Raw genomic sequence first — 55013 nt, 5'->3', positions numbered from 1 at the left:
CGTGATGACCGTGGCGGCGACCGTCCCTCGTACCCGCGCCGTGATGACGACCGTGGTGGCCGTCCCTCCGGTGGCGACCGTCCGTCCTACCCGCGCCGCGACGACCGTGGCGGCGACCGTCCGAGCTTCCCGCGTCGTGATGACCGTGGCGGCGACCGTCCCTCGTACCCGCGCCGTGATGACGACCGTGGTGGCCGTCCCTCCGGTGGCGACCGTCCGTCCTACCCGCGCCGCGACGACCGTGGCGGCGACCGTCCGAGCTTCCCGCGTCGTGATGACCGTGGTGGCGACCGTCCCTCGTACCCCCGTCGTGATGATGACCGTGGTGGTCGTCCCTCCGGTGGCGGTGGCGGCGGCTTCCGTCGTGATGACCGTGGTGGCGACCGTCCGTCGTACCCCCGTCGCGACGACGACCGTGGTGGGTTCCGCGGCGGCCGTGATGACCGTGGTGGCGACCGTCCGTCCTACCCGCGCCGTGATGACGACCGTGGTGGCCGTCCCTCCGGTGGCGGTGGCGGCGGCGGCTTCCGTCGTGATGACCGTGGTGGGGACCGTCCGTCGTACCCGCGCCGTGATGACGACCGTGGTGGCCGTCCCTCCGGTGGCGGTGGCGGTGGCTTCCGTCGCGACGACCGTGGCGGCGACCGTCCCTCGTACCCGCGCCGTGACGACGACCGTGGTGGTCGTCCCTCCGGCGGCGGTGGCGGCGGCTTCCGTCGCGACGACCGTGGCGGCGACCGTCCCTCGTACCCCCGTCGCGACGACCGCGGTGGTGACCGTGGTGGCTTCCGCGGTCGCGATGACCGTGGTGGCGACCGTGACTTCCGCGCCGACCGCGACCCGGTCAAGCGCCTCCCGATCGACGAGGACGTCACCGGCCTCGAGATCGACGCCGATGTGCGTCAGGAGCTGCTGAGCCTGCCCAAGGGTCTGGCCGAAGAGGTTTCCAAGAACCTCGTCATGGTCGCCCGGCTGATCGACGACGAGCCCGAGCAGGCGTACGCGTACTCGCGCATCGCTCTGCGGCTGGCCTCCCGCGTCGCCGCCGTCCGTGAGGCTGCCGGCTTCGCCGCGTACGCCACGCAGAAGTACAGCGAGGCGCTCGCCGAGTTCCGTGCCTCCAAGCGCATGACCGGCTCCGTCGAGCTGTGGCCCGTCATGGCCGACTGCGAGCGCGGCCTCGGCCGTCCGGAGCGGGCGCTGGCCATGGCCGGCGAGCCCGAGGTGCAGAAGCTGGACAAGGCCGGCCAGGTCGAGATGCGTCTGGTCGCGGCCGGTGCCCGGCGGGACCAGGGTCAGCTGGAAGCTGCCATCGTGACCCTGCAGAGCCCGGAGCTGGCCTCCAGCTCCGTCCAGCCGTGGACCGCGCGCCTGCGCTACGCCTACGCCGATGCCCTGCTGGCGGCCGGTCGTGAGGACGAGGCCCGTGAGTGGTTCGGCAAGACCCTCGAGGCGGACAAGGACGGGGCCACCGATGCCTCCGACCGTCTCGCCGAGCTCGACGGTGTCGAGTTCGTCGACGCCGGGGTCGACCTGGCCGACCTCGACGAGGACGAGGACGAGGACGACGACGAGGGTGAGGGTGAGGACGCGGCGGAGATCGCCGCGGCCGAGCGCGCCTCCGACGTCGCCGAGTACTACGACGAGGACGACGAGGAGTACGAGCCCCTGGAGCAGTCCGAGGCCGACTCCGACGCTGACGCCGATGTCGAGGACGACAAGGCCTGAGGCACGGTGACATGAAGAAGGGCGGTACCCCGGTCGGGGTACCGCCCTTCTTCATGTCCGGGGTCCGGGCTCCGCCGCCCGGAGGCGGTCAGCCCAGGCCGCGCAGGACCAGGCCGGTGGCCGGCTTCGGTCCGAAGGACGTGGACTTGCGGGGCATCGTGACGCCCTGGCGGGCCAGGTCCCGTACGACGTCCTCGCGTACGGGATGCAGCAGGACCGCGGTCCCGCCGTGCCGCTCCGCCATCGCGACCGTGGACGCGGCGTCGTGGATGTACGTGATCTGGTCCGGGGCGTCCGGGATGTGCCAGAGGGAGTCGAGGAGCGTCGCGTGCAGGACGGTGGCGTCCAGTCGGCGCCAGGCCTCGGGGCGGTCGTGGCGGACCGTGCGGTCGAGCAGGGCCAGGTCGGGGTCGGTGACCAGACGGAAGGAGCCGTCGCCGGCGATGAGGAAGGCGTTGCCGCGTTCCGCGGCGTCCGTGAGGGCGTCCAGGGCCAGCGGGAGCGGCCCGTCGACCGGGCGGACGCGGAAATGGCCGTCGAGGGCGGCGAGGGCGTCCTCGACGGGGAGCCGGCGCAGCATCCGGTGGATGGCGCGGACCTGGAGCGGGTAGCGGGCGGTGTCCACGAGGAGGACCAGGCCGAAGTCCCAGGCCGTGGGGGAACTGTGCTCCTCCTGGAGGCGCAGGTAGGTCGCCCAGCGGTGGTGGCCGTCGGCGATGAGGGCCTGGCGGTGGCTGAAATCGGCCGTGACAGTGTCGAGTTCGGTCGGGTCCGTGATGGCCCAGAGACGGTGCTGGAAGCCGTCCTCGGTGGTGGTCGACAGCAGGGGGGCGCGCTGGGCTGTCCGTTCGACGACCGCGGCCGCTCCCGCGCCGGGGTCGTCGCCCCGGTAGGTGAGGAGCAGGGGTTCGAGGTTGGCTGAGGTCGCCCGCATCAGGCCGGCCCGGTCGGTGACCACGTCCGGCATGACGTCCTCGTGCGGCAGGACGATGCCGGCGTCCGCGGTGGACAGGGCGAGCGCGCCGATGACACCGCGCTGCAGCAGGCCCGCCCTGCGCTGCTCGTACACGTAGAGCGCGGGCTCGGGGTCGGCGCTGAGGATGCCTTCGGCGAGCCAGTGGTGCAGGGTGCGTGCGGCCTGTTCGTTGCGTGCGGCCGGGGTGCCGGCCTGCGGGAGGATCAGGCGGACGATGTTGTGCGGGTCGGCGGATTCGAGGTGGTCGACTCCGTCGGGGCGCACGACCACGTCGTACGGCGGCGAGGTGACGGCGGCCAGGCTGCCGACACGCTCGGGGACGTAGCGCAGGCCATGGAACGGGATCAGGCGCAGCCCTTGCTCCGCGGTGCCAGATGTGGTCATTGGTGCATCGTAAGACGCGTCTCGCCATGCGGGATGATCGGGGCAGTACGGAATCGGACAAGATCGATCTCCCCCGGCTACCGCCGGGTGGGGCCTCCAGAAGGGGTGTACACGATGACCCGGCAGAGCAGGACCGGTCCCGCGGCGAGTGAGCAGAGTCTGCACCAGGCGTACGACACCGCCCTGCTGGACCTGGACGGGGTGGTGTACGCGGGCGGCGAGGCCATCGCGTACGCCGTGGAGTCCCTCGCCGCGGCCAGGGCCGACGGGATGCACCTCGCGTACGTCACCAACAACGCGCTGCGGACGCCGGACGCGGTCGCGGAGCACCTGGGCGAGCTGGGCATCCCGACGGAGGCGGCCGAGGTGATCACCTCGGCGCAGGCGGTGGCCCGGCTGATCGCGGAGCAGGTGGAACCGGGGTCGAAGGTCCTGGTGATCGGCGGGGACGGCCTGCGGGTCGCCCTGCGCGAGCGGGGCCTGGTGCCGGTGGACTCGGCCGAGGAGGAGGGCCTCGCGGCGGTCGTCCAGGGGTACGGGGGTCCCGACCTGCCGTGGGGGCGGTTCGCGGAGGCCTCGTACGCGATCAACCGCGGCGTGCCGTGGTTCGCGTCGAACACCGACCTGACGATTCCGGGGGCGCGGGGGATCGCGCCGGGCAACGGGGCCGCGGTGGAGGTCGTACGGATCGCCACGGGCGCCGAGCCGCAGGTGGCGGGCAAGCCGCTGCCCCCGATGCACCGGGAGACCGTGCTGCGGACCGGGGCGCAGCGACCGCTGGTGGTCGGGGACCGGCTGGACACCGACATCGAGGGCGCCTTCAACGGGGAGGTGGACTCGCTGCTGGTGCTGACCGGGGTGACGGACGCGGAGCAGCTGCTGCGCGCCGAGCCCCGGCACCGGCCGACCTACGTGGACCGGGATCTGCGAGGGCTGCTGACCGGGCAGCCGGAGGTGGAACCGGCCGCGGAGGGCTTCCGCTGCGGTGGCTGGACGGCGGTCGCGACGAACGGCGGTGTGCTGGAACTGCGCGTGGAGGAAGGGGAGGACGGGGCGGCCGCGGACCCGCTCGACGGGCTGCGGGCGCTGTGCGCGGCGGCCTGGACGGCGGCCGGGGCCGGCGCCTGCACGCTGGACGCGGCGAAGGCGCTGGCCAGGCTGGGTCTTTAGGGGCGCACGGGGAACCGTTCCGAGCGCAGGATAGGTTAGCCTAACCTGCGTGTTGGTCGAGAGTCCCCCTGAACCCGAACGGAGCGCGGCGCCCGCAGAGGGCGCCGCAGCCGCCGTAGCCCGCCCGCGCCACGCCGCGCGCGCCGCCGGTCTGCTCGCCGCCCTCGCGGTGTTGGCGCTGATCGCCGTCGTGAGCATCGCCGTGGGCGCCAAGCCGATGTCCCTCGACGAGGTCTGGCACGGCCTGTTCTCCTACGCAGGGACGCCCGCCGACGTGGTGGTGCGGGACCTGCGGATCCCGCGCACCCTCCTCGGGCTGATGGTCGGGCTCGGACTCGGCCTGTCCGGTGCGGTGATGCAGGCGCTGACCCGCAACCCGCTGGCCGAGCCCGGCATCCTCGGCGTCAACGCGGGCGCCGCGGCCGCCGTGGTCTCCGCGATCAGCTTCTTCGGCGCGAGTTCGCTGAGCGAGTTCGTGTGGTGGGCCTTCCTCGGCGCCGGCGTGGTCTCGGTCGTCGTGTACGTGCTGGGCGGCAGCCGCAGCGCGACGCCGGTGCGCCTCGCGCTCGCCGGTACGGCGGCCAGCGCGGCGCTCGTCGGCTACATCAACGCCGTGCAGCTGATGGACAGCAAGGCGCTGGACAAGCTGCGCTTCTGGACGGTGGGTTCGCTGGCCTCGGCCAACATGGACACCGTCCGGCAGGTGGCGCCCTTCCTGCTCGTCGGGGCGGTGCTCGCCCTGACACTGGGCCGGCCGCTCAACGCGATGGCCATGGGCGACGACACGGCCCGGGCGCTCGGCGCGCACCTGACGCGCACCCGGATCGGCGCCGTGATCGCCATCACCCTGCTGTGCGGAGCGGCGACCGCCGCGTGCGGGCCGATCGTGTTCATCGGTCTGATGGTCCCGCACCTGGTCCGGGCGTTCACCGGTCCGGACATGCGCTGGGTGCTCGCGTACTCGGCCGTCCTGTCGCCGGTACTGCTGCTCGGCGCCGACATCGTCGGCCGCGTCGTCACCCGGCCCGCCGAACTGCAGGTCGGCGTCGTGACCGCGCTCATCGGCGGCCCGGTCTTCATCTACCTGGTTCGGCGCAAGAGGATGGCCCAGCTGTGACCGCGACCACGACGGAGACCGCGACTGCGACCGTGACCGCGGCCGGCAGCCCCCGCAAGCGCCGGTCCGGCCCCCGTCCGCTGCACCTGCCCGGCGGGATCTCGCTGCGCGTCGAGCGGCGCGCCCTGGCCGTGGGTGTCCTGCTGAGCGCCGCGGCCCTCGCGCTGGCCGTCGTACTCATCGGCACCGGCGACTTCGAGATCGCGCCCTGGGACGTCGTGCAGACCCTGCTGGGCAACGGCACCCCCGCCAACGACTTCATCGTCAACGACCTGCGGCTGCCGCGGGTCCTGGTCGCGCTGCTGGTCGGCGCGTCGCTCGGGCTGTCCGGAGGCGTCTTCCAGTCCGTCTCCCGCAACCCGCTGGGCTCCCCGGACATGCTCGGCTTCGGCTACGGCTCGGCGGTCGGCGCGCTCGTCGTCATCATCCTGTTCAAGGGCAGCGCCGCCGAGGTGGCCGTCGGCGCGCTGGTCGGCGGCCTGCTGGCCGGAGTCGTCGTCTACCTGCTGGCGTACAAGCAGGGCATCCAGGGCTACCGGCTGGTGCTGGTCGGCATCGGCGCCTCCGCCGTCCTCATCGCCGTGATCCAGTATCTGATCACCAAGGCCCAGATGATCGAGGCCACTCGCGCCATGGTCTGGCTGACCGGCTCGCTGGCCGGCCGGGACTGGGCGCAGGTGTGGCCGCTGCTCGCGGCGTGCGCCGTGTTCTTCCCGCTGGTCCTGGGGCAGGGCAGGGCGCTGCGGATGATGGAGATGGGCGACGACGCCGCGTACGCCGTCGGCGTGCGGGTGGAGCGGACGCGGATGCTGCTGATGCTCGCGGCGATCCTGCTCACCACCGCGGCGAGCGCCGCGGCCGGGCCCATCAGCTTCGTCGCGCTGGCCGCGCCGCAGCTGGCCCGGCGGCTCACCCGCTCGCCCGGCGGGAACCTGGTGACCGGCGCGCTGATGGGCTCGGTGCTGCTGATGGGGTCCGACCTGGCCTCCCAGCGTGCCTTCGGCGCCGACCAGCTTCCGGTGGGTGTGGTGACCGGCCTCGTCGGCGGTGTCTACCTGCTCTGGCTGCTCGTCACGGAGCGCAAGGCGGGACGTATATGACTGCGAAGAATCGCGATATGAGGAGTACGCAAGTGCAGCGGCTGACCGCGGAGAACGTGACCCTCGGCTACGACCAGCGGGTCATCGCCGAGAACCTGTCGGTGGAGATCCCCGACAACTCCTTCACGGTGATCGTCGGCCCCAACGCCTGCGGCAAATCCACCCTGCTGCGGGCCCTCTCGCGGATGCTGAAGCCGTCCACCGGGCGGGTGCTGCTGGACGGGCAGGCCATCGGGTCGATGCCGGCGAAGAAGGTCGCCAAGACCCTGGGCCTGCTCCCGCAGTCCTCGATCGCGCCGGACGGCATCACGGTGGCCGACCTGGTCTCGCGCGGCCGGTACCCGCACCAGGGGCTGCTGCGGCAGTGGTCGGCGCAGGACGAGCGGGTCGTGAACGAGTCGATGGCCTCGACCGGGGTCGCCGAGCTCGCCGACCGGGCCGTGGACGAACTGTCGGGCGGTCAGCGGCAGCGGGTGTGGATCGCCATGGCGCTGGCGCAGCAGACGCCGCTGCTGCTGCTCGACGAGCCGACGACCTACCTGGACATCCAGCACCAGATCGACGTCCTGGACCTGTGCGCGGAGCTGCACGAGAACCAGGGGCGCACGCTCGTCGCGGTGCTGCACGACCTCAACCACGCGGCCCGCTACGCCACGCACCTGATCGCGATGCGGGGCGGGGAGGTCGTCGCGGAGGGGCCGCCGCAGGAGGTGGTCACCGCGGAGCTCGTGGAGAAGGTGTTCGGGCTGCGGTGCCAGGTGATCGACGACCCGGAGACGGGGACGCCGCTGGTGGTTCCGGCGGCGCGCAGGGCCCGTGTGGTGGCCCGGGCCGAGTAGCCCTCCCGGGCCGGGCCGCGGTCCTCGTCCCTGCGGGCCGGTTGCCGGGGGCGCCGCCCCCGGACCCCCGCGCCTCAAACGCCGGCGGGGCTGGATGAGCCGGCTCGCTAGAGCATGCTCTTGAGGCGGAGGAGGTCGCGGAAGCCGGCTTCCAGGCGGACCCGGCCGGAGGCCCAGGCCTTCGCGAACTTCAGCTCGCCCGCGACCAGTGCCACGAGGTCGTCGCCGGTCATCGCGAGCCGGATCTCCGCCTTGGTGGCGGGCGGGCCCGGGGCGACCGCGTCCACCCGGATCCGGCCCGTTTCCAGGCGGCCCGTGAACGTCCGGTCCAGGTCCGTGATGTGGCAGCTCAGGGAGCGGTCGAAGGCAGCCGCGCCGCGTACGCCGTCGTCGGCCCGAGCGAGGTTGTCGGAGAGTTTGTCGAGTGCTGCGCGGCACTCCTGGATCGTAGCCATCGTGATCACGACCGTACCGCAGAGGCATGCGTGGTCGACGGGCGCTTCGGGTAGCGTCGGGGCATGAGCGACGAAGCTGCCGAGACCCGGGCCGACGAGGCCGCCGAGCCCGCCGGGCCCGTGGCGCTGGGCATCGTACGCACGCCCACCGGCCACGCCGGTGTGGACGCGCACCTGGCGCGGCTGGCGGACGCGGACCACCTCGCGGCGGATGGACACGTCGCGGTGTACGAGGATGTCCACCGGGGACTGCGCGAGGCGCTGACCGCGCTGGACGCACCGCCCGTCCCTGGTCCGTACGAAAACAGGAGCTGAATCGAACGTGGCAGGAGTGGCACGCCGCCGCCTGGACGCCGAACTGGTACGCCGCAGCATGGCCCGCTCGCGCGAGCACGCCGCGCAGCTGATCGCCGCGGGCCGGGTGACCGTGGGCGGCAGCACCGCGACCAAGGCGGCCACCCAGGTCGAGACCAGCGCGGCCCTGGTGGTCCTCAAGGACGACAGCGACCCCGACTACGTCTCCCGGGGCGGCCACAAGCTGGCCGGCGCGCTGGCGGCCTTCCAGCCGCAGGGACTGGCCGTCGAGGGCCGCCGGGCGCTGGACGCCGGCGCCTCCACCGGCGGGTTCACCGACGTGCTGCTGCGCTCGGGCGTCACGCACGTCATGGCCGTGGACGTCGGCTACGGACAGCTGGCCTGGTCGCTGCAGAGCGACGACCGGGTGACGGTCAAGGACCGTACGAACGTGCGCGAGCTGACGGTGGAGCAGCTCGACGGGGTTCCGGTCGACCTGGTCGTCGGTGACCTGTCCTTCATCTCCATCGGTCTGGTGCTGCCGGCGCTGGTGCGCTGCTGCGCGCCGGACGCGGACCTGGTGCTGATGGTCAAGCCGCAGTTCGAGGTCGGCAAGGACCGGCTGGGGAGCGGCGGCGTGGTGCGCAGCCCGGAGCTGCGGGCCGAGGCCGTGCGCGAGGTCGCGGCGCAGGCGGCGAAGCTGGGACTGGGTGTTCTCGGGGTGACGGCGAGTCCGCTGCCGGGTCCGTCGGGGAACGTGGAGTACTTTCTGTGGCTGCGGGCGGGGGCACCGGCACTCGACCCGGCGGATGTTGACCGTGCAGTGGCGGAGGGGCCGCAGTGACAGATTCATCGGGTACAGCAGGATCGGGTTCAGAGGTTTCGGGGGAGGGGCGGACGGTCTTCCTGCTCGCGCACACCGGGCGGCCGGCGGCCATCCGCAGCGCCGAGCTGGTGGTGCAGGGTCTGCTGCGGTGCGGGCTCGGCGTCCGCGTCATGGACCACGAGGCGGTGGACCTGCCGCTGCCGCCCGAGGTGGAGCTCGTCACCGAGTCCACCCCGGGGGCGCTCGACGGTTGTGAGCTGCTGATCGTCCTGGGCGGCGACGGGACCCTGCTGCGGGGCGCGGAGTTCGCGCGCGCCTCGGGGGTGCCGATGCTGGGCGTCAACCTGGGCCGGGTGGGGTTCCTCGCCGAGGCCGAGCGCGACGACCTGGACAAGGTCGTGGACCGGGTGGTGACGCGCTCGTACGAGGTCGAGGAGCGGATGACCATCGACGTGGTCGTGCGCACGAACGGCGATGTCGTCCATCGGGACTGGGCGCTGAACGAGGCCGCGGTCCAGAAGGTGTCCCCGGAGCGGATGCTGGAGGTGGTCCTGGAGATCGACGGGCGCCCGGTGACCGGCTTCGGCTGCGACGGGATCGTCTGCGCGACTCCGACGGGTTCCACGGCCTACGCCTTCTCCGCCGGCGGGCCGGTGGTCTGGCCGGAGGTGGAGGCGCTGCTGATGGTGCCGATCAGCGCGCACGCGCTGTTCGCGAAGCCGCTGGTGACCTCGCCGACCTCGGTGCTGGCGGTGGAGGTGCAGAACGGCACTCCGCACGGTGTGCTGTGGTGCGACGGCCGACGGATGCTGGAGCTGCCGGCCGGGGCGCGGGTCGAGGTGCGACGGGGTGCGGTGCCGGTACGGCTCGCGCGGCTGCACCACGCGTCCTTCACGGACCGGCTCGTCGCCAAGTTCGCGCTGCCGGTGTCGGGTTGGCGTGGGGCTCCGCACTGAGGCGCAGTTCACACGCCTCCAATAGCACATCCGTTCGAACAACTTGGAACGGGTGACGTCACATGGCACCCATGAAACCTCGGTATCGTCGTCCCGTGCTTGAGGAGATGCGGATACGGTCGCTCGGGGTCATCGACGACGCGGTGGTCGAGCTGTCGCCCGGTTTCACCGCGGTGACCGGCGAGACCGGCGCGGGCAAGACGATGGTCGTCACCAGCCTCGGGCTGCTGCTCGGCGGTCGCGCCGACCCGGCCCTGGTGCGGATCGGGGCCAAGGCGGCGGTGGTCGAGGGCCGCATTGTCCTGCGCCCGGACGCCCCCGCCGCCGTTCGTGCCGAGGAGGCCGGGGCCGAGCTCGACGACGGCGCCCTGCTGATCAGCCGGACGGTGTCCGCCGAGGGCCGCTCGCGCGCCCACGTCGGAGGCCGCTCCGTGCCCGTCGGCCTGCTCGGCGAGCTCGCCGACGACCTGGTCGCCGTACACGGGCAGACCGACCAGCAGGGGCTGCTGCGCCCGGCCCGCCAGCGCCAGGCGCTCGACCGGTACGCCGGCGACGCCGTCGCCGTCCCGCTGGAGAAGTACGGCTCGGCCTACCGCCGGCTCCGCGCGGTCGCCGTGGAGCTGGAGGAGATCACCACCCGGGCGCGCGAGCGGGCCCAGGAGGCGGACCTGCTGCGCTTCGGGCTGGACGAGATCGCGGCCGTGGAGCCGGTGGCCGGCGAGGACACCGAACTCGCGGCGGAGGCCGAGCGGCTCGGACACGCCGAATCACTGGCCTCGGCGGCGCAGCTGGCGCACGCCGCGCTCGCGGGCAACCCCGAGGACCCGGAAGTCGTCGACGCGAACATGCTCGTCGCGGGCGCCCACCGGGCGCTGGAATCCGTACGGGCGCACGACCCGGCGCTCGGCACCCTCGCCGAACGGATCGGGGAGCTGGGCATCCTGCTGTCCGACGTGGCCGGGGAGCTGGCGGGCTACGCCGACGACCTGGACGCCGACCCGCTGCGGCTGGCCGCGGTGGAGGAACGGCGGGCCGCCCTGACCCAGCTGACCCGCAAGTACGGTTCCGCGGGCACCGTGGCCGCCGTACTGGAGTGGGCCGAGCAGGGCGCGGCGCGGCTGTTGGAACTGGATGGCGACGACGAACGGATCACCGAACTGACCGCCGAGCGCGACGGTCTGCGCGGCGAACTCTCCCTGCTGGCCCAGGCATTGACGGACGCCCGGGTGGAAGCCGCGACGCGCTTCGCCTCCGCGGTGACGGCGGAGCTGGCCTCGCTGGCGATGCCGCACGCCCGGGTGACCATCGACATCCGGCAGGCCGAGGACCCCGAAGGAGTGGACGTGGACGGCCGCCCGGTCGCCTACGGACCCTCGGGCGCGGACGAGGTCGAGCTGCTGCTGGCCCCGCACCCTGGCGCCCAGCCGCGGCCGATCGCCAAGGGCGCCTCGGGCGGTGAGCTGTCCCGGGTGATGCTGGCCGTCGAGGTCGTCTTCGCGGGCTCCGACCCGGTGCCCACCTACCTCTTCGACGAGGTCGACGCGGGAGTCGGCGGCAAGGCGGCGGTCGAGGTCGGCAGGCGGCTGGCGAAGCTGGCCAAGTCGGCGCAGGTCGTGGTCGTCACCCACCTGCCGCAGGTGGCGGCCTTCGCGGACCGTCAACTTCTCGTGGAGAAGACCAACGACGGATCGGTCACCCGCAGCGGGGTCACCGTCCTGGAGGGCGAGGACCGGATCCGCGAGCTGTCGCGCATGCTGGCCGGGCACGAGGACTCGGCCTCGGCGCGGGCCCACGCCGAGGAACTACTGGCAGCGGCGCGCGCGGACGCGTGATGTGCCCGGTGGCGGGGGTCCGGAACGCGCGGCGTTTTGGGCCCTTCGCCGTGCCCGGACCGAGCCGGCGATAGTCCGTGTGGGTGAGGCTGAGGGGCGTCCTGCGGTATCTCGTCCGGGATCCGCACCCGTATGGTCCCGGAACGCGCGTGCGGACTGGCATCCTTGGCGACGTCTCTGACTCCCTCACCCTGGAGCTTCGGCCCGTGAGCAGCTCCCCGGTTTCCACCTCCCTTCCGGCCCAGCCCTACGGCCGGCCGCCGCTGCGCACCGTGCAAGTACTCGGCGGCGGTGCGGGCGCGGGCAGCAGCGCGCACGTACGGTCGCTCGCGACCGGACTCGCCGCGCGCGGGCTACGCGTCACGGTGTGCGCACCCGTCCAGGCGGAGGGGGAGTACGATTTCACCGGCGCCGGGGCGCAGTTCGCGCCCGACGCGGTCAGCGTGCTGCGGGCCGCGTGCGCCGGAGCCGACCTCGTGCACGCCCACGGCGTGCGCGCCGGGATGCGCGCCGCCCTGGCCATGCGGGGGCGCCGGGTACCCCTGGTGGTCAGCTGGCACGGCGAGGACCCCACGGCGGTCGGCGCGCTCGGGCGGCTGAGCCGCATGCTGGAACGGCACGTCGCGCGGGCCGCGGCAGTGGTCCTCGGGGCCTCCTCGGACCAGGTGGACCTCGCACGGCTGCGCGGCGCCAGGGACGCGCGGCTGGCCCCGGTGGCGGTGCCGGCGGGCCCGGGCGGTACCGAGGCGGCGGCCGACCCCGGCAAGGTACGGGCGGAACTCGGCGCGGTGGAACGGCCGCTGCTGATCGCGGTCGGCAGCCTGGTGCCGCACCGGGGGTACTCGGTCCTGCTCGACGCGGCACGGGAGTGGCGCGGCCTGGACCCGGTGCCGCTGCTGGTGATCGCGGGGGAGGGGCCGCTACGGGCCGAACTCTCCCGGCGGATCCACGAGGAGGGGCTCCCGGTACGGCTGCTGGGCCGCCGCCGGGACGCGGCGCAGCTGCTGGCGGCGGCGGACCTGGCGGTGCTGCCGAGCCGGTGGGGGGCGCGGGCGCTGCTGGCGCAGGAGGCGCTGCGGGTGGGCGTACCGCTGGTGGCCACGACGGTGGGCGGTGTGCCGGAGCTGGTGGGACCGGGCGCGGTGCTGGTCCCGCCGGGGGAGGCGGGGGCCCTGGCCTCGGCCGTGACCGGCCTCCTGGCCGATCCGGACCGGCGGGCCGCGCTGGCGGTCGCGGGGCGCGCCCAGGCCGCGACGTGGCCGTCCGAGGACGACACGGTGGCGCAGGTCCTGTCCGTCTACGACGAACTGATGGAAAGAACCCGCCACTAGCCGCCGCGGGCCGTCGCCGCTCCGGGGGCAGAGCCCGGGGAAACGGTGGGCGGAGTCCGGCGCAGCGGCGCGAAGCCGGGGAGGCCCTCCGGGGCCGAACCGTGCGAGTGGGGCGTCAAGAAGGCACGTGGCGGCGGGCGCGGAGGGCCAGGCTGAGGGCGAGGACCGTTTCGGGGTCGTCCAGGTCCGTGCCCAGGAGTTCCGAGATGCGGGCCAGCCGGTTGTACAGCGTCTGCCGGTTCAGGTGGAGCTCGCGCGCCGTCTCCGCCTTGCGGCCCGCGTGGGCCAGGTACGTCTCCAGCGTGGGCAGGAGCGGCGGCCGCGAGGTCGTGTCGTGCGTGCGCAGCGGACCGATCGCGCGGTCCACGAAGGCCGCCAGGTCGGGGTGTTCGCGCAGCCGCCACAGCAGCAGGTCGATGTCCAGGCGCCGGGCGTCGTACCAGGGCCGGGCCGGCAGCCCGTGCGCGGCCGTCGCGGTCTCCGCGGCATGGCGCAGGCCCGCCGAGGCGGCCGCCCAGCCGCCCGCGACGCCGACGACCACCGCCGGCGGGGCGTCGGCCCGGTCCAGGCCCGCGCGTTCGACGCCCGCCCGCAGTGCGGCCGAGACCCGGTCCGCCACCGCCGTACGCTCCGACTCCGCGCGCAGGGAGACCAGCAGCGGGACCCGGCCCTCGACCGGGCGGACGCCCAGCAGGACCGGTACCCCGACGGACGACAGCTCCTCCAGTACCGCGCGGGCCAGGACGGCCCAGTTGCCGGACGGGCCGAGGTCCGAGGAGAGCCGCATGACCACCGGCAGCAGCGGGCCGCCGCCGGGCTTGAAGCCCAGCACGCGGGCCTGCGCGGGGGCGTCCTCCGCCGAGATGCGGCCCTCCGCCAGGTCCGTCAGGAAGTCGCCGCGGCCGCGCGCGGCCAGCTCGTCCTCCTGCCGCGCCTGCATCAGGACGACGGCGAGGACGCCGGCGGTCCGCTCGGCCGCCATCCGGTGCACCGGGAGCAGCGGGGCGGAGACGCCGACCAGGACGACCCGGGCCCGGACCGAGCCGGTGCCGTGGCCGCCGCCCGGTACGTCGACCACCACCGTGTTCGCGGAGGGCTCGGCCTCGCGGTGGCCCCGCAGGCCCTCCCACACCTGGAGCGGGTCGGCGCCCGGGTCCCCCGCCGTGCTGCCGGCCGCGTACAGGAGCTGGCCGTCGGGGGTCTCCAGGAAGACCGGGTTCCCGGTGAAGTCGGCCAGGATCCGCAGGACCAGCGGGATGCCCCCACCGCCCAGCAGGGCCTCCGTACAGCGCCGGTGGACCTCCTCGGCCCGCTGGAGCAGGGCGTAGTGGTGGTTGACGATCTCGGTGTGGACCTCCTCGGTGACCGCCACGAAGGGGACCTCCCGGTGGAGCTGGACCAAGGGCAGCCCCGCCGAGCGCGCGGTCTCCACGATGGTGGCCGGCAGCCGGGTGAAGCGCGGGCCCAGTTCGACCACCAGCGCGGCGATGCCCCGGTCCGCGAGGCGGCGTACGAAGGCGCGCTGCTCGGCCGGCCGCGTGCCGAGGCCCAGCCCCGTGGTCAGCAGCAGCTCGCCGCCCTTGAGCAGGGAGGCGATGTTCGGCACCTCACCCGCGTGCACCCACCGGACGGTCCGTCCCAGGCGGTCGGCGCAGGCCACCACCTCCGGCAGACCGCCGCGCAGTCCCGGCAGCTCCAATGCCCGCTGAACCGTGATCCCGCCCTGGTTTTCCATATCGCGGGACGCTACCGGCCGACCCGTCTCCATCGTCAGGCGGGCCGGATGTTGTGGTTGAAGCGGAAGATGTTGTCGGGGTCGTAGTGGCGCTTCAGCGCGCCCAGCCGCTGCATGTTCTCGCCGCCGAGGCCCGAGACCACCCGCTCCGCGCCCTCGTCCCCGGTGAAGTTGAGGTAGACCGCGCCGGTGCTCCACGGCCGGACGTCGGCGCGGACGTCCTTGACCCACTGCCGGCAGCGCTCGTCGTCGGCGACGTCCTCCCAGATCCCGAACGGGTGCACCACCCACGGCGCGTCGCGGTACGGCACCGGGTAGTCGGTGGGGCCGGAGGCGATGGCGCCTCCCTGCGGGAAGACCAGGTGCTGGGTGCCGGTCGGCACCGGCATGGCCTCGGCGCGGTAGCAGAAGACGTCCACGAACGCGTCGGGGCAACCGGTGAGGTACTCCGCCGACCAGTAGTTCCGCATGCCCGGCGGGTCGTCGATCATGCACTGGAGATCGGCGTACGGGATGGCCGTGACGATCTCGGACTCGTGCGGGATCGCCAGCAGCGGCTCCGCCAGCCTGCGCATCTCCTCCTCGGGGCCCGCGTAGGTCAGCAGCACCCCGGCCAGCAGCCGGCCGACCAGGTGCTGCGGGACGAACTCCTCGGGCGGACCGGTCAGGTAGAGGGCGCCGCCCGAGGCCTCGGGCGGGGCGGCCTCGATGAGGTCCCGGTACGTACGGACCACCTCGGGCCCGCGCTCCGGCAGATACAGCAGGAACGCGATCGACATGGCGGGCAGTTCGTGCAGCCGCAGGGTCAGCGAGGTGGCGATGCCGAAGTTCCCGCCGCCGCCGTGCAGCCCCCAGAACAGCTCCGGGTGCTCCTCGGCCGTCGCGTGGACCAGCTCGCCCTCGGCGGTGACCAGGTCCACGCCCAGCAGATTGTCCACCGCCAGGCCGAACTTGCGGTCCAGCCAGCCGCTGCCGCCGCCCAGGACGTAGCCGCCGACGCCGGTGGTGGAGGCGCGGCCGCCGGTGGTCGCCAGCCCGTACGGCTCGCAGGCCCGGTCCAGGTGGCTCATGGTGGCGCCGCCCTCGATGTGCGCGGACCCGGCCGCCGGATGGACCGTCACCTCGTGCATCCGCCGCAGGTCCACCACGAGGCCGCCGTCGTTGAGGGACATCCCGGCCACGCTGTGCCCGCCGCCGCGCACGGCGATGTTCAGGTCGAGTTCCCTCGCGAAACGCACCGCGGTGATCACATCCGCGGTGCTCTCGCACTGGGCGATGACGGCGGGCCTGCGGTCGATCATCGCGTTGAAGACGGTACGGGCCTCGTCGTACCCCGGATCCTCCGGGGCGAAGACCTCGCCGGACAGATCCTCGCGGAGCGCGGTCAGGGCCGCGCCCGCCTTCGACAGGGGAGCCATGGGGCTGCCCCCTTCCACCGGAGGGAGGGCATAGGACCCTTCCAGCGTAGGCGGGGACGATCACGGGGGCGCGGCGGGAAAGTCCGCCGCCCCGGTGAGCCGGCCCGCCGCCGCGGCCCGTACGCGCTGCTAGCCCCCGTACGCCCCGCTCGCCGTCAGCCGCAGGGCCGTGTCGATCAGCGGAACGTGGCTGAAGGCCTGCGGGAAGTTCCCGACCTGCCGCTGGAGCCGCGGGTCCCACTCCTCCGCCAGCAGGCCCAGGTCGTTGCGGAGTGCGAGCAGCCGCTCGAACAGCCGCCGCGCCTCGTCCACCCGGCCGATCATGGCGAGGTCGTCGGCCATCCAGAACGAGCAGGCCAGGAAGGCCCCCTCGTCGCCCTCCAGGCCGTCCACGCCGGCCTCCACGCCCGCCGTCGGGTAGCGCAGGATGAAACCGTCGGGCGTGGACAGCTCGCGCTGGATCGCCTCGATGGTGCCGATGACCCGCTTGTCGTCCGGCGGCAGGAAGCCCATCTGCGGAATCAGCAGCAGGGAGGCGTCCAGCTCCTTCGACCCGTACGACTGGGTGAAGGTGTTGCGCTCCTTGTCGTAGCCCTTCTCGCACACGTCCTCGTGGATCTCGTCGCGCAGCTCGCGCCACCGCTCCAGCGGACCGTCCGCGTCCCCGCTCTCGATCAGCTTGATCGTGCGGTCCACGGCCACCCAGGCCATCACCTTCGAGTGCACGAAGTGGCGGCGCGGGCCGCGCACCTCCCAGATGCCCTCGTCGGGCTGGTCCCAGTGGGTCTCCAGGTAGCGGATCAGCTTGAGCTGGAGCAGCGAGGCGTAGTCGCTGCGGGCGAGCCCGGTCATATGGCCCAGGTGCAGGGCCTCGGTGACCTCGCCGTACACGTCCAGCTGGAGCTGGCCCGCCGCGCCGTTGCCGACGCGGACGGGGCGGGAGTTCTCGTAACCGGGCAGCCAGTCCAGCTCGGTCTCGCCGAGCTCCCGCTCGCCCGCGATCCCGTACATGATCTGCAGGTTCTCCGGGTCGCCGGCGACCGCGCGCAGCAGCCACTCGCGCCAGGCGCGGGCCTCCTCGCGGTAGCCGGTGCGCAGCAGCGATGAGAGGGTGATCGCCGCGTCCCGCAGCCAGGTGTAGCGGTAGTCCCAGTTCCGGACCCCGCCGATCTCCTCCGGGAGGGAGGTGGTCGGCGCGGCGACGATCCCGCCCGTGGGGCCGTACGTGAGGGCCTTGAGGGTGATCAGGGAGCGGATCACGGCCTCCCGGTAGGGCCCGTGGTACGTGCACTGCTCGACCCACTCGCGCCAGAACTCGGTGGTCGAGTCCAGGGCCGCCTCGGCGTCGGGGGTCTCGGGCGCGTCGCGGTGCGAAGCCTGCCAGGTGATGCTGAAGGCCTTCCGGTCGCCGGGCCCGACGGTGAAGTCGGAGTACGTCGTCAGGTCCTTGCCGTAGGTCTGCGCGTCGGCGTCCAGCCAGACGGAGTCCGGACCGGCGACGGCCACGGTGCGCCCGTCGACCTTGTGCACCCACGGCACGACCCGCCCGTAGCTGAAGCGCATCCGCAGTGCCGAACGCATCGGCACCCGCCCGCTGATGCCCTCCACGATGCGGATCAGCTGCGGCGCGTGGTCCTCACGGGGAGGCATGAAGTCGATGACGCGGACCTTGCCGCGCGGGGTGTCCCACTCCGACTCCAGTACCAGCGAGTCACCGCGGTAGCGGCGGCGGGTCGCACGGGGAGCCTCGGTGCCCGCGGGGAACGCCGGGCCGATCCGCCAGAACCCGTGATCCTCGGTGCCGAGAATGCTCGCGAACACGGCGTGCGAGTCGAAGCGTGGCAGGCACAGCCAGTCCACCGCCCCGTCCCGACAGACCAGTGCCGCGGTCTGCATGTCCCCGATCAGTGCGTAATCCTCGATGCGCCCGGACACGTGCATCTCCAGTCGAACGGCCACGTCCGCCCCCGAGGGGGCGCTTGCATTGCGCTGTTGAGCGGTCTCCTGTGTGCAGAGAGTGCCGCATGAGCCCCATGATTCCGCATACCGGCCCGGTTAGGCCGTCCGACGGACTGCTCGGCGGCGATGTGTGCAATATCCGAGCAGGATATGACGGCACCCTAGTGATCCACGGGAGCCCCGGAAGAATGCGGCTGGGCCGAACGGGTGAGCAGCGGGTACACCGCTCCGGCGCACTGCCGTGCCCCCGGACGGAGCGCGCGCCGCGTCCCCGGAGGCGGACCGCTCCGGGCGCTGATAGGCTGGTACCCCGTGGACCGGTGGTCTGCCTGTGCAAATCAGGAGCCCCGAAACCGCAGCTTCGGCGCCCCCTGAGACCCTTCCGGATCGATGGTGGCCGGCGCCGGACGCACCTCACCTCGCGACCACGGGAGCCCCCTCTTGGCGATGCCGCCCAAATCCATGACGACCAAGCACATCTTCGTCACCGGGGGTGTCGCTTCCTCCCTCGGCAAGGGCCTGACGGCCTCCAGCCTGGGTGCGCTGCTGAAGGCGCGCGGTCTGCGGGTCACGATGCAGAAGCTCGACCCGTACCTGAACGTCGACCCCGGCACGATGAACCCGTTCCAGCACGGCGAGGTGTTCGTCACCAACGACGGCGCCGAGACCGACCTGGACATCGGCCACTACGAGCGCTTCCTCGACGTCGACCTCGACGGTTCGGCCAACGTCACCACCGGCCAGGTCTACTCGCAGGTCATCGCCAAGGAGCGGCGCGGCGAGTACCTCGGTGACACCGTGCAGGTCATCCCGCACATCACCAACGAGATCAAGCACCGCATCCGCCGCATGGCGACCGCGGACGTCGACGTCGTCATCACCGAGGTCGGCGGCACCGTCGGCGACATCGAGTCCCTGCCCTTCCTGGAGACCGTCCGCCAGGTCCGCCACGAGGTCGGCCGTGACAACGTCTTCGTCGTGCACATCTCCCTGCTGCCCTACATCGGGCCCTCGGGCGAGCTGAAGACCAAGCCGACCCAGCACTCGGTCGCGGCCCTGCGCAACATCGGCATCCAGCCCGACGCGATCGTGCTGCGCGCCGACCGCGAGGTCCCCACCTCCATCAAGCGCAAGATCTCGCTGATGTGCGACGTCGACGAGGAGGCCGTGGTCGCCGCGATCGACGCCAAGTCGATCTACGACATCCCCAAGGTCCTGCACACCGAGGGCCTGGACGCGTACGTCGTCCGCAAGCTCGACCTGCCCTTCCGCGACGTCAACTGGACGGTGTGGGAGGACCTGCTGGACCGGGTCCACAACCCCGACCACGAGGTCAAGGTCGCGCTCGTCGGCAAGTACATCGACCTGCCCGACGCCTACCTGTCGGTGACCGAGGCGCTGCGCGCCGGCGGCTTCGCCAACAAGGCCCGCGTCCAGATCAAGTGGGTCACCTCCGACGACTGCAAGACCCCGGAGGAAGCCGCGGCCCAGCTCTCCGACGTGGACGCGATCTGCGTGCCCGGCGGCTTCGGCGACCGCGGTGTCAACGGCAAGGTCGGCGCGATCACCTACGCCCGCGAGAACAAGATCCCGCTGCTCGGCCTGTGCCTGGGTCTGCAGTGCGTGGTCATCGAGGCCGCGCGCAACCTCGCGGGCATCGAGGACGCGAACTCCACCGAGTTCGACGCCTCCACCCCGCACCCGGTCATCTCGACCATGGAGGAGCAGCTGGCCTTCGTCGAGGGCGCGGGTGACCTGGGCGGCACCATGCGTCTGGGCATGTACCCGGCGAAGCTCGCCGAGGGTTCCATCGTGCGCGAGGCCTACGGCGACCAGGCGTACGTGGACGAGCGCCACCGCCACCGCTACGAGGTCAACAACTCCTACCGCGGCGAGCTGGAGAAGAAGGCGGGCCTCGTCTTCTCCGGCACCTCCCCGGACAACAAGCTCGTCGAGTACGTCGAGTACCCGCGCGAGGTGCACCCCTACCTGGTGGCCACCCAGGCCCACCCGGAGCTGCGCTCGCGCCCCACCCGCCCGCACCCGCTGTTCGCCGGGCTGGTCAAGGCGGCCGTGGAGCGGCAGCAGTCCGCGAAGTGAGCGCCTGACCGCATAACGTAGGCAGCCGGGGCACGGATCGTGCCCCGGCTGTCGCGTTCTCGGGGAAGGTATCGGCCATGGCCATGGGCAACGACATCGTGGACACACCGGAGTCGTGGGCGGTGGTCGCCTCACGCACCCCGTTCGAGGGCGCGAAGACGGCCGTTCGCTCGGACCAGGTCCGGATGCCCGACAGCGCGGTGGTGCGCCGCGACTACCAGGTGCACCCGGGCTCGGTGTGTGTCCTGGCTCTGGACGAGGAGCAGCGGGTGCTGGTCCTCAAGCAGTTCCGCCACCCCGTGCGGCACCGGCTGTGGGAGCTCCCGGCCGGGCTGCTCGACGTACCCGGCGAGAACCCGCTGCACGCCGCCCAGCGGGAGCTGTACGAGGAGGCGCACGCCAAGGCGGGCGACTGGCGGGTGCTGGCCGACTTCTTCAGCTCGCCCGGCGGATCCGACGAGGCCGTCCGCGTCTTCCTCGCGCGGGACCTGGCGGAGGCCGAGGGACAGCGGTACGCGGTCTCCGACGAGGAGGCCGACATGGAGATCGCCCGCGTCCCGCTCGCCGACCTGGTCCGCGGGGTCCTGGCGGGCGAGCTGGGCAACCCGGGGCTGGTGACCGGAGTGCTCGCCCTCTCCGCCGCGCTCGCCTCCGAGGGCGGAATCGACTCCCTGCGCCCGGCCCAGGCGCCCTGGCCGGCCCGCCCGTACGAGGCGTGAGCGCGCCCGGAGGCCGGTTCTTGCGGGCTGTGCGTGAAAAGTAGGTCCATCTGCTGATCCGATTGGGGGATTTGCCCGCCGCGCTCCACACGGGTCGTCGCTCTGCGTGAACTACGCTCGCAATCCGGTGGCAGGGAGAGGAGCGGATCCGTGGCGGATTTCGTCGGGCGGCGGCGTGAGCTCAAGGAGCTGCGCGAGGACATCGCACGGACCGGGCTCGACACACTCTCCGGCCGCAAGGCCAAGGCGCCCCGGGCCCGGGTGCTGCTCGTCGCCGGGCGGCCGGGCTCCGGGCGGACGGCCCTCGCCGAGGCCTTCGTGCGCGAGGTCGCCGAGGAGTACCCCGACGGAGTGCTCCGCACCCGGCTCACCGCCCCCGGCGGGGAGACCGTGGCCACCGAGCAGGCCGTCCGCAGCCTCCTGGAGGGGCTGGGGCGGCCCACTCCGCCCGGGGCCGGCGAGGACGAACTGAGCTCCGCCCTGCGCACCGCCCTCGACGGCCGCCGGGTGATCATCCTGGTCGACGACGCCGCCGATCCGCAGCAGGTGGACGCCCTGCTGCCGGACACCCCCGAGTGCCTGGTCGTGGTCACCGCCGAGGGGCCGCTCACCGGGATCCCGGACGTCCGGCCCTGCACCCTCGGCGGGCTCGACACCCCCTCCGCCGTGGAACTGCTCGCGCAGCGCATCGGCGACACCCGTGTCACCGCCGACCCGCGGGCCGCCGAGGCCCTCGCCGAGGAGTGCGGGGGACAGCCCGCCGCACTCGTCCTCGTCGGCGGGTGGCTCGCCGCCCACCCCAAGGCCTCCGTGGCCGACGTGGCCAAGCAGCTGCACGACATGCCCGCCGCCACCGGCGGCCCGCTCGCCCGCGGCTTCCGGCTCGTCTACGAGGCCCTGCCGCAGCCCGCCCAGCGGACCCTGCGCCTGCTGCCGCTCGCCCCGGCCGGCATCGTCGACTCGCACACCGCCTCCGCCCTCGCCGGCTGCTCCGTGGCCGCCGCCCAGGCCACGCTCGACGACTTCGCCGGGCTGGGCCTCGTCCACTCCTCCCGCAACGGCCTGTTCCTGCTGCCCGGCTGCCTCGCGCCGATGCTCCGGGCCCTGCTGGAGGCCAGGGAGCGGCCCGCCGAGGTCCAGCTGGCCCGGGCCCGGATGCTGGAGCGCACCGTACGGCTGCTGCACTCCTGCCGGGCCATGGCCGAGCCCGAGGAGCCCGCGGTCGACGCCGCCGTCGACGACGGCCTGCGGGAACTGCTGGACGGTCTGCCGCGGGCCCTGCGCTTTCCCGACCGGCGGGCCGCCGCCACCTGGCTGGACACCCGGCTGCCCGCGCTCTCCGCGGCCGCCTCGCTGGCCGTGGCCGACGGGGAGCTGGACACCCTGGCCCGCCGGCTCGTCGCGGCCCTCGTGCGGGCGCTGGCGGACCACCGGGGCACGGCCGGGGCCGCCCCCGAGCTGTACGGGCTGCACCGCCTGGTCCTGGACGTGGCCGAGCGGCGCAAGCTGCACCGGGAGCAGGCCGCCGCGCTGCTGAACCTGGCCGACCTGGATGCCGCGACCGGCCGGACCCAGGAGGCGCTGGAGCGCTACCGGGCCGCGCTGGACGCCGGACGGGCGGCGAACGATCCGTATGCGACCGGCCGCGCGATGGAATCCGTAGGGGGCGCCTACCAGGAGCTGACGGACTGGCACCGGGCCTCCGACTGGTTCGGCCGGGCGCTCTCCCAGGCCCTCGCCCGGGGCGAGCGCGCTGACGAGGCCCGGCTGTACGGGCGACTCGGGAACGTGCACACCTACGCGGGGCGCTACGGGGACGCGCTGCGCAGCTGGCGGGCGGCCGCCGCGGGCTACCGGAAGCTGACCGATGTACCCGGTCAGGCAAAGGCGTTGAGCGAGATGGCGCGGGTCCAGGAGTACGCCGGCCGGCCCGAGGAATCGCTGCACACCTGCCGCGAGGCGGTGGAGCTGGCTCGCAGGGCGGGCGACCAGCGGCTTCAAGCCGCGCTACAGGTCCGGCTGGCCGACACGCTGGACCGGCTGGGGGACCCCGCAGCTGCCAGGTTGCACCGGTCCGCAGCCGACAGATTGTTGGGAGATGACCCCGCAGCCTGCGAAATCCGCAGTGGTTCCGACTAAGATTGTTGGTTTGCAAGGCTAGACAGCGACTCATCCTTCATTAGACTGGGTTCACTGCGGCATCCCGTGGTGCATCCCGTTGCGCGTTCTTGTGGGCGGGTATGTATGGAAGTGCCCCCGAAAATCCCCTGAGCCAAGGACCGTGATCGACGATGAAGGTCGGCATCCCCCGCGAGGTCAAGAACAACGAGTTCCGGGTCGCCATCACGCCTGCCGGCGTGCATGAGCTGGTCCGGGGCGGCCACCAGGTCTTCGTCGAGCAGAACGCCGGTGTGGGTTCCTCGATCACGGACGCCGAGTACGTCTCGGCCGGCGCCGAGATCCTCGGCAGCGCCGACGAGGTCTGGGCCACCGCCGACCTGCTGCTCAAGGTCAAGGAGCCGATCGCCGAGGAGTACCACCGCCTCCGCAAGGACCAGACGCTCTTCACCTACCTGCACCTCGCGGCCTCCCGCGAGTGCACGGACGCCCTGCTGGAGTCCGGCACCACCGCCATCGCGTACGAGACGGTCGAGCTCGCCAACCGCGCGCTTCCGCTGCTCGCCCCGATGTCCGAGGTCGCGGGCCGGCTGGCCCCGCAGGTCGGCGCCTACCACCTGATGCGCTCGGCCGGCGGCCGCGGCGTCCTCCCGGGTGGTGTCCCCGGCACCCACGCGGGCGAGTGCGTGGTCATCGGTGGCGGCGTCTCCGGCTGGAACGCCGCGCAGATCGCCATCGGCATGGGCTTCCACGTGACCCTGCTGGACCGCGACATCAACAAGCTCCGCGAGGCCGACAAGGTCTTCGGTACGAAGATCAAGACGATCGTCTCCAACGCCTTCGAGCTGGAGAAGGCCGTCGTCGAGGCCGACCTCGTCATCGGCGCGGTGCTGATCCCGGGTGCGAAGGCCCCGAAGCTGGTCACCAACGAGCTCGTCGCCAAGATGAAGCCCGGAAGTGTCCTTGTCGACATTGCGATCGACCAGGGCGGCTGCTTCGAGGACTCCCGTCCGACCACTCACGCCGAGCCGACCTTCCAGGTCCACAACTCGGTCTTCTACTGCGTCGCCAACATGCCGGGCGCGGTGCCGAACACCTCCACCTACGCGCTGACGAACGCGACGCTGCCCTACATCGTGCAGCTCGCCAACCTCGGCTGGGCCGAGGCGCTGCGTCGTGACGCCGCGCTCGCGCTGGGCCTCAACACCCATGACGGCCAGGTTGTTTACGGTCCCGTTGCCGAGGCTCACGGCCTCGAGACCCTTGAGCTGAGCGCGTTGCTCGGCTGACCCGTCAACGACTGACGTCAATCTCACGTATCCGGCCGGACCTTGCCCGCAAGGTCCGGCCGGACGCGTTTGCGCGGTGCCCGGCGACCCCGTTCAACTCGCCTCGAACGTAACCCTTTAACCCTTTCGCACACCCGCGAAACTTCGCAGCGACAGCTCGTGCGCCCTTGACAGAGTGGTGTTCGGTTGCCGACACAACGCGTCGGGTCCGGCGGATTGTGTTGCCGCTGAGTGGTGACACGCCATAGAGTCGCCAACCGTCGGCATGGTGCCACGCTGACCTATCGATAAGTGTCCTGGTCACATCCGAGGAGGTAAGACGACTTGTGAATGAGTCGACATTTGCTCCTGGGGGTGGTCGAGCAGGGATGCCTGAGCGGGGCCAGGGCCCTACCGGGCTCGAAGCCGTCGGCTCCGTCGCAGTACGCACCTTCGCAAACCACCAGCACATGACGACGCCCCAAAAGAGCATGGACGGCCTAGACGTGAACTCCAGGGCCGGCGACCTGAGCGGCGAAAAGCCCGTGGGTTTCGCCGACTACGACAATGTGCCCGAGGGGCACTTCTACGACCCCGACGCGGAGTACGAACCGGACCCCGAGTACGCGGCCACTCTCGCCCCCGACGCTGCCCGTCAGCGCCGTGAGCGGATCGGCCCGACCGGACGCCCGCTTCCGTACTTCCCGATCCCGGGTCCGCTGACCGACCACGGTCCGGCGAAGATCATCGCGATGTGCAACCAGAAGGGCGGCGTGGGCAAGACCACGTCGACCATCAACCTGGGTGCCGCGCTCGCCGAGTACGGGCGCCGTGTGCTGCTCGTCGACTTCGACCCGCAGGGCGCCCTGTCCGTGGGTCTCGGCGTGAACCCGATGGAACTCGACCTGACGGTCTACAACCTGCTCATGGAGCGGGGCATGTCGGCCGACGAGGTGCTGCTCAAGACAGCGGTCCCCAACATGGACCTGCTGCCCAGCAACATCGACCTGTCCGCTGCCGAAGTGCAGTTGGTCAGCGAGGTGGCGCGCGAGTCCACCCTGCAGCGGGCCCTCAAGCCCCTGATGGCCGACTACGACTACATCGTGATCGACTGTCAGCCCTCGCTCGGTCTGCTGACCGTGAACGCCCTGACGGCGGCTCACAAGGTCATCGTCCCGCTGGAGTGCGAGTTCTTCGCGCTGCGCGGCGTGGCGCTGCTGACCGAGACCATCGAGAAGGTGCAGGAGCGGCTCAACCCCGAGCTGGAGCTCGACGGCATCCTCGCCACGATGTACGACTCCCGTACGGTGCACAGCCGGGAGGTGCTGGCGCGCGTCGTCGAAGCCTTCGACGACCACGTCTACCACACGGTCATCGGCCGCACGGTGCGCTTCCCGGAGACCACGGTCGCCGGTGAGCCGATCACGACGTACGCGTCCAACTCCGTCGGCGCCGCCGCCTACCGCCAGCTGGCCAGGGAGGTGCTCGCCCGGTGTCACGCCGAGTGAGTCTGCCCGGAGCCGACGAGCTGTTCCGTACGACCGGGGGGATGGCGCTCCAGTCGTCCTCGCCGCGGCGAGGGGTCGACGAGACGCCCGCCGCGGAACACTCGGCCACCTCGGCCGAGGGTACGGCGGGTGAGGGTCGCGGCCCCGGCGGGCCCGTCGTCGGGCAGCCGAGGCGCCCGCAGGAAGGTTCTGCCGGCCCCGTCGGCGGTGTCGGGTCGGCCCAGGCCGGCGCGGGCCGCCGGGGCAAGGGGCAGGGCCGGGGTGCCAACCGGCGCCCCAGCGGCCGCGAGCGCCACGACGAGAAGATCACGGTCTATGTCTCCGCCGAGGAGCTCATGGACCTGGAACACGCGCGGCTGGTGCTGCGCGGGGAGCACGGGCTGGCGGTGGACCGGGGCCGCATCGTCCGCGAGGCGGTGGCGGTCGTACTCGCCGACCTCGAATCCCGCGGCGACGCGAGCATCCTCGTACGGCGCCTGCGCGGCCGCTGAGCCGCCCGCGACGACCCGCTTTCCCGGCGCCCGCTTCCCGGCCGCGCCGGCGGGCCCGCCCCGGGAGCCCGGCGGCCCCGAGCCCGCCAGGACGGCGCGCGGGGTGCGGCGCCGTGCCGGGCGGTGATACGCCGGGGAGCGCGGGGGAGCCCGTAGGCTGCTGGTCGGCCGCGGCCACGGCGCCCGGCCCTCCACGCCGCCCCCATGCACCTCCTGGACCGCGATGCCCCTCCCCGCCGAATCCGGCCGACCGACCCGGCGCGTACTGGGCCGAGGCCCCGGCGCCCCCGACACGGCCCGGCGACCGGATGCGTACGACGGGGGAGCGGACCGCGAAATCCCTGAGGCGCCCGCTGCGCGCCCCGCGCCGACGGCGGGCGGTACCGAGCCGGAACGTTCCCCCGGGCCCGCAGGTGGGCAGCAGGAGCCTCCTGAGTCCCACCCGGAGCCGGCCCCGGATGTCGAGCCGGACGTACGCCCGGAGGCGGCGGACCCCGCGCCCCCCTCCACCCCCACGGGCGGCGACGGCCGCTTCACGCTGCGGCTCGCCAACTTCGAGGGCCCGTTCGACCTGCTGCTCCAGCTGATCTCCCGGCACAAGCTCGATGTGACCGAGGTCGCGCTGTCCAAGGTCACCGACGAGTTCATGTCCCACATCCGGGCCATGGGACCCGACTGGGACCTCGACCAGACCACCGAGTTCCTCGTCGTCGCCGCCACCCTCCTGGACCTCAAGGCCGCCCGGCTGCTGCCGGTCGCCGAGGTCGAGGACGAGGCGGACCTGGCCCTGCTGGAGGCCCGGGACCTGCTCTTCGCCCGCCTGCTCCAGTACCGCGCCTACAAGCAGATCGCCGAGATCTTCGAGCGGCGCGCGGAGGCCGAGGGCAGGCGGTACCCGCGGACCGTGGGGCTGGAGCCGCACCACGCCGACCTGCTGCCCGAGGTGGTCATCAGCATCGGGCCGGAGGGGTTCGCCCGGCTCGCGGTGAAGGCCATGCAGCCCAGGGCCAAGCCCGAGGTGTACGTGGACCACATCCACGCGCCCCTGGTCAGCGTGCGGGAGCAGGCCGGGCTCGTGGTGCTGATGCTGAAGACGCGCGGGGCGGCCACCTTCCAGGAGCTGACCGAGGACGCCGAGGACACCCTCACCGTCGTCGCGCGGTTCCTGGCCCTGCTGGAGCTCTACCGGGAGAAGGCGGTCGTCCTCGATCAGGAGGAGGCCCTGCAGACCCTCACCGTGCGCTGGAGCGGCGGGGACGGCGACGGCATGCCGACCGTGACCGACGAGTTCGACCAGATCGTGGAGGCGAAGGATTGAGCGGCGACGTGAGCGCGGTGGCCGCGCTGGAGCTGAAGCCGGCCCTGGAGGCCGTCCTCATGGTGGTGGACGAGCCGGCGACCGAGGCGCACCTGGCCAAGGTGCTCGAGCGGACCCCGCGCGAGGTCGCGCGGGCGCTGCGGGAGCTGGCGGACGAGTACACCGCCGCGCGCCGGGGCTTCGAGCTGCGGCTCGTGGCCGGGGGCTGGCGGTTCTACACCCGGGCGCAGTACGCGCCGGCCGTGGAGGGCTTCGTACTGGACGGCCAGCAGGCCCGGCTGACCCAGGCGGCGCTGGAGACCCTGGCGGTCGTCGCGTACCGCCAGCCGGTGAGCCGATCGCGGGTTTCGGCGGTGCGCGGAGTCAACTGCGACGGGGTCATGCGGACCCTCCTCCAGCGGGGTCTGGTGGAGGAGGCGGGGACGGAACCCGAAACAGGTGCGATCCTGTACAGGACGACGAACCACTTTTTGGAGCGGATGGGCCTGCGCGGCCTTGATGAGCTCCCGGAGCTCGCGCCCTTCCTCCCCGAGGCGGAGGCGATCGAAGCCGAGACGCAGGAAGGTGTTCCGTCGTTCGATCCGGACGCACCGGACACAGATGCAGACGACGACAAGACGACGGAACTTTGATGCGAAGCAGCGGCAACGGCAACGGTGGCGGCAACAGGAACAGCGGCGGCGGCGGCGGTGGCGGCGGGCGCGGTAACTCCCGCGGCGGCTCCTCCAGCGGCGGCGGTGGCTACCGCGGGAGCGGCTCCGGCGGTGGCAGCGGCTCCGGCGGCGGCTCCCGTGGCGGCAGCTCCGGCGGCTCCCGCGGGGGCTCCTCCGGCGGCGGCTACCAGGGCGGTTCCCGCGGTGGCAGCTCCGGCGGATCCGGCGGCGGCCCCCGCGGTGGTTCCTCCGGCGGCTACCAGGGCGGTTCCCGCGGTGGCAGCTCCGGTGGTTCCTCCGGCGGCTACCAGGGCGGTGGCGGCTACCAGGGCGGCGGCTCCGACTCGCGCGACCGCGACCAGCCGGCCCCCCGCATCCGCAACCCGCGTCCCGAGGAGCGCCGCTACGACGTAGGCCCCGAGGGCGAGCGCAACGGACGCAGCGGCCCCAAGGCGGGCGGCGGCGGTGCCCGTGGCGCTGCGGCGCGCGGTGGCGCCAAGGGCGGTCCCCGGACCTCCCGGACCCCCGGCATCGGCGGCGCCGGCGGCCCGCGCAGCGGCCCCGGCAGCCGCAGCGGCCAGTCCCGCCCGCGTGAGCTGGAGGCGCGCATCGAGGAGCGCGTGCGCGACCGGTACGCCGACAAGCCCGTGGTCAAGACCCCGAAGACCTTCCCGGGTGCCGAGGAGGAGGGGGAGCGCCTGCAGAAGGTGCTCGCCCGCGCCGGCATGGGTTCGCGCCGCGCCTGCGAGGAGCTCATCGAGCAGGCCCGCGTCGAGGTCAACGGTGAGATCGTGCTGGAGCAGGGCAAGCGCGTGCTGCCGAAGGACGAGATCAAGGTGGACGGCCTGACCGTCGCCACCCAGTCGTACCTGTTCTTCGCGCTGAACAAGCCGGCCGGTGTCGTCTCCACCATGGAGGACCCGGACGGCCGCCAGTGCCTCGGCGACTACGTCACCAACCGTGAGACCCGTCTCTTCCACGTCGGCCGGCTCGACACGGAGACCGAGGGCATCATCCTGCTCACCAACCACGGTGAGCTGGCCCACCGCCTCACGCACCCGAAGTACGGCGTGAAGAAGACGTACGTGGCCGCCATCACCGGCCCGCTGCCGCGCGAGATCGGCAAGCGCCTCAAGGACGGCATCGAGCTGGAGGACGGCTACGCCCGCGCCGACCACTTCCGTGTCGTCGACCAGGTCGGCAAGAACTACCTGGTCGAGGTCACCCTCCACGAGGGCCGCAAGCACATCGTCCGCCGCATGATGGCGGAGGCCGGCTTCCCGGTCGAGAAGCTCGTCCGGACCTCCTTCGGCCCGATCGAACTGGGCGACCAGAAGTCCGGCTGGCTGCGCCGCCTGACCAACACCGAGGTCGGCATGCTGATGCGCGAGGTCGGTCTCTAGGACGCAGACGGCCGCCGCGCAGGCGGCCGGCCCGATCACGGAAAACCCGCGATGCCCCAGGGCGCCGCGGGTTTTCCGCGTACCCGGCTTTCCCGCTTGTCGGGGACCCCGATTCCTGTTTATAGTCAACTTGACCATTAAACGGAGTGAGGGGGGTCGGCATGAGCTGGACCATGAGCTGGACCGAGGTGCTCGGCTTCGCCACCGGCGCCCTGTGCGTATGGCTGGTCGCCCGGCAGCACGTCGCCAACTGGCCGATCGGCATCGCCAACAACATCTTCTTCATCGTGCTCTTCGCCCAGGCCGGCCTGTACGCCGACGCCGGGCTCCAGATCGTCTTCATCGCCCTCGCCGCCTACGGCTGGTGGTCCTGGACCCACGGGGGTGGACCAGGATCCGCCGACTCCCTGCCGGTGCGCCGCACCACACGCACCGAATGGGCCGGGCTCGCCGCGGCGGGGGCGGTGGGGGTGCTCGCGCTCACCCTGCTGCTGAGCCGGGCCACCGACTCCACCGTCCCCTTCTGGGACGCAGCTACCACCGGGCTCTCGCTCGTCGCCACCTACGGGCAGTGCCGCAAGCTCGTCGAGTCCTGGTGGCTGTGGATCGCCGCCGACCTCGTCTACATCCCGCTCTACGCCCACAAGGGGCTCTACCTGACCTCCGCGCTCTACGTGGGCTTCCTGGCCCTGTGCGTGGTCGGACTCCTCGGCTGGCGGCGCACGCTGCCCGCGCGGGACGCCCGTACGACGGCAGGGGCGAGGGCATGACACGCCACGGGCACGGCCTGGTCCTCGGCAAGTTCTACCCGCCGCACGCCGGGCACCACCACCTCGTCCGCACCGCCCTGGACCAGTGCGAGCGGCTGACCATCCTGGTCTGCGCGGCCTCGGTGGAGTCGGTCCCGCTCGCCGACCGGGTCGCCTGGATGCGCGAGGCGCACCCCGGCGCCGAGGTCGTCGGCGCGGTGGACGACATCCCCGTCGACCTGCACGACCCGGCGATCTGGGAGGCGCACATGGCCGTCTTCCGCGGCGCGGTTCCCGGGCGGGTGGACGCCGTGTTCACCTCCGAGGCGTACGGGAGCGAGCTCGCCCGCCGGTTCGGCGCCGAGGAGGTCCTCGTGGACCGGGAACGGACGCTGTTCCCGGTCTCCGGGACGGCGGTGCGCAGTGACCCGGTCGGCTCCTGGGAGTTCCTCGGACCGGCCGTACGGGCCGCCCTGGCCCGGCGGGTCGTCGTCCTCGGCGCGGAGTCCACCGGCACCACCACGCTCTCGCGCGCCCTGGCGGACCACTACCGGCGGCGCGGCGGAGTCTGGGCCAGGACGGGCTGGGTCGCCGAGTACGGGCGCCGGTACAGCGAGGAGAAGCTGGCGGCGGCCCGCGCGGCCGACCCGGCGGCCTCCTGGGCCGACGTGTCCTTCGCCTCCGAGGAGTTCCCGGTCATCGCGCGCCGCCAGGACGCGGACGAGGAGCAGGCGGCCCGGCTCGGCTCCCCGGTGCTCTTCTGCGACACCGACTCCTTCGCGACCGGGATCTGGCACGAGCGGTACATGGACGGCCGCAACGCGGAGGTCGAGCGGATCGCCGCCCTGACCCGGCGGGACCTGTATCTGCTCACCGACCACGCCGACGTGCCATTCGAGGACGACGGACTGCGGGACGGGCCCCAGCTGCGGCCCTGGATGACCGAGAGGTTCCGGGAGGAACTGGAGCGCACGGGGAGGCGTTACCTCGTCGTGCGCGGCGAGCGGGCGGCCCGGCTGGAAACGGCCGTCCGGGCCGTGGACGGACTGCTGGCCGAGGGCTGGCACTTCAGCGACCCCCTCCCGGAGAACCGATGACCGCCGGCTATGACCCGCACGCCTTCGAGCCGTTCGCGGTGACCGTCGACCTGGCCGTGTTCACGGTGCGCGGCGGAGCCCTGCACGTCCTGCTGATCCGACGCGGTCAGCAGCCGTACGCCGGGGCCTGGGCGCTGCCCGGCGGTTTCGTCCTGCCGCGGGAGTCCGCCGAGACCGCCGCCCGCCGCGAACTGGCCGAGGAGACCGGTCTGTCGGAGCAGCTCGTCGCGGCGCTCCACCTGGAGCAGCTGCGCACGTACAGCGAGCCCGACCGGGACCCCCGGATGCGGGTGGTCTCGGTGGCCTTCACCGCCCTCGTACCGGACCTGCCGGAGCCGGCGGCGGAGGGCGGCGGCGACGCGGCGCACGCCCGCTGGCTCGCCCTGGAGGAGGTCTCGGAGCTGGCCTTCGACCACGCGCTGATCCTGGCGGACGCGCGGGAGCGGATCGGCTCGAAGCTGGAGTACACCTGCCTCGCCACCGGCTTCTGCCCGCCCGAGTTCACGCTCGGCGAGCTGCAGGCCGTCTACGAGACCGTCTGGAACACCACTCTCGACCGCCCCAACTTCCGCCGCAAGGTCCTCACGACACCGGGATTCGTCGAGGCCGTGCCGGGTGCGGCCCGGCTGACCGGCGGCCGCGGCAAACCGGCCGCCCTCTACCGGCCCGGTCCGGCGACCACCCTCCATCCACCCCTGCTGCGACCGGAAGGATCCTCCCGATGACCAAGCGAGCCGCGACCGGCGCCATGATCGGCCTGGCCCTGGGCGACGCCCTCGGCTTCCCGACCGAGTTCAACGACGTGCCCTCGATCCTGGCCAAGACGGGCCCCTGGCGCGAGATGGGCCTGCCGCGCCCGGCGATCGTCACGGACGACACCCAGATGACCCTCGCCCTGGCCCGCGGCATCCGCACGGCGGCCGAGCGGGGCCGGGTGGGTCCGCTGCGCCTGAACCGGCCGGTCCGCGAGGAGTTCGTCGAGTGGTACCACTCCCCGGAGAACAACCGGGCCCCCGGCCGCACCTGCATGACGGCCTGCCGGCTGCTGAACACCCCGGAGCGGGACTGGCGCGACGCCAGCCAGATCGGCTCCAAGGGGTGCGGCGCCAACATGCGCGTGGTCCCGGTCGGGCTGGTGCCGGACTGGACCGAGGAGGAGCGGGCCGGCGCCGCACAGCTCCAGTCCGCCCTCACCCACGGGCACCCGACCGCGCTCGCCGCCTCCGACCTGACCGCGCGGGCGGTGTACCTGCTGGCCGAGGGCACCGAGGTGACGGGGCTCGTCGGACGGCTGCGCTCCTACGCCCTGGAGAACCGCACCCGCTACCACGAGCGCTGGCTGGGCGACCTGTGGATGCGGACCGCGTCCGACGCCTCCCCGGAGTCCTTCATCGCACGGGGCTGGGACGAGTGCCTCACGGTCCTGGACCGTCTGGCGGCCGCCCTGCGGTTCCCCTCCCCGGAGACCGACCCCTGCCTGACCACGGGCGACGGCTGGATAGCCGAGGAGGCCCTCGCCACCGCCCTGCACTGCTTCCTGCTCTTCCCCGACGAGCCGCTGACGGCGCTGCGCCGGGCCGCCTGCACGCGGGGCGACTCCGACTCCATCGCCTGCCTCGCCGGCGCCTTCGCGGGAGCCCACCTCGGCGCGGACGTCTGGCCCCGCGAGTGGGAGGGCCGCATCGAGTACCGGGACGAACTGCTGGCCTTCGGCGCGCTCTGGGATGCTTGATCCCTGCTGGATCCAGCAGGGATGCGCCGAGTCCCGACCACACCCCCGTCGTACCTGGCCGCCCTGATCGAGGCCGAGGCGGCCGCGGAGCACGGCTCGGCCCACGACGCGCTCGACGCGTTCGTCGTACGCCGGCGCACGCTACACGGCTGACGCGCGCCGGGTGCGGACCAGGAAGTCCTGCACCCGGGCGTGGTCGGGCTCCTCGGGCAGGGCGGTGGTGGCCAGGGCCGCGTCCGTCTCCTGCTGGAGGCGGGCCATCCAGGCGTCGACCTCCTCCCAGGTCCGCTCCCCGCGGCGGACCGCGAGGAGGCGGTCGCGGTGCGGGCCCGCATCGATGGTCAGGCGGCCCGTGCGCAGGAGGTCACGGCAGGACAGCAGCAGGCGCAGCAGGTGCATCGCGTGCTTCCAGCGCGGGGCGCCGTGGACGCGGACGTCCGCGAGGAGTTTGCCGCGCTGGGAGGCCGCGTACCGGCTGAAGCTGGTGTGGGCCCGGCGGGAGAGGAAGGCCGCGCGCAGGGCGAGCAGCTCCTCGCCGATCGGTGTGACCTCTTCGACCAGGGGGGAGTGCAGGCACTCCAGGATGTTCGGGTTGGCCCGCAGGGCGAGTTCGCAAAAGCGCTCCAGCTCCCAGGAGAACTCCTCGTCCCGCGGGCCCTCCACGTGCGTGGGGGGCTTCTCGAACCGCCAGAACAGCGGCGTCGGGGCGAGGTAGACACCGCGCAGGTCGGTGTCGCTCGCCTCCGTCGCCAGTCCGAACGCCCGGGAGCCCATCACGCACCGGTACACCGTGTGGTCCCGTACCAGCGTCAGATCGTCCATCCGGGGAGCGTAGGCGTGTGACCTGCCGCTATGCGAGCGAGATATTGCCGTCCGTCGCGACCTTGATCTTCTTCTCCGCCAGCCCCTTGGTAGCCGGACCCTTGGTCACCGCGCCGTCGGCGATCGCGAACTTGCTGTCGTGGCAGGGGCAGTCGATGGTGCCGTCCGCCACCTTGTTGACCAGGCAGCCCTGGTGCGGGCAGACCGCCGTGAAGCACTTGAAGGTGCCGGCCTTGGGCTGGGTGACCACGACCTTCTCGTCCTTGAAGACCTTGCCGCCGCCCACCGGCACGTCCGCCTTCTTGGTGAGCGCCTTGTCGGTGGCCGGGGCGCCCGCTTCCGAGCTGGCCGGAGCGGGGGCGCTGGGCGGGGTGGCAGGGCCGCTCGCCTCGCTCTGGGCGGCGCTCTCACCGCTACCGCTGCCGCAGGCGGTGATCACGCCGCCGGTCAGAGCGGCCGCGCCGATCGTCAGTACCGTGCGCCGGGCGGTGTGCGTGAGGTCACTCATGAGTCTCTCCTCGCTTCGTGGCCGGATGGCGTGCAGCATCCTGGCCTGCGGCGGGCCTCAGGTGAAGCCTGCCGCGCCGGTTCATCGGCCCGGTTCCCATGGGGACAGTGAGGTGGGAGTGCCGGGTGTGCGTACGACCTCCCACACGTGGACCACGGCCTCCCGGTTCAGCGGACCGTGCACGTGCGGGTATCGGCCGCCGGTTTCACTCGCCCGGCGTACCTCGGAGGTCAGCGCGCCCTCGTCGAGCTCCACCGCGAGCAGGATCCCGGGTACCGCCCGGTAGTGCGCGTCGGCGATCGCGAGCGCCGTGGAGCGGTCCGCCGAACAGTGGACGAACCCCTCGGCCTCCAGCGAGGGCGGGGCGTACGCCAGCTCGGGCGCGGCCGCCCAGTCGGTGAGCGGGACGATGTGGAAGATCATGACGATCGTTCTACCGCAACGGTCGAAGCCGTGTGCGCCAGGTGGCGGCACGCCCCACTGTGGGTGACATTGTCCGTGTCTCGAAGCCGGGTACGCCGCTGTCCGCGCGTCCCGGTCCCTCTTCGAAAGGCATGACGATGGCGGGTAACGACCTCGGCTCTCTTCTCGGCGGCCTCCTGGGCGGCAGCGGCAGCGGCAGTGGTGGCCAGGGCGGGAGCGGTGGCGGCGGCAACATCCTCGGTGCCCTGCTCGGCGCGCTCATGGGCGGCGCGGGAGGCGCGGGCGGTGCCCAGGCCGGCGGGAACAACCCGCTCGGCGGGCTGATGGACATGCTGACCAAGTCGGGCCTCGCCGACCAGGCCCAGTCCTGGATCGGCACCGGCGACAACCAGGCGGTCAGCGGCGCCCAGATCGCCGAGGCGCTGCCGGACGAAGCCCTCCAGAAGGCGGCCGCACAGGCCGGCGTCAGCCCGCAGGAGGCCGCCGACCAGATCGCGCAGGCGCTGCCGACCGCCGTCGACAGGCTGAGCCCGCAGGGGCAGCTCCCGACCGGTTCGCTGGAGGACATCATCCGGCAGCAGAAGGTCTGACCTGCCGGCAGCAGCACACCCGGGCCCGGCCGCCGTCCCACGGGATGGGCGGTCGGGCCCTCGTGCCGCACGGGCTGGATACCCTGGCCGGACAGCCCGTCAGCTCGCCTTTCGTCACCCTGGAGTGCCTCGTGAGAACCGCCGTCGTCATCGGAACCGGACTGATCGGCACCTCCGCGGCGCTCGCCCTGACCGCCCGCGGGATCACCGTCCACCTCTGCGACCACGACCCGGACCGGGCCCGTACCGCGGCCGCCCTCGGCGCCGGCACCGACGAGGCCCCGCAGGAGCAGGTCGACCTCGCGATCGTCGCCGTGCCGCCGGCCCACGTGGCCGCGACCCTGGCCGACCTGATCGGACGCGGGGTCGCACGGGCCTACGTGGACGTCGCCAGCGTCAAGGGCGGACCGCGGCGGGAGCTGGCGGCGCTCGGCGTGGACGTCACCGCCTACATCGGGACCCACCCGATGGCCGGCAAGGAGCAGTCGGGCCCGCTCGCCGCCACCGCAGACCTCTTCGAGGGCCGCCCGTGGGTGCTGACCCCCAACCGGGACACCGACCACGAGGTGCTCAACCTCGCGCTGGAGCTGGTGGCCCTGAGCCGGGCCGTACCCGTGGTGATGGACGCCGACGCCCACGACCGGGCGGTGGCGCTCGTCTCGCACACCCCGCAACTGGTCTCCAGCATGGTCGCGGCCCGGCTGGAGGAGGCCGACGAGACGGCGGTGCGGCTGTGCGGGCAGGGCATCCGCGACGTGACCCGGATCGCGGCGTCGGACCCGCGGATGTGGGTGGAGATCCTCTCCGCCAACCCGGGACCGGTGGCCGACGTCCTCGCCGGGATCGCCGCCGACCTGGAGGAGACCGTGGAGGCGCTGCGCGGCCTCCAGTCCGGCGACGTGGACAAGCGCCGCGGCGGGGCCGCGGGCATCGAGGACGTGCTGCGCCGCGGGAACGCGGGCCGGGTCCGGGTACCGGGCAAGCACGGCGCCGCTCCCACGGTCTACGAGACGGTGGCCGTGCTCATCAGCGACCAGCCCGGCGAGCTGGCGCGGATCTTCGCCGACGCGGGACGGGCCGGGGTCAACATCGAGGACGTACGGATCGAGCACGCGACGGGCCAGCAGGCCGGCCTCGTCCAGCTCATGGTGGAACCGAGGGCGGTGGCCGGCCTGACCGCCGAGCTGCGCGAGCGGGGCTGGGCCCTGCGGCAGCAGTAGCGGGCAGGTTCTGCGGGCCCCATGGAACACGGCGGGGACGGGGGCCGTCCGGGGCCGGTAACCTTGGGGAGGGGCGCTTTGACGCGCCCGGACACGTACGCGCAACCAGGAAGGTGCCCGCACCGTGGAAACCGCAGCTCCGTCCGCCGTGATCGTCGCCATCGACGGTCCCTCCGGCACGGGCAAGTCCAGCACCTCCAAGGCCGTGGCCGCCAAGCTCGGGCTGCGCTACCTGGACACCGGTGCCCAGTACCGGGCCATCACCTGGTGGATGATCACCAACGGCGTGGACACCGACGACCCGCAGGCCATCGCGATCGCGGCGGGCAAGCCCACCATCGTCTCCGGCACCGACCCGGCCGCCCCCACCATCACCGTGGACGGCCTCGACGCGGCGGGTCCCATCCGGACCCAGGAGGTCACCTCCAGGGTCAGCGCCGTCAGCGCCGTCCCCGAGGTGCGCACCCTGATCACCGACCTTCAGCGCTCCATCGCCGCCGAAGCGGCCCAGGAGGCCGAGGGGATCGTCGTCGAGGGCCGGGACATCGGCACCACCGTCCTGCCCGAGGCCGACCTCAAGATCTTCCTGACCGCCTCCGCCGAGGCGCGCGCCGCCCGGCGCAGCGGAGAGCTCCGGGGCAAGGAGGCCGCCGACCTCGCGGCCACCAAGGAAGCGCTGATCAAGCGCGACGCGGCCGACTCCGGCCGCAAGACCTCCCCGCTGGCCAAGGCCGACGACGCCGTCGAGGTGGACACCACCGAGCTCACGCTCGACCGGGTGATCGAGTGCGTCGTGACGCTCGTGGAAGAGAAGCGGGCGGTCCGCAAGTGAGCGAAGCGCCCTCCCTCAAGGGTGCGGCGGTCGGCAGGCGCATCGGCATCGGGCTCATGTACGGGCTGTGGAAGCCGCGCGTACTGGGGGCCTGGAAAGTGCCCGCCTCGGGCCCCGTCATCCTCGCCGTGAACCACTCGCACAACATCGACGGCCCCATGGTGATGGGCACCGCGCCCCGACCCCTGCACTTCCTGATCAAGAAGGAAGCGTACGTGGGCCCGCTCGGCCCCTTCCTCGAAGGGATCGGCCAGGTCAAGGTCGACCGCGGCGGACCCGACCGGACGGCGATAGGCCGCGCCCTCGGAGTGCTCGACAATGGAGGGGCCCTGGGGATATTTCCCGAGGGCTCCCGGGGCGAGGGTGACTTCGCCTCGCTGCGCGCGGGCCTCGCGTACTTCGCGGTCCGCAGCGGAGCTCCCATCGTGCCCGTGGCCGTTCTCGGCAGCGGGGACACCCCGGGGCGCGTCGTCAAGGGCCTGCCGGCCCTCAAGAGCCGGGTCGACGTCGTCTTCGGCTCGGCCTTCGACGCGGGGGACGGCAGTGGCCGCCGGACCCGTACCGCGCTGGACGAGGCCACCGTACGCATCCAGGACCGGCTGACCGCCCACCTGGCCGACGCCAAGCGCCTCACCGGGCGCTGAGCGAGACTTGAAACCAGTAGTGGAACCGCGCTGCGCGGATACCACCGACCACCACGAACGACGAGGAACGGACTTCATGAACGACCAGCACGACCACGGAGCACTTGGCGACGCCGAGTACGCGGAGTTCATGGAGCTCGCCGCGGAAGAGGGCTTCGACATCGAAGACGTCGAAGGCGCGATCGAGGATGCCGGCCACGGCCCGCTTCCCGTCCTCGCCGTCGTCGGCCGCCCCAATGTCGGCAAGTCGACCCTGGTGAACCGGATCATCGGCCGCCGGGAGGCGGTCGTCGAGGACAAGCCCGGCGTCACCCGCGACCGCGTCACGTACGAGGCCGAGTGGGCCGGCCGTCGCTTCAAGGTCGTCGACACCGGCGGCTGGGAGCAGGACGTCCTCGGCATCGACGCCTCCGTCGCAGCCCAGGCCGAATACGCCATCGAAGCCGCCGACGCGGTCGTCTTCGTCGTGGACGCCAAGGTCGGCGCCACCGACACCGACGAGGCCGTCGTCCGGCTGCTGCGCAAGGCGGGCAAGCCCGTCGTCCTGTGCGCCAACAAGGTCGACGGCCAGAGCGGCGAGTCCGACGCGGCCTCCCTGTGGTCGCTCGGCCTCGGTATGCCGCACCCGGTCTCCTCGCTGCACGGCCGCGGCACCGGCGACATGCTGGACGCCGTCCTCGAAGCCCTGCCCGAGGCCCCCGAGCAGACCTTCGGCGTCGCCCCCGGCGGCCCGCGCCGCATCGCGCTGATCGGCCGCCCGAACGTCGGCAAGTCCTCGCTCCTGAACAAGGTGGCGAAGGAGGACCGCGTCGTCGTCAACGAGATGGCCGGCACCACCCGCGACCCGGTCGACGAGCTGATCGAACTCGGTGGCATCACCTGGAAGTTCGTCGACACCGCCGGTATCCGCAAGAAGGTCCACCTCCAGCAGGGCGCCGACTACTACGCCTCCCTGCGCACGGCCGCCGCCGTCGAGAAGGCGGAGGTCGCGGTGATCCTCATCGACACCTCCGAGTCCATCAGCGTCCAGGACCAGCGCATCATCACCATGGCCGTCGAGGCGGGCCGCGCGATCGTGATCGCGTACAACAAGTGGGACGAGCTCGACGAGGAGCGCCGCTACTACCTCGAGCGCGAGATCGAGACCGAGATGCAGCAGGTCTCCTGGGCGCCCCGGGTGAACGTCTCGGCGCTCACCGGCCGCCACATGGAGAAGCTGGTCCCGGCGATCGAGGCGGCCCTGGCCGGCTGGGAGACGCGCATCCCCACCGGTCGGCTGAACGCCTTCCTCGGTGAGGTCGTCGCCGCTCACCCGCACCCGATCCGTGGCGGCAAGCAGCCCCGCATCCTGTTCGGTACCCAGGCGGGCAGCAAGCCGCCGCGGTTCGTCCTCTTCGCCTCCGGCTTCCTGGAGCACGGCTACCGGCGCTTCATCGAGCGCCGCCTGCGCGAGGAGTTCGGCTTCGAGGGCACCCCGATCCACATCTCGGTGCGGGTGCGCGAGAAGCGCGGCGCCCAGCACAAGAAGAAGTAGGAGCCGGGCGGGGGACCCCGAGGGGTCAGTGACCCCGGCGTGGAGCGGGCGGCAGGGCCGCCGGGATGTGCGTCATCCCGGTCTGGTGCTGCCGCCCGTCGGCGTATCCGGAGCTGCCCGCGTACGAGTACGCCGCCTGCGTCTGCGGGGCTGGGGTGTAGGTGGGCTGCCAGCCGTCGACCCGCTGCCAGGCGGAACCGCTCCAGCCGCTGCCGTACCAGCTGCCGCTCGTGTACGAACCCCCGTAGGAGAAGGCCGTGAACCCGTGGTCCTCCTCGCCCGTGCGATCGCCCGGCAGCGCCCGGAAGGCGCGCAGGTACTCCGAGTACAGCGTGTCGTAGATCGGGGTGTGCGAGACGGCCGGAGAGCTGTCCCGGTCCCGTGCGGGACGCATCGCGGGGACGGTGCTCGGGTAGGACGGGGCGCGGGAGGAGTCGTATGAATGCACGTATCAGCCAACGAAACCGGCGCTCTGCGGATGCGGGGTGACGGGGGAGCAAACACAGAAGCGCCGGGGGTGTGCGGGACGGACCGCACACTCCCGGCGCACGCCGCCCGGCCCCCTCGGCAGGGGGCTGGGCGGCCGTTCCGGTCCCGCCTCGGGTCAGGCGCCGGGCGTACCCGCCAGCGGCATCGCGGCGGCCACGAGCTTGCCCGCGGCGGCGGCCTTGTCCAGGGCGTCGCGCAGCAGGTCCTCACGGGGCTGCTGGCCGATGGAGCCGACCGGGGCGGCGTAGATGAGCACGCGCTGGGTCTTGTTGACGGCGGCCCGCCAGCCGTCGGTGACCGACAGCGCCTGGTGCGCCTGCCACCAGGCGACCTGGCCGCCGCCCTCGGCGCCCGGCTGCAGTACGGCGTGCAGCTGGCCCGCGGCGAGCAGGACCGACCAGCCGCCGAGGACGGTGGGGACCTCGGAGGTGTCGGTGACCGGGATGAACCCCTGCTCGATGAGGAGCGGCAGGAAGTCGTCGCCGGGGCCGTCGCTGCCGGGGCGGGCGATCGGCGCGGTCGGCTCGACGACCAGGGCGGGGTGCAGCTCCCCGCCGATCAGGATCAGGCCGCTGGTGATGCCGAGGACCGCCTGGCCACCGGGCACGTTCTGCGGGGCGCCGCCGGAGGCCGGGCTGTCGCCGGTGATGCTGCGGACGGCGCCCTGGAGCTGCTCCTCGGAGACCGAGACGACCTGCGAGGGGATGCAGGTGGCGTGGGCGAAGGCGAGGACCGCGGTCTCCTCGCCGACGAACAGCACGGTGCTGGTGCGGTCGTTCTCGGGGTCGCCCGGGGTGCGGCAGGAGGTGCAGTCGTAACTGCGCGGCGCGTCCTCGCCGACGAGCAGCCTGTCGGCTTCTTCGTCACCGATCTCGGCACGTACCTCATCACTGACGTCGAGCATGCGCGGCACGGTGTGGCTCCTCGGCATAGGTGCGGGTCCGGGAGGCTCCCGGCTCGCCGGGCTCAACGGTCCGGCGGCGGCCGGGGTCACGCCATTTGAGGGAACGGATTCGAACCTGGCCCCCGGAAGGGTGAACCGTCCGACCGGGGCTTTGCTTTCGCGCCAACTGTTTTCTGGTTGTGTGCAGTTGGTGCCCGGGTGTGGCCGTTTCGGATGGAGGCGGCGGTCGGCCGACCGGGTGGGGTGCGGTGAGCCGCCGTGTGGCGGGCCGAAGGTGCCGCGGCCCGCTGCGTAGCGTGACCCGATGCCCAACCACCGGACCTGCCGGGCCGTCGGCGTCGCCGTTCTCCTCGCCTGCGTGCTGGTACCCGGGACACCCCGCGGTGTCGCGGCGGCCGCGGCTCCGCCGCCACCGGCGCCGGGACCCGCGGGCGCGGCGCACCCCGGCTCGCCGGGAGTGATCGGGACCGGACCCGGGGACTGCGGACCGGGCGGGGTCTGGCCCTGGGACTGCGTGGCCGACTGCGAGAGCGGCGGGCGGTGGACGGTGAACACCGGCAACGGCTTCTACGGCGGGCTGCAGTTCTGGCAGCCGACCTGGGAGGAGTACGGCGGGCTGGCGTACGCGCAGCGAGCCGATCTGGCCGGCCGCCCGCAGCAGATCCGGGTCGCGGAGGACCTCCTCGCCTCGCAGGGCTGGAACGCGTGGCCGGTGTGCTCGAAGCGGTACGGGCTGGCGGGGCGGATGCACGCGGTACGGGAGGGGGACACGCTGGTGTCGATCTCCCGCAAGCACCGGGTGCGGGGCGGGTGGCGGGCGCTCCACGAGGCGAACCGGGAGCTGATCGGGCCGAAGCCGGAAGCCCTCGTGGTGGGCATGCTGCTGGCCCTCCCCCCTCCGGAGCCGACCGCCCCGACGCCGGTCCCGGCCGTACCGGCACCCGCACCGGTGCCTGCCCCGAAGCCCTTCCCGGCCGTACCGGCACCCGCACTGGTGCCGGTCGCTGCTCCGACCGCGACATCGCCCGCTCCACGGCCCGCCCCGGGCCCCTGACCGGCCCGGCGCGACCGTTCGCGCATTGCGCGATGCCCGGAAGGCGCTGACGCTGGAAGCGACGGGCCGAACGGCCCGCTCGGACTCCCGGTGGTGAGCCAGATGGTCCACAGCAGACACTCACGCGCACCCTCACGTATCGCGGCCTGCGCGGCGGCCGCGGTCCTGCTGGCCGTACCGGCCGTCGTGGGCGGGGCCTCGGGCGCGGTGGCGGCGGGGGCCCCGGGCCCACCGGCCGCCGCGGTGCTGATCGTGCCGGCCGCGGACGGTCCCGCGGACCCCGAGGCGGCCAAGGCGCAGGTCGAGAAGAACTGGACCGCCTTCTTCGACCCGAAGACCCCGACCGACGAGAAGGCCGAGCTGCTGCAGCACGGCGACATGCTGAAACCGCTGCTGGACGGGTTCTCGGCCGGTGCCGAGGCCGCCAAGACCTCCGTGAAGGTCACGGACGTCACCTTCACCTCGCCCACCGAGGGCACGGTGACGTACGACCTGAGCGTCGGCGGCGCGACGGAGCTCCCCGGCAGCAAGGGGGTCGTGGTGCTCGAGGACGGGGTCTGGAAGGTCTCGCTCAAGACCGTCTGCCAGCTCATCGAGGCGAGCGGCGCCGAGGCGCCCCCGCTGCTGTGCTGAGCCACGGCTGATCGCGGGGCGCTGGCAGACTCGGGGAATGCTCGACACCTCCGCACGACTGCTGCGCCTGCTCTCCCTGTTGCAGGCTCACCGCGAATGGACCGGCCCCGATCTCGCGGACCGGCTGGGGGTCACCGCGCGGACGGTGCGGCGCGATGTGGACCGGTTGCGGGAGCTCGGGTACCCGGTGAACGCCAGCCCCGGCACCGGCGGCGGCTACCAGTTGGGGGCGGGGGCCGAGCTGCCGCCGCTGCTGCTGGACGACGACGAGGCCGTGGCCGTCGCCGTGGGGCTGCGGACCGCGGCCGGGAACGGGGTCGAGGACATCGGGGAGGCCTCCGTACGGGCCCTCGCGAAACTGGAGCAGGTGCTGCCGTCACGGCTGCGGCGCAGGGTGTCCGCGCTCAACCAGTTCACCGTGCCGATGCTGCGCGGGGCGCAGCGGTCCACCGTGGACGCCTCGGTGCTGACCGAGCTGGCCTCGGTGTGCCGGGACGGTGAGCGGCTGCGCTTCGGGTACCGCGACCACGGGGGCAACGTCAGCCGCCGCACCGTCGAACCGCACCGGCTGGTGTGCACCGAGCGCCGCTGGTACCTGGTCGCCTGGGACCTGGACCGGGAGGCGTGGCGGACCTTCCGCGCGGACCGGATCGAGCCCAGGCCGCCGCACGGCCCGCGGTTCACGCCGCGCCCGCCGCCCGCCGAGGACCTCGCCGCGTACGTCTCCGAGGGCGTGTCGCAGCGGGTGTACGCGGCCCGCGCGACGGTCCGGCTGAAGGTGTCGGCGCAGGACGCGGCGCGGATCATCGGGCCGAGCGACGGAGCCCTGGAACCGGTCGACGAGGGGAGCTGCCTGCTGCGTACCGGGGCGGTGAACCTGGACGTTCTGGTGATTCACATCATGCTGCTCGGCTGTGAGTTCGAAGTGGTCGAGCCGCCTGGGCTGACGGATCGGATCAGGTGGGCACGGGATCTCCTGACCAGGGCCGTGGACCCGGAGAAGTGAAGGAAATGTAGCGGACCTGAGGGGGATTCAGCTTGCTCCGGGCAGGGGGATCGCGACAATCCCGGACATGAATTCCGGGGGAGCCGAGCCGAATTCCAAACCGTCCGCACCCCGGGCGTGTCGCGGATCGGTAAACAATTCGCGGCTGTAGATATTCTGTGACACAAGCGTGACCCGGGACGGACGAACGTCCGGGCGTGGCGCTGACGAACGCACGAAGGCGGGCCGGGTCCGAGGACCCGGCCCGCCTTCGTGTCGCGGGGGGAGGTGGTGCGTACCGTCCCCCGCCCGGTCAGCCGCCGGCGACCGGGCGGGCCGCGGCCCCCCGGGCGGCGGCCCGTTCGGTGTGCGGCGGGCGGCGGCTGCCGGCCGGGGCCGCAGGGGTCCGCTCGGAGCGGATGACGTGCGGCCGGCCGGTCGGGTGCACGGCGGGCCGGGGCGCCGCGGAGTGCACGGCGACAACGGCCGTCACGGTCGCGGTCGTCGCGGGGGTCGAGGCGGTGCCGGCCGCGGTGGCCGTTACGGGCTGCGGAACCGGCTCGGCGGCGGTGCCGGCGACACGCCGCAGCTGCCACTTGCCGCCCGCCGAGAGCAGCGGGGTGAGCGCGGAGACGACCGGCGCGGGCATCCGTCCGGTCTCGGCGCGGCGGCGCAGCAGCTCGCGCAGGGCGAAGACGTAGGCCTCGGCCCGGGCGATGAGCGGCTCGAACCAGGGGAGGGCCAGCAGGATCAGCAGGCCCGCGGACCACCCGAGCAGGACGTCGCTGACCCAGTGGGTGCCGAGGTACACGGTCGTGGCGCCGACGCTCAGCGAGACGACGGCGGACACGATGGACAGCACCCGCCGGGTGACTGCCGTGGAGGCCAGATAGGCCAGGATTCCCCAGGTCACAACGGCGTTGGCGGTGTGGCCGGAAGGGAATATATCGCCACCGGCGAAGAGCTCGGCGGATCCGATCTCCGTGGCGTAGTGCGGGCCGAGCCGGCCGAGGCCGAGCTTCACGGCGCCGACGGTGACGTTGAGCAGGAGCAGCGCCACGCCGAGGGTGATCAGCGGGCGGAGGGTGTGCTGCCGCCAGGAGCGCCAGCCGAGCCAGGCCGCGACCATGACCGCGGTGGGTCCGCGCTGGCCGAGTACGACGAGGTAGTCGAGGAAGGCGTGCAGCTGCGGCCACTGCTCGTAGGGCCGGAAGAACATGATCTGCCAGTCCAGGCGGACCAGCCAGGACGTGGTCAGCACGGCGACCACGATTGCGAGATAGAACGCGAGGGTCGATCCCAGGAGCACGACGCGGTGCCGGCTCATCTGCGGTGTTTGCAGATGAGCCGGTCGCTCTGGTTCCCGGTCCAGCCGGGCGAACACCCGCTCCAGACGGGTCAGGATTTGGTCGGTACGCACTCAATCGACGTTACCGCCCGCCACTGGTCGGCCCGGGCGAATCGCGGGCTTTGTGATGACCATGTGATGTGGAGTTGGTCTCACGCGGGACTTAATTCCCGCTATTTCGACAGCGGTTGGACACTTCTTGATCCACTGCTTCGGAAATTATTTCAGCCACTTATCCGGACTTTATTGCCCAACAGGTCATTTCTTTTGCTGAAAGTTGGTTGGGAGTGATCCATTCCGTGATGTGGGGGCTCTACGGCGGACCCGAGCCGTTCAGCCAGAACGCCCCGTAGACCGCCGAGGCCAGCGCCAGCACGCCCACCACCGCAGTCGCCCGCCCGGTCCGCCACCGCGCCAGCGCCACCGCCGGCGGCAGCACCAGCGGGAAGGCGGGCAGCAGCAGCCTGGGCTTGGAGCCGAAGTACCCGGACGCGCACAGCGCCAGCGCCACGACGATCCCGCAGTACACGAGCAGCGGCACCGGCTGCCGCTGCCGGACGCACCTGCCGTACAGCCAGAGCACCAGCGCGACCCCCGCGATCAGCCCCGCACCGGCGAGGAACGCGGACGAGGCCAGCTTCGCCCCGACGAACCGCGCGAACGCCCAGCCGCCGTCGAAGCCGTTGCCCCAGCCGCCCTGCACGTCCAGGTAGCCGAGCAGCCCGCCCCCGGTGTGCGCGCCGACCCACAGGACGTACGCCGCCGCGCCCGCCGGAGCCAGCAGGGCGCCCGCGACCGTCCGCCAGGACCGCTCCCCGCGCCGCCACGCCAGTGCGGCCGCCACCCACACCGCCGCGACCACCGCCGCGCCGACCGGGCGGGTCAGCCCCGCACCGGCGGCGAGCAGCCCGGCTGTCAGCCACCGGCAGCGCAGGGCCCCGTAGAGCGACCAGGCGGCCAGCGCGGTGAACAGCGACTCGCTGTACGCCATGGACTGCACGATCCCGACCGGCAGCGCGGCCCAGACCGCGACCGCGAACACCCCGGTCCGCCGGCCGTGGACCAGATCGGCCACCGCGAAGATCCCCCAGGCCGCGGCGAGGCCGGCGACCACCGACACCACCAGACCCGCGGAACCGTACGAGAGCCCGGTCGCCGCCGACACCGCCCGCTCCAGCCACGGCAGCAGCGGGAAGAACGCCAGGTTCGAGTGGACGTCCCCGTTCGGGAGGACCACCTCGTACCCGTACCCCTCCGCGGCGATACGGGCGTACCAGAGCGAGTCCCAGCGGGCCGACAGCAGCGTGTGCGGGCTGCTGCCGACCGCGGCGCCCCACGCCGCGAGCAGGGTCAGGCCCAGCAGCCGGACCGCGGCGAAGACGGCCAGGGCGGGCGCGGCCCGGCGAAATGCAAGATCTTTCACGGGCACGATTATCGGTGGCGCCACGCGCACGCCCCTCGGGGCCCCGGGAAGAAGCACGGGCCGTGAGCGCACGTGCACACGGGGGAAGGGCAAGGGGGAGGGGAGTGGCGCACGCCACATCGGGGCGGCTGTCGGGATGAGAGCTTGACCACGTGTCGGACAGGCGAACTCGCGTACGCTGACCGTTCACTCGCGTGTCGATGCCGGACCCCGTTGGACGCCGCACAGCGCACCACCCCCCGTGGCTCCGAAAGACGCTGGTCCGCCGAGCGCGAGGGATCACCTGGGAGGTACATGCATGTCGGGGACGAACGCGGCCGGAGTCGGGACCCCTTCCCCCTGGCAACGGATCAGCGCCGCCTCCGGCGGGGCCAACCGCTGGGTGGTCCTGGCAGTCCTCTGCGTGAGCCTGGTCCTCGTCGCGCTCGACGCGACGATCCTGCACGTGGCCGTCCCCTCCGTCACCGAGGACCTGCGCCCCGGCCCGATCGAGCTCCTCTGGATCGTCGACGCCTACCCGCTGGTCTGCGCCTCGCTCCTCATCCTCTTCGGCACCCTCGGTGACCGGGTCGGCCGCCGCCGCCTCCTCCTCCTCGGCTACGGCCTCTTCGGCGTGGCCTCCGCGATAGCGGCCCTCGCCGACAACGCCCAGGTCCTCATCGCCGCGCGCGCCCTGCTCGGCATCGGCGGCGCGATGATCATGCCCGCCACCCTGTCGATCCTGCGCCAGGTCTTCCCCGACCGGCGCGAACGGGCACTCGCCATCGGCATCTGGACCGCCGTCGCCGCCATCGGCGCGGCCAGCGGCCCGGTGCTCGGCGGCTTCCTCGTCCAGCACTTCTGGTGGGGCTCCGTCTTCCTCATCAACATCCCGCTCATGGCACTGATCCTGCCGCTCGGGCGCTGGCTCCTGCCGGAGTCGCGCGGCTCCGCGGACGGGCCGTGGGACGTACTCGGCGCGCTGATGGCCGCAGGCGGTGTGCTCGGCGCGGTGCTCGGCGTCAAGCGGCTGGGCGCAGAGCGCCGGCTCCTCGACGCCGAGGCGCTGATCCCGCTGCTGCTCGGTCTGGCGCTGCTCGTGCTGTTCGTACGCCGGCAGAGGCGGCGCGAGCACCCGTTGATCGACATGCGGATGTTCTCGCGTGCGGCCTTCTCCACCTCGGTCGCCTGCATCGTCCTCGCCATGCTGGCTCTGGTCGGCCTGGAGCTGATCGCCGTCCAGTACCTGCAGTTGGTGCTGCACCTCAGCCCGCTGGAGACCGGTCTGCGGCTGCTGCCGCTGACCTTCGCCGCGATGGCCGCGGGCGCCACCGGCTCGTACACGCTGGGCCGGATCGGGCCGCGCACGATGGTGTCGCTCGGCTTCGTCCTGACCGCCTTCGCCGTGCTGCTGCTGACGTTCATGGGCCAGCAGGACCGGCCGCTGCTGCTGACCGTCGGCTTCATCCTGCTCGGTTTCGGGCTGCAGACCACGCTGTTCGCCGCGTACGAGTCGATGCTGAGCGAGGCCCCGGCGGCCACCGCGGGCGGGGCGGCGTCGATCGGCGAGACCTCCTACCAGCTGGGCGCGGGCATGGGCATCGCGCTGCTGGGCAGTGTGATGAACGCGGCGTACCGGCCGGGGCTGGTCGGGGTGCCGGGGGTGTCGGCGGCGGACTCGGCGGGCGCGGCGAATTCTCTGGGCGAGGCGTACCAGATCGCCGCGCACCTCGGGGGGCCGGCGGGGGCCTCGCTGTACGCCGCGGCGCGACAGTCGTTCGTGCACGGGCTGCATGTGACGTTGCTGGTGAGCGCGGGGTTCTTGGTGGCGGGGGCCGTGATGGCGCTGAAGTTGCCGCGGGCGATGGAGTGCGGGGCGGGGGAGTCGGGGTCGGAGCCGGATTCGGATTCGGTGCCGCGTGATGGGGTGCGGTTGCCGGCGCAGGCGAAGGGTGAGGTGCGGGTGGCTTCGGTGGAGCAGGCGGGCTGACCCGAGTGGTCGGTCGGCGAGTGCGGCGCCGTTGCGGGGGCGCTGCCCCCGGACCACCGCGCCTCAAACGCCGGCGTGGCTGAAAGATCGCCTCAAGCGCCGGCGGGGCTGGGGATGCTGCGGTGGGGCTGAAGGATCGCCTCAAGCGCCGGCGGGGCTGGAGATGGTGCGGCGGGGCTGGAACGGTGGGGTGGGGTGGACTCGCGGGGGTTGGGCCAATAGCTTCGGGCGAGCGCAAAACTTGCGCTGCTAGGTTCTTTTCTCAGGCCGCCGGGAGGCCCCGTGTCCGCGTTCCTGCCCCTTGATCCGCTCGGGCTCGACGAGCTCCTCGGGCCCGATGACCTCGCCGTCCGGGACACCGTGCGTGCCTGGGCCGCCGACCGGGTGCTGCCGAACATCGCGCAGTGGTACGAGAGCGGCGAGCTGCCCGGAATCCGGGAGCTGGCGCGTGAGCTCGGTGCCCTGGGGGCGCTCGGGATGTCCCTTCAGGGGTACGGGTGCGCCGGGGCCAGCGCCGTGCAGTACGGGCTCGCCTGCCTCGAGCTGGAGGCCGCCGACTCCGGGATCCGCTCGCTCGTGTCGGTACAGGGCTCGCTCGCCATGTACGCGATCTGGAAGTACGGCTCCGAGGAGCAGAAGCAGCGCTGGCTGCCCGGTATGGCCGCGGGTGAGCTGATCGGCTGCTTCGGGCTGACCGAGCCCGATGTGGGCTCGGACCCCGCGGCGATGCGGACCTACGCCAAGCACGACGGCACCGACTGGGTGCTGAACGGCCGCAAGATGTGGATCACCAACGGCTCCGTGGCCTCCGTCGCCGTGGTGTGGGCGCAGACCGACGAGGGGATCCGCGGGTTCGCGGTGCCCACCGACACCCCCGGGTTCTCCGCGCCGGAGATCAAGCACAAGTGGTCGCTGCGGGCCAGCGTCACGAGCGAGCTGGTGATGGACGACGTACGGCTGCCCGCGGACGCGGTGCTGCCGCTGGTCTCCGGGCTCAAGGGGCCGCTCGGCTGCCTCAGCCACGCGCGGTACGGGATCATCTGGGGATCGATGGGCGCGGCGCGGGCCAGTTTCGAGTCCGCGCTCGACTACGCGAGGACGCGGGAGCAGTTCGGCAGGCCGATCGGCGGCTTCCAGCTCACCCAGGCCAAACTGGCAGACATGGCCCTGGAACTCCACAAGGGCATCCTGCTCGCCCACCACCTGGGCCGGCGGATGGACGCGGGCACCCTGCGGCCGGAGCAGATCAGCTTCGGCAAGCTCAACAACGTCCGCGAGGCCATCGAGATCTGCCGTACCGCGCGGACCATCCTCGGTGCCAACGGGATCTCCCTCGAATATCCCGTCATGCGGCACGCCACCAACCTCGAATCGGTGCTCACCTACGAGGGCACCGTCGAGATGCACCAGCTGGTGCTGGGCAAGGCGCTCACCGGGCTGGACGCCTTCCGGTGAGAGCCCTGCTCAGCTCTGGTTGAAGAAGTCGCGCGAGCGGCCGCCCGCTTCACCGCTGACGATCTGGGTGTCGGCCGGAGTCAGGAGGAAGACCCTGGTCGCCACCCGCTCGATCGAACCGCGCAGCCCGAAGGTCAGTCCGGCCGCGAAGTCGACGACGCGCTTCGCGTCACCCGGGTCCATCGACGACAGGTTGACGATCACCGGCACCCCGTCGCGGAACAGCTCGCCGATCCCGCGGGCGTCACGGAAACCGTCCGGGGTGACCGTCGCGATCCGGCGGCCGTGCTCCACGGCCGACTCGGAGGCCACCCGTACCCGGGGGTCGGTGACCCACTGCTCGCCGGGGCCGGCCACCGAACCCTGTGCGGCCTCCGCGTAGTCGTCGTCGTAGTAGCGCTCGTCGTCGCTGTCCTCCACGAGACCCAGCCAGGCACTCGCCTTGCGCACCGAACCCATGGACTGCCTCCTTTCACCGCGGTCAGTCTGTCTTCTCTCCGCTGCCCCTATGCTCGTCCATGATGCTGACAACGCGCCAAGTGGATAGTCGCCGCGCAGGGGTTTCGTGACGGTACTGGTGCAGAACATCCGTTGCACGGTCAAGGATCCTGGTGCCTACCGCTGCTGACTGAGTGAAAATACGACCGCTGCCGCCTTACGGGTGAGCGACGCGGACGTACGGGTGAATCGCGCGGGTCGATACGATGCCCGGCAAGCACGCGTAAGACACACCGGGGGATCAGCTTGTTCGGCATCGTCAGACCTTGTACGCACCGGTTGGGAGAGCGGTTCAAGGCGGAGTGGATGGCCCATCTGTGCGGGCTCTGCCTGGCACTTCGGGGAGATCACGGACAGTTCGCCCGGATCGTTACGAACTATGACGGGCTGCTGGTCTCCGTTCTGACGGAGGCTCAGTCGGGTCCGGCGCCCGGGGCCCGGCGCACCGCGGGACCCTGCCCGCTGCGCGGCATGCGCACCGCCTCGGTCGCCCAGGGCGAGGGCGCGCGGCTCGCCGCCGCCGTCTCGCTCGTGCTCGCCTCCGCCAAGGTGCGCGACCACGTCGCCGACCGGGACGGGCTGTTGGCCCGGGCCCCCATCGCCCTGGCCGCGCGCAAGGTGGCCCGCGGCTGGGACCGGGCGGGGGCCCGCACCGGGGCCTCGCTGGGCTTCGACACCGCGGTCCTCGTCGACGCCGTGGACCGGCAGGCCGGCATCGAGACCCTGGCCGGCCCCGGCACCCCCGTGCTCGTGGTGACCGAGCCGACGGAGACCGCCACGGCCGCCGCCTTCGCGCATACCGCGCAGCTGGCCGGCCGGCCGGGCAACGCCCCCGCGCTGGCCGAGGCCGGCCGGTACTTCGGCCGGCTCGCGCACCTGCTGGACGCGGTGGAGGACCAGGGCGCCGACGCCGTCGCGGGCGCCTGGAACCCGCTCACCGCCACCGGCACCTCGCTCACCGAGGCCCGCAGGCTCTGCGACGACGCCCTGCACGGCATCCGGCTGGCGCTGCGCGAGGTCGAGTTCACGGACGCGGGGCTCGCCCACCGGCTGCTCGTGCACGAGCTGCGCACCTCGGTGGACCGGGCCTTCGGGACCGGCAGCTGCGGTCACAGCGCCACGGCCTCCGCCGCGCAGGGCGGCAACCCGTACGCGGGCGGGCCCGCGGTGGACGGCCCGTACGGAGCGAACCCGTACGGACAGAATCCGTACGGGGGCAACCCGTACGCCCCGAACGCCCCCCAGGCCCCCGGCGGACCGGGGCTGCCGCCGCCCATGGGGCCCGGTGGCGGTGGCGGCGGCGGGCTGCCGCCGCAGCGGCCGCGCCGCGGGCTGCTCGCGGGCTGTGCGGTGGCCATCGGGCTGTTCTGCACCTGCCAGATGTGCTGCACGGAGTACGAGGGCCCGTGGTCGCGGGAGCGGCGCGAGCCGCTCTGTGACGGCGAGGACTGCTGCGAGGGCTGCGACTGCTGCAGCAACTGCGGATGCGACGACTGCTGCTGCTGTCCCTGCGACGGCTGCTGACGCTCTTTCGGATTGCACAGGTCCGGACGGCGTACGCGGGGGATTCCCGTCCGGACCGGCGTGGAAGGGCTGAGCGGGATGAGCGACGACGCAGACGATCCGCGGGCCGCGTGGCGGACATGGCACGAGCGCAGGGCGGCGGCCGTGTCCGCGCCCTACGACCCCCTCGCGCTGACCGGAACCTTCTGGCTCGCCGACTACCCGGAAGGTCGAATTCCGGCCGTTCCGGGACACTGGCGCGCCACGGAGGCCGGTGTGACGCTGAACGCCCGCGCCGAGCACCGCCTCCAGGTCGCCGTCGACGCGGACGACGGCAGCCTCCGGGCCGTTTTCGGCGATGCCACCGGCGGGGGCTCCAGCTACCGCTTCCGCTTCCCGAAGCCCGGCATACCCGACGCGCGAGGCGCGATCACGGTGGATTTCAACCGTTCCCTGCTGCCTCCCTGCGCCTTCGCGGACCACTTCATCCGTCCTTTCCCGCTGCCCGGGAACACGCTGCCGTTCGCGGTCGCGGCGGGCGAGCGGAGGCTGAAAGCCGCTCTTGCGACCGGTATCCGACGACAGGACACTCCCGACAGCGCTTGTCAGGGGCACGGCCAAAGTTCATGCGCCCGCCGTGCCCCCGGCTGCGCCTCACGGGCTCTGGCACCCCCACGACCGCCGGGCCCCCGACCCTCTCCAGGAGGACGAGAAGTGAGGATCAAGCGCATGACCCGTAACAGGCTGCTCGCGGCGGCCACCGGCCTGGCCGCCGCCGCAGCGCTCGCCGTCCCCACGGCCGCGAGCGCGGACTCCAGCCGGGACGGCAAGGACACGGCATTCAGCGCCGACCGGCTCGCCTCGGCCGGCGCATCCGTCCTGCGCGCCGACGTGGCGGGCACCGCCTGGCACACCGACCCCGCCACCGGAACCCTCGTGGTCTCCGCCGACTCCACGGTCTCCGCAGCCGGTATCGCGAGAATCAAGCGCGAGGCCGGAGCCGACGCCGCAGCCCTGCGCATCGACCGCATCCCCGGCAGGCTGACCAAGCTGGTCTCCGGCGGCGACGCCATCTACGCGACGAGCTGGCGCTGTTCGCTCGGCTTCAACGTGCGCAGCGGCAGCACCTACTACGCCCTGACCGCCGGGCACTGCACCGACGGCGCGGGCACCTGGTGGAGCAACTCCGCCCGCACCACCGTCGTGGGCTCCACGGTCGGCTCCAGCTTCCCGACCAACGACTACGGCCTCATCAAGTACGCGAGCAACTCGCCGGTGCCCCCCGGGACCGTCGGCAGCCAGGACATCACCAGCGCCGTGAACGCCACGGTCAACATGTCGGTGACCAGGCGCGGGTCCACCACCGGCATCCACACCGGCCGGGTCACCGGGCTCAACGCCACCGTCAACTACGGCGGCGGCGACGTCGTCTACGGCATGATCCGCACCAACGTGTGCGCCGAACCCGGCGACAGCGGCGGCCCGCTCTACTCGGGCAGCCGGGCCGTCGGCCTCACCTCCGGCGGAAGCGGCAACTGCTCCTCGGGCGGCACGACCTTCTTCCAGCCCGTGGTCGAAGCGCTCAACGCCTACGGGGTCAGCGTCTACTGACGGTGACTCACGCGCCCCCGCCGCACCCCTGGACGTCCTCCCGCCTTCTGGGAGGATGTTCCGGGCGACGGTGTCCACGGGGGAGGCTGGTTTCTGTATGAAACGCATCGGCGTGACCGGGCACCGAGCCATTCCGGACTCGGTGCTCGGCCATGTGGAGGACGGTCTGCGGGCCGTACTGGGCGGCCACGAGGGACCGCTGGAGGCCTTCTCCAGCCTCGCCGACGGGGCGGACCAGCTGTTCGCCCTCATCGCGCTCGAATACGGCGCCGGTCTCACCGTGGTGATCCCCAGCGAGGACTACGAAAACGCCTTCGAGGACGCCGAGGCCCTCGCCCGCTACCGGGGCCTCAAGGTCCGGGCCACCCAGGAGGTCCGGATGGACTTCGACCGCTCCACGGACGAGGCCTACTACGCCGCCGGCACCTTCATCGCCGACTCCTGCGACCGGCTCGTCGCCGTCTGGGACGGGCAGCCCGCCCGCGGGCACGGCGGCACCGCCGAGATCGTCGCCTACGCGCGGGCGCTCGGCAAGCCGGTCACCGTCATCTGGCGCGAGGGCGTGACCCGGGACTGAGCCACGCCCCCTGCGGGAGGCGTTTCGGCGACCGCTCTCAACTGCTGTGCCGAGCCAGCCAGTCCGTGTGCTGCGGAGACACGTACCGCTCGGTCTCGTACACCGACGAGGGCCACTGGGACTCGGTGATCGTCGTCTGCATCACGACCATCATCGCCGCCAGATCCTGCTCGATCAGGGTGTGCGCCTCGATCAGCGGGTGGTGGCGGCGCACCTCGTTCCAGGCGATGCCGGCCGCCGCCGCCGCGCTCAGCAGCGCCGTCAGCCTCGGCCCCGGACCCGACCCGAGGGACCCCAGCAGCGCGAACAGCAGGGCCAGGCAGGTCAGCAGCACGATGGTCCACGACCACAGGTTCGTCGCCCGCCGGGACACCTCCGTCCGCCGCCGGTACCAGTTGCGCTGCTCGATCAGCCGGTCCCGTACGTACGTCTCGCGCCGCGCCTGGTAGTCCATCCCCCGCAGCCGCTGCATGGCGCCGGTGATCTCCCCGCCCTCGGGCACCGTCCCGGAGGCCCGCGGATCCTCCCAGCCCATCTTGCGCAGCTCGGCCAGACCCGCCTCCAGCCGGGTGCGGTACGTCGCCTCGGGCCCGGCGACCTCGCTGCCGAACGGCGCCCCGTGCACCGCGTACCGCCAGGCCAGGGACTTGATGAACTCCGCCGCACTGCGGTTGAGCTGCCACTGCGGGCGGGCCCGGCGCCGGGTCGCCCGCAT

The 55013-nt window shown here is 72.7% G+C and carries 52 protein-coding genes and 1 pseudogene (1 of these 53 only partly in view); 39 read left to right on the top strand and 14 right to left on the bottom strand.

What is annotated here, in order from left to right:
• Together ACIQZO_RS29785 and ACIQZO_RS29780 are read left to right on the top strand one after the other, a co-directional pair.
• The coding region (locus ACIQZO_RS29785) for a hypothetical protein (protein ID WP_403631779.1) at window positions 1–916 on the top strand (916 nt) is incomplete at its 5' end.
• A complete protein-coding gene (locus ACIQZO_RS29780; RefSeq protein WP_403631777.1) occupies window positions 898–1728 on the top strand; it encodes a hypothetical protein in 831 nt (276 codons plus the stop codon). The genes ACIQZO_RS29785 and ACIQZO_RS29780, both read left to right, overlap by 19 nt.
• 88 nt (window positions 1729–1816) lie before the next feature.
• Here the strand turns inward: ACIQZO_RS29780 and ACIQZO_RS29775 are convergent, their stop codons facing one another.
• Complete coding sequence (locus ACIQZO_RS29775) at window positions 1817–3088, bottom strand: DUF1015 family protein (protein ID WP_403631775.1); 1272 nt, start codon at window positions 3086–3088, stop codon at window positions 1817–1819.
• Window positions 3089–3202: 114 nt separating this feature from the next.
• On the opposite strand from ACIQZO_RS29775, the gene ACIQZO_RS29770 reads away from it, so the two are divergent.
• From ACIQZO_RS29770 to ACIQZO_RS29755, 4 genes are read left to right on the top strand one after another with little or no spacing between them, the layout of a single operon-like run.
• Window positions 3203–4258 carry an HAD hydrolase-like protein gene (locus tag ACIQZO_RS29770; protein WP_403631773.1) on the top strand — a complete coding sequence of 352 codons (1056 nt, stop codon included), beginning with the start codon at window positions 3203–3205 and terminating at the stop codon, window positions 4256–4258.
• Between the two features lie 49 nt (window positions 4259–4307).
• Window positions 4308–5375 carry a FecCD family ABC transporter permease gene (locus tag ACIQZO_RS29765; protein ID WP_403631770.1) on the top strand — a complete coding sequence of 356 codons (1068 nt, stop codon included), beginning with the start codon at window positions 4308–4310 and terminating at the stop codon, window positions 5373–5375.
• Window positions 5376–5407: 32 nt separating this feature from the next.
• Window positions 5408–6475, top strand: coding sequence for a FecCD family ABC transporter permease (locus ACIQZO_RS29760; protein WP_403631827.1), 1068 nt, complete (start codon window positions 5408–5410; stop codon window positions 6473–6475).
• A gap of 17 nt (window positions 6476–6492) precedes the next feature.
• A complete protein-coding gene (locus ACIQZO_RS29755) occupies window positions 6493–7314 on the top strand; it encodes an ABC transporter ATP-binding protein (RefSeq protein ID WP_403631767.1) in 822 nt (273 codons plus the stop codon).
• 107 nt (window positions 7315–7421) lie between these two features.
• Here ACIQZO_RS29755 and ACIQZO_RS29750 read toward each other — a convergent pair whose 3' ends face one another.
• On the bottom strand, window positions 7422–7769 hold the full coding sequence (locus ACIQZO_RS29750; protein WP_403631765.1) for an SCP2 sterol-binding domain-containing protein: 348 nt from the start codon (window positions 7767–7769) through the stop codon (window positions 7422–7424).
• Window positions 7770–7832: 63 nt separating this feature from the next.
• On the opposite strand from ACIQZO_RS29750, the gene ACIQZO_RS29745 reads away from it, so the two are divergent.
• From ACIQZO_RS29745 to ACIQZO_RS29725, 5 genes are all read left to right on the top strand, one after another.
• Window positions 7833–8084: a hypothetical protein gene (locus ACIQZO_RS29745; protein ID WP_403631762.1), complete on the top strand. Its 252-nt coding sequence runs from the start codon at window positions 7833–7835 to the stop codon at window positions 8082–8084.
• Between the two features lie 7 nt (window positions 8085–8091).
• Window positions 8092–8907 carry a TlyA family RNA methyltransferase gene (locus ACIQZO_RS29740; protein WP_403631760.1) on the top strand — a complete coding sequence of 272 codons (816 nt, stop codon included), beginning with the start codon at window positions 8092–8094 and terminating at the stop codon, window positions 8905–8907.
• Window positions 8904–9845: an NAD kinase gene (locus ACIQZO_RS29735; protein ID WP_403631757.1), complete on the top strand. Its 942-nt coding sequence runs from the start codon at window positions 8904–8906 to the stop codon at window positions 9843–9845. The genes ACIQZO_RS29740 and ACIQZO_RS29735 overlap by 4 nt, the downstream gene beginning before the upstream one ends.
• Before the next feature lie 107 nt (window positions 9846–9952).
• Window positions 9953–11677, top strand: a complete 1725-nt coding sequence (gene recN, locus ACIQZO_RS29730; protein ID WP_403631824.1) for a DNA repair protein RecN — start codon at window positions 9953–9955, stop codon at window positions 11675–11677.
• A gap of 206 nt (window positions 11678–11883) precedes the next feature.
• Window positions 11884–13008: a glycosyltransferase family 4 protein gene (locus tag ACIQZO_RS29725; protein WP_403631754.1), complete on the top strand. Its 1125-nt coding sequence runs from the start codon at window positions 11884–11886 to the stop codon at window positions 13006–13008.
• A gap of 115 nt (window positions 13009–13123) precedes the next feature.
• Here ACIQZO_RS29725 and ACIQZO_RS29720 read toward each other — a convergent pair whose 3' ends face one another.
• From ACIQZO_RS29720 to ACIQZO_RS29710, 3 genes are all read right to left on the bottom strand, one after another.
• Window positions 13124–14743, bottom strand: coding sequence for a PucR family transcriptional regulator (locus ACIQZO_RS29720; protein ID WP_403631751.1), 1620 nt, complete (start codon window positions 14741–14743; stop codon window positions 13124–13126).
• Window positions 14744–14778: 35 nt separating this feature from the next.
• The gene (locus tag ACIQZO_RS29715; RefSeq protein ID WP_403631748.1) at window positions 14779–16161 is read right to left on the bottom strand and encodes an FAD-binding oxidoreductase; all 1383 of its coding nucleotides are present in this window, start codon (window positions 16159–16161) and stop codon (window positions 14779–14781) included.
• Window positions 16162–16290: 129 nt separating this feature from the next.
• Complete coding sequence (locus ACIQZO_RS29710) at window positions 16291–18120, bottom strand: glycoside hydrolase family 15 protein (RefSeq protein WP_403631746.1); 1830 nt, start codon at window positions 18118–18120, stop codon at window positions 16291–16293.
• A 447-nt stretch (window positions 18121–18567) separates the two neighbouring features.
• On the opposite strand from ACIQZO_RS29710, the gene ACIQZO_RS29705 reads away from it, so the two are divergent.
• From ACIQZO_RS29705 to ACIQZO_RS29640, 14 genes are all read left to right on the top strand, one after another.
• Window positions 18568–20220, top strand: a complete 1653-nt coding sequence (locus ACIQZO_RS29705) for a CTP synthase (RefSeq protein ID WP_403631743.1) — start codon at window positions 18568–18570, stop codon at window positions 20218–20220.
• An 83-nt stretch (window positions 20221–20303) separates the two neighbouring features.
• Entirely contained in the window at window positions 20304–20939 is a 636-nt protein-coding gene (locus ACIQZO_RS29700; protein WP_403631822.1) for an NUDIX domain-containing protein, read from the top strand.
• 150 nt (window positions 20940–21089) lie between these two features.
• Window positions 21090–23078, top strand: coding sequence for a tetratricopeptide repeat protein (locus ACIQZO_RS29695; protein ID WP_403631740.1), 1989 nt, complete (start codon window positions 21090–21092; stop codon window positions 23076–23078).
• A 152-nt stretch (window positions 23079–23230) separates the two neighbouring features.
• On the top strand, window positions 23231–24346 hold the full coding sequence (ald, locus tag ACIQZO_RS29690) for an alanine dehydrogenase (protein ID WP_403631737.1): 1116 nt from the start codon (window positions 23231–23233) through the stop codon (window positions 24344–24346).
• A gap of 368 nt (window positions 24347–24714) precedes the next feature.
• Entirely contained in the window at window positions 24715–25833 is a 1119-nt protein-coding gene (locus ACIQZO_RS29685) for a ParA family protein (protein ID WP_078626630.1), read from the top strand.
• Window positions 25818–26324 (top strand): hypothetical protein, encoded by a 507-nt coding sequence (locus ACIQZO_RS29680; RefSeq protein ID WP_403631734.1) that lies wholly within the window; start codon window positions 25818–25820, stop codon window positions 26322–26324. The genes ACIQZO_RS29685 and ACIQZO_RS29680 overlap by 16 nt, the downstream gene beginning before the upstream one ends.
• Window positions 26325–26547: 223 nt before the next feature.
• A complete protein-coding gene (locus ACIQZO_RS29675) occupies window positions 26548–27642 on the top strand; it encodes a segregation/condensation protein A (protein WP_403631731.1) in 1095 nt (364 codons plus the stop codon).
• A gap of 59 nt (window positions 27643–27701) precedes the next feature.
• Complete coding sequence (gene scpB, locus ACIQZO_RS29670) at window positions 27702–28274, top strand: SMC-Scp complex subunit ScpB (protein WP_403631819.1); 573 nt, start codon at window positions 27702–27704, stop codon at window positions 28272–28274.
• Entirely contained in the window at window positions 28274–29698 is a 1425-nt protein-coding gene (locus tag ACIQZO_RS29665; RefSeq protein ID WP_403631729.1) for a pseudouridine synthase, read from the top strand. The genes scpB and ACIQZO_RS29665 overlap by 1 nt, the downstream gene beginning before the upstream one ends.
• A 161-nt stretch (window positions 29699–29859) precedes the next feature.
• Window positions 29860–30468 carry a nicotinamide riboside transporter PnuC gene (pnuC, locus tag ACIQZO_RS29660; RefSeq protein ID WP_403631726.1) on the top strand — a complete coding sequence of 203 codons (609 nt, stop codon included), beginning with the start codon at window positions 29860–29862 and terminating at the stop codon, window positions 30466–30468.
• Window positions 30465–31544 (top strand): AAA family ATPase, encoded by a 1080-nt coding sequence (locus ACIQZO_RS29655; RefSeq protein WP_403631723.1) that lies wholly within the window; start codon window positions 30465–30467, stop codon window positions 31542–31544. Before pnuC ends, ACIQZO_RS29655 begins: the two co-directional genes overlap by 4 nt.
• A complete protein-coding gene (locus ACIQZO_RS29650; protein ID WP_403631721.1) occupies window positions 31541–32269 on the top strand; it encodes an NUDIX hydrolase in 729 nt (242 codons plus the stop codon). The genes ACIQZO_RS29655 and ACIQZO_RS29650 overlap by 4 nt, the downstream gene beginning before the upstream one ends.
• Window positions 32266–33276, top strand: a complete 1011-nt coding sequence (locus tag ACIQZO_RS29645; RefSeq protein ID WP_403631719.1) for an ADP-ribosylglycohydrolase family protein — start codon at window positions 32266–32268, stop codon at window positions 33274–33276. The genes ACIQZO_RS29650 and ACIQZO_RS29645 overlap by 4 nt, the downstream gene beginning before the upstream one ends.
• Window positions 33277–33297: 21 nt before the next feature.
• A complete protein-coding gene (locus ACIQZO_RS29640; protein WP_403631716.1) occupies window positions 33298–33429 on the top strand; it encodes a hypothetical protein in 132 nt (43 codons plus the stop codon).
• Here ACIQZO_RS29640 and ACIQZO_RS29635 read toward each other — a convergent pair.
• From ACIQZO_RS29635 to ACIQZO_RS29625, 3 genes are all read right to left on the bottom strand, one after another.
• Window positions 33418–34098, bottom strand: coding sequence for a DNA polymerase beta superfamily protein (locus tag ACIQZO_RS29635; protein ID WP_403631713.1), 681 nt, complete (start codon window positions 34096–34098; stop codon window positions 33418–33420). The genes ACIQZO_RS29640 and ACIQZO_RS29635 overlap by 12 nt on opposite strands.
• Window positions 34099–34126: 28 nt before the next feature.
• A complete protein-coding gene (locus tag ACIQZO_RS29630) occupies window positions 34127–34606 on the bottom strand; it encodes a Rieske (2Fe-2S) protein (protein WP_403631711.1) in 480 nt (159 codons plus the stop codon).
• A gap of 81 nt (window positions 34607–34687) precedes the next feature.
• Complete coding sequence (locus ACIQZO_RS29625) at window positions 34688–35029, bottom strand: DUF952 domain-containing protein (RefSeq protein WP_403631708.1); 342 nt, start codon at window positions 35027–35029, stop codon at window positions 34688–34690.
• Window positions 35030–35088: 59 nt separating this feature from the next.
• Between ACIQZO_RS29625 and ACIQZO_RS29620 the strand changes: the two genes are divergently transcribed.
• From ACIQZO_RS29620 to der, 5 genes are all read left to right on the top strand, one after another.
• Window positions 35089–35619, top strand: coding sequence for a YidB family protein (locus ACIQZO_RS29620; protein ID WP_403631706.1), 531 nt, complete (start codon window positions 35089–35091; stop codon window positions 35617–35619).
• 131 nt (window positions 35620–35750) lie between these two features.
• Entirely contained in the window at window positions 35751–36839 is a 1089-nt protein-coding gene (locus ACIQZO_RS29615; protein ID WP_403631704.1) for a prephenate dehydrogenase, read from the top strand.
• Between the two features lie 124 nt (window positions 36840–36963).
• Entirely contained in the window at window positions 36964–37671 is a 708-nt protein-coding gene (gene cmk / locus ACIQZO_RS29610; RefSeq protein ID WP_403631701.1) for a (d)CMP kinase, read from the top strand.
• Complete coding sequence (locus ACIQZO_RS29605) at window positions 37626–38315, top strand: lysophospholipid acyltransferase family protein (protein ID WP_403631698.1); 690 nt, start codon at window positions 37626–37628, stop codon at window positions 38313–38315. Before cmk ends, ACIQZO_RS29605 begins: the two co-directional genes overlap by 46 nt.
• Before the next feature lie 76 nt (window positions 38316–38391).
• A complete protein-coding gene (gene der / locus ACIQZO_RS29600) occupies window positions 38392–39849 on the top strand; it encodes a ribosome biogenesis GTPase Der (protein WP_403631695.1) in 1458 nt (485 codons plus the stop codon).
• A gap of 25 nt (window positions 39850–39874) precedes the next feature.
• On the opposite strand, the gene ACIQZO_RS29595 is transcribed toward der, so the two are convergent.
• Both ACIQZO_RS29595 and ACIQZO_RS29590 read right to left on the bottom strand, forming a co-directional pair.
• Complete coding sequence (locus tag ACIQZO_RS29595) at window positions 39875–40243, bottom strand: hypothetical protein (RefSeq protein WP_403631692.1); 369 nt, start codon at window positions 40241–40243, stop codon at window positions 39875–39877.
• Window positions 40244–40453: 210 nt separating this feature from the next.
• Complete coding sequence (locus ACIQZO_RS29590; RefSeq protein ID WP_403631689.1) at window positions 40454–41251, bottom strand: hypothetical protein; 798 nt, start codon at window positions 41249–41251, stop codon at window positions 40454–40456.
• A 295-nt stretch (window positions 41252–41546) separates the two neighbouring features.
• Here ACIQZO_RS29590 and ACIQZO_RS29585 point away from each other — a divergent pair, with 295 nt between their 5' ends.
• The 3 genes from ACIQZO_RS29585 to ACIQZO_RS29575 all read left to right on the top strand — a co-directional run bounded on the left by ACIQZO_RS29585 (window position 41547) and on the right by ACIQZO_RS29575 (window position 43935).
• The gene (locus ACIQZO_RS29585; RefSeq protein ID WP_403631687.1) at window positions 41547–42296 is read left to right on the top strand and encodes a transglycosylase family protein; all 750 of its coding nucleotides are present in this window, start codon (window positions 41547–41549) and stop codon (window positions 42294–42296) included.
• A gap of 102 nt (window positions 42297–42398) precedes the next feature.
• Entirely contained in the window at window positions 42399–42929 is a 531-nt protein-coding gene (locus ACIQZO_RS29580) for a hypothetical protein (protein WP_403631685.1), read from the top strand.
• A 37-nt stretch (window positions 42930–42966) separates the two neighbouring features.
• A complete protein-coding gene (locus tag ACIQZO_RS29575) occupies window positions 42967–43935 on the top strand; it encodes a helix-turn-helix transcriptional regulator (RefSeq protein WP_403631682.1) in 969 nt (322 codons plus the stop codon).
• 292 nt (window positions 43936–44227) lie between these two features.
• Here ACIQZO_RS29575 and ACIQZO_RS29570 read toward each other — a convergent pair whose 3' ends face one another.
• Both ACIQZO_RS29570 and ACIQZO_RS29565 read right to left on the bottom strand, forming a co-directional pair.
• The gene (locus ACIQZO_RS29570) at window positions 44228–45334 is read right to left on the bottom strand and encodes a phosphatase PAP2 family protein (protein WP_403631681.1); all 1107 of its coding nucleotides are present in this window, start codon (window positions 45332–45334) and stop codon (window positions 44228–44230) included.
• A 241-nt stretch (window positions 45335–45575) separates the two neighbouring features.
• Window positions 45576–46685: a hypothetical protein gene (locus tag ACIQZO_RS29565; protein ID WP_403631678.1), complete on the bottom strand. Its 1110-nt coding sequence runs from the start codon at window positions 46683–46685 to the stop codon at window positions 45576–45578.
• A gap of 298 nt (window positions 46686–46983) precedes the next feature.
• On the opposite strand from ACIQZO_RS29565, the gene ACIQZO_RS29560 reads away from it, so the two are divergent.
• A complete protein-coding gene (locus tag ACIQZO_RS29560) occupies window positions 46984–48654 on the top strand; it encodes an MFS transporter (RefSeq protein ID WP_403631676.1) in 1671 nt (556 codons plus the stop codon).
• 282 nt (window positions 48655–48936) lie between these two features.
• Window positions 48937–50109, top strand: a complete 1173-nt coding sequence (locus ACIQZO_RS29555) for an acyl-CoA dehydrogenase family protein (RefSeq protein ID WP_403631674.1) — start codon at window positions 48937–48939, stop codon at window positions 50107–50109.
• Between the two features lie 9 nt (window positions 50110–50118).
• Here ACIQZO_RS29555 and ACIQZO_RS29550 read toward each other — a convergent pair whose 3' ends face one another.
• Window positions 50119–50568, bottom strand: coding sequence for a cell division protein SepF (locus ACIQZO_RS29550; RefSeq protein ID WP_052875748.1), 450 nt, complete (start codon window positions 50566–50568; stop codon window positions 50119–50121).
• A gap of 285 nt (window positions 50569–50853) precedes the next feature.
• Between ACIQZO_RS29550 and ACIQZO_RS29545 the strand changes: the two genes are divergently transcribed.
• The 4 genes and pseudogenes from ACIQZO_RS29545 to ACIQZO_RS29530 all read left to right on the top strand — a co-directional run bounded on the left by ACIQZO_RS29545 (window position 50854) and on the right by ACIQZO_RS29530 (window position 54298).
• Window positions 50854–52131 carry a DUF5685 family protein gene (locus ACIQZO_RS29545; RefSeq protein WP_403631670.1) on the top strand — a complete coding sequence of 426 codons (1278 nt, stop codon included), beginning with the start codon at window positions 50854–50856 and terminating at the stop codon, window positions 52129–52131.
• A 78-nt stretch (window positions 52132–52209) separates the two neighbouring features.
• Window positions 52210–52644 (top strand): annotated as a pseudogene (locus ACIQZO_RS29540) (DUF1684 domain-containing protein); the annotation flags it as partial.
• A gap of 180 nt (window positions 52645–52824) precedes the next feature.
• Complete coding sequence (locus tag ACIQZO_RS29535; RefSeq protein ID WP_403631816.1) at window positions 52825–53721, top strand: S1 family peptidase; 897 nt, start codon at window positions 52825–52827, stop codon at window positions 53719–53721.
• A gap of 97 nt (window positions 53722–53818) precedes the next feature.
• The gene (locus ACIQZO_RS29530) at window positions 53819–54298 is read left to right on the top strand and encodes a hypothetical protein (RefSeq protein ID WP_403631668.1); all 480 of its coding nucleotides are present in this window, start codon (window positions 53819–53821) and stop codon (window positions 54296–54298) included.
• A gap of 37 nt (window positions 54299–54335) precedes the next feature.
• Here the strand turns inward: ACIQZO_RS29530 and ACIQZO_RS29525 are convergent, their stop codons facing one another.
• Window positions 54336–55013, bottom strand: the 3' portion of a protein-coding gene (locus ACIQZO_RS29525; RefSeq protein WP_403631813.1) for a DUF4231 domain-containing protein. The gene runs 219 nt beyond the window's last position; only the last 678 of its 897 coding nucleotides appear in the window; its start codon lies off the right edge, out of view; the stop codon is at window positions 54336–54338.

This window comes from Streptomyces sp. NPDC097617 (assembly GCF_044761485.1).
GTDB lineage: Bacteria > Actinomycetota > Actinomycetes > Streptomycetales > Streptomycetaceae > Streptomyces.
This window is presented reverse-complemented; position numbering and strand designations above follow the sequence as displayed.

Bases quoted from the DNA above. Each gene is read 5' to 3' on its own strand.
- ACIQZO_RS29720 (WP_403631751.1), bottom strand. From the start codon at position 14,743: ATGGAAAACCAGGGCGGGATCACGGTTCAGCGGGCATTGGAGCTGCCG.
- ACIQZO_RS29550 (WP_052875748.1), bottom strand. From the start codon at position 50,568: ATGGGTTCGGTGCGCAAGGCGAGTGCCTGGCTGGGTCTCGTGGAGGAC.
- ACIQZO_RS29675 (WP_403631731.1), top strand. From the start codon at position 26,548: ATGCCCCTCCCCGCCGAATCCGGCCGACCGACCCGGCGCGTACTGGGC.
- ACIQZO_RS29585 (WP_403631687.1), top strand. From the start codon at position 41,547: ATGCCCAACCACCGGACCTGCCGGGCCGTCGGCGTCGCCGTTCTCCTC.
- ACIQZO_RS29580 (WP_403631685.1), top strand. From the start codon at position 42,399: ATGGTCCACAGCAGACACTCACGCGCACCCTCACGTATCGCGGCCTGC.
- ACIQZO_RS29635 (WP_403631713.1), bottom strand. From the start codon at position 34,098: ATGGACGATCTGACGCTGGTACGGGACCACACGGTGTACCGGTGCGTG.
- ACIQZO_RS29645 (WP_403631719.1), top strand. From the start codon at position 32,266: ATGACCAAGCGAGCCGCGACCGGCGCCATGATCGGCCTGGCCCTGGGC.
- ACIQZO_RS29560 (WP_403631676.1), top strand. From the start codon at position 46,984: ATGTCGGGGACGAACGCGGCCGGAGTCGGGACCCCTTCCCCCTGGCAA.
- ACIQZO_RS29625 (WP_403631708.1), bottom strand. From the start codon at position 35,029: ATGATCTTCCACATCGTCCCGCTCACCGACTGGGCGGCCGCGCCCGAG.
- ACIQZO_RS29640 (WP_403631716.1), top strand. From the start codon at position 33,298: ATGCGCCGAGTCCCGACCACACCCCCGTCGTACCTGGCCGCCCTGATC.
- ald (WP_403631737.1), top strand. From the start codon at position 23,231: ATGAAGGTCGGCATCCCCCGCGAGGTCAAGAACAACGAGTTCCGGGTC.
- ACIQZO_RS29715 (WP_403631748.1), bottom strand. From the start codon at position 16,161: ATGGCTCCCCTGTCGAAGGCGGGCGCGGCCCTGACCGCGCTCCGCGAG.
- pnuC (WP_403631726.1), top strand. From the start codon at position 29,860: ATGAGCTGGACCATGAGCTGGACCGAGGTGCTCGGCTTCGCCACCGGC.
- ACIQZO_RS29650 (WP_403631721.1), top strand. From the start codon at position 31,541: ATGACCGCCGGCTATGACCCGCACGCCTTCGAGCCGTTCGCGGTGACC.
- ACIQZO_RS29575 (WP_403631682.1), top strand. From the start codon at position 42,967: ATGCTCGACACCTCCGCACGACTGCTGCGCCTGCTCTCCCTGTTGCAG.
- ACIQZO_RS29595 (WP_403631692.1), bottom strand. From the start codon at position 40,243: ATGCGTCCCGCACGGGACCGGGACAGCTCTCCGGCCGTCTCGCACACC.
- scpB (WP_403631819.1), top strand. From the start codon at position 27,702: ATGGTGGTGGACGAGCCGGCGACCGAGGCGCACCTGGCCAAGGTGCTC.
- ACIQZO_RS29530 (WP_403631668.1), top strand. From the start codon at position 53,819: ATGAAACGCATCGGCGTGACCGGGCACCGAGCCATTCCGGACTCGGTG.
- ACIQZO_RS29630 (WP_403631711.1), bottom strand. From the start codon at position 34,606: ATGAGTGACCTCACGCACACCGCCCGGCGCACGGTACTGACGATCGGC.
- ACIQZO_RS29775 (WP_403631775.1), bottom strand. From the start codon at position 3,088: ATGACCACATCTGGCACCGCGGAGCAAGGGCTGCGCCTGATCCCGTTC.
- ACIQZO_RS29700 (WP_403631822.1), top strand. From the start codon at position 20,304: ATGGGCAACGACATCGTGGACACACCGGAGTCGTGGGCGGTGGTCGCC.
- ACIQZO_RS29755 (WP_403631767.1), top strand. From the start codon at position 6,493: ATGAGGAGTACGCAAGTGCAGCGGCTGACCGCGGAGAACGTGACCCTC.
- ACIQZO_RS29655 (WP_403631723.1), top strand. From the start codon at position 30,465: ATGACACGCCACGGGCACGGCCTGGTCCTCGGCAAGTTCTACCCGCCG.
- ACIQZO_RS29750 (WP_403631765.1), bottom strand. From the start codon at position 7,769: ATGGCTACGATCCAGGAGTGCCGCGCAGCACTCGACAAACTCTCCGAC.
- der (WP_403631695.1), top strand. From the start codon at position 38,392: ATGAACGACCAGCACGACCACGGAGCACTTGGCGACGCCGAGTACGCG.
- recN (WP_403631824.1), top strand. From the start codon at position 9,953: ATGCGGATACGGTCGCTCGGGGTCATCGACGACGCGGTGGTCGAGCTG.
- ACIQZO_RS29665 (WP_403631729.1), top strand. From the start codon at position 28,274: ATGCGAAGCAGCGGCAACGGCAACGGTGGCGGCAACAGGAACAGCGGC.
- ACIQZO_RS29705 (WP_403631743.1), top strand. From the start codon at position 18,568: ATGCCGCCCAAATCCATGACGACCAAGCACATCTTCGTCACCGGGGGT.
- ACIQZO_RS29685 (WP_078626630.1), top strand. From the start codon at position 24,715: ATGCCTGAGCGGGGCCAGGGCCCTACCGGGCTCGAAGCCGTCGGCTCC.
- ACIQZO_RS29770 (WP_403631773.1), top strand. From the start codon at position 3,203: ATGACCCGGCAGAGCAGGACCGGTCCCGCGGCGAGTGAGCAGAGTCTG.
- ACIQZO_RS29745 (WP_403631762.1), top strand. From the start codon at position 7,833: ATGAGCGACGAAGCTGCCGAGACCCGGGCCGACGAGGCCGCCGAGCCC.